This is a genomic window from Saccharopolyspora sp. NPDC050642 (genome assembly GCF_040654735.1).
Classification (GTDB): domain Bacteria; phylum Actinomycetota; class Actinomycetes; order Mycobacteriales; family Pseudonocardiaceae; genus Saccharopolyspora; species Saccharopolyspora elongata.
In genome coordinates this window covers 1-56909 of record NZ_JBFAIN010000005.1, presented here as the reverse complement: position 1 = coordinate 56909, position 56909 = coordinate 1, and the positions used below count along the sequence as shown (strand labels likewise).

At 71.3% G+C, this 56909-nt stretch carries 55 protein-coding genes (1 of these 55 running past the window's edge); 19 read left to right on the top strand and 36 right to left on the bottom strand.

All coding sequences use genetic code 11. The annotated features are described in order from the left end of the window. The 5 genes from gap to uvrC form a co-directional block, all read right to left on the bottom strand. Positions 1 to 410: the 5' portion of a type I glyceraldehyde-3-phosphate dehydrogenase gene (gap, locus tag AB0H93_RS10780; RefSeq protein ID WP_358570714.1), read on the bottom strand. It extends 601 nt beyond the left edge of the window; the window shows 410 of its 1011 coding nt (coding positions 1-410); the start codon lies at positions 408 to 410; its stop codon lies beyond the left edge, outside the window. 357 nt (positions 411 to 767) lie between these two features. Next, the gene (gene whiA, locus AB0H93_RS10775) at positions 768 to 1754 is read right to left on the bottom strand and encodes a DNA-binding protein WhiA (protein ID WP_093260428.1); all 987 of its coding nucleotides are present in this window, start codon (positions 1752 to 1754) and stop codon (positions 768 to 770) included. Beyond that, complete coding sequence (gene yvcK, locus AB0H93_RS10770; protein WP_358570711.1) at positions 1745 to 2713, bottom strand: uridine diphosphate-N-acetylglucosamine-binding protein YvcK; 969 nt, start codon at positions 2711 to 2713, stop codon at positions 1745 to 1747. The genes whiA and yvcK overlap by 10 nt, the downstream gene beginning before the upstream one ends. After that, positions 2710 to 3588 carry an RNase adapter RapZ gene (gene rapZ / locus AB0H93_RS10765; protein ID WP_093260432.1) on the bottom strand — a complete coding sequence of 293 codons (879 nt, stop codon included), beginning with the start codon at positions 3586 to 3588 and terminating at the stop codon, positions 2710 to 2712. The genes yvcK and rapZ overlap by 4 nt, the downstream gene beginning before the upstream one ends. Further along, positions 3581 to 5608: an excinuclease ABC subunit UvrC gene (uvrC, locus tag AB0H93_RS10760; protein ID WP_358570708.1), complete on the bottom strand. Its 2028-nt coding sequence runs from the start codon at positions 5606 to 5608 to the stop codon at positions 3581 to 3583. Before uvrC ends, rapZ begins: the two co-directional genes overlap by 8 nt. 145 nt (positions 5609 to 5753) lie before the next feature. Here uvrC and AB0H93_RS10755 point away from each other — a divergent pair, with 145 nt between their 5' ends. Further along, on the top strand, positions 5754 to 6692 hold the full coding sequence (locus AB0H93_RS10755) for an MBL fold metallo-hydrolase (RefSeq protein ID WP_358570705.1): 939 nt from the start codon (positions 5754 to 5756) through the stop codon (positions 6690 to 6692). Positions 6693 to 6776: 84 nt separating this feature from the next. On the opposite strand, the gene AB0H93_RS10750 is transcribed toward AB0H93_RS10755, so the two are convergent. The 4 genes from AB0H93_RS10750 to AB0H93_RS10735 form a co-directional block, all read right to left on the bottom strand. After that, positions 6777 to 7856 (bottom strand): glycoside hydrolase family 172 protein, encoded by a 1080-nt coding sequence (locus tag AB0H93_RS10750; protein ID WP_358570702.1) that lies wholly within the window; start codon positions 7854 to 7856, stop codon positions 6777 to 6779. Between the two features lie 320 nt (positions 7857 to 8176). Next, positions 8177 to 9643 carry a hypothetical protein gene (locus AB0H93_RS10745; RefSeq protein ID WP_358570699.1) on the bottom strand — a complete coding sequence of 489 codons (1467 nt, stop codon included), beginning with the start codon at positions 9641 to 9643 and terminating at the stop codon, positions 8177 to 8179. Further along, entirely contained in the window at positions 9643 to 10422 is a 780-nt protein-coding gene (locus AB0H93_RS10740; RefSeq protein WP_358570695.1) for a hypothetical protein, read from the bottom strand. Before AB0H93_RS10740 ends, AB0H93_RS10745 begins: the two co-directional genes overlap by 1 nt. A 137-nt stretch (positions 10423 to 10559) precedes the next feature. Continuing rightward, entirely contained in the window at positions 10560 to 11582 is a 1023-nt protein-coding gene (locus AB0H93_RS10735) for a dihydroorotate dehydrogenase (protein WP_358570692.1), read from the bottom strand. 136 nt (positions 11583 to 11718) lie between these two features. Between AB0H93_RS10735 and AB0H93_RS10730 the strand changes: the two genes are divergently transcribed. Both AB0H93_RS10730 and AB0H93_RS10725 read left to right on the top strand, forming a co-directional pair. Continuing rightward, positions 11719 to 12474, top strand: a complete 756-nt coding sequence (locus AB0H93_RS10730; protein ID WP_358570689.1) for a DeoR/GlpR family DNA-binding transcription regulator — start codon at positions 11719 to 11721, stop codon at positions 12472 to 12474. Further along, entirely contained in the window at positions 12467 to 13615 is a 1149-nt protein-coding gene (locus tag AB0H93_RS10725) for an MFS transporter (RefSeq protein ID WP_358570686.1), read from the top strand. The genes AB0H93_RS10730 and AB0H93_RS10725 overlap by 8 nt, the downstream gene beginning before the upstream one ends. A 108-nt stretch (positions 13616 to 13723) precedes the next feature. Here the strand turns inward: AB0H93_RS10725 and AB0H93_RS10720 are convergent, their stop codons facing one another. The 4 genes from AB0H93_RS10720 to AB0H93_RS10705 all read right to left on the bottom strand — a co-directional run bounded on the left by AB0H93_RS10720 (position 13724) and on the right by AB0H93_RS10705 (position 18224). Beyond that, positions 13724 to 14602, bottom strand: a complete 879-nt coding sequence (locus tag AB0H93_RS10720) for a LysR family transcriptional regulator (RefSeq protein WP_358570683.1) — start codon at positions 14600 to 14602, stop codon at positions 13724 to 13726. A gap of 110 nt (positions 14603 to 14712) precedes the next feature. Then, entirely contained in the window at positions 14713 to 16035 is a 1323-nt protein-coding gene (locus AB0H93_RS10715; protein WP_358570680.1) for an alkyl sulfatase dimerization domain-containing protein, read from the bottom strand. 358 nt (positions 16036 to 16393) lie between these two features. Then, the gene (locus tag AB0H93_RS10710) at positions 16394 to 17149 is read right to left on the bottom strand and encodes a nucleotidyltransferase domain-containing protein (RefSeq protein WP_358571437.1); all 756 of its coding nucleotides are present in this window, start codon (positions 17147 to 17149) and stop codon (positions 16394 to 16396) included. Between the two features lie 163 nt (positions 17150 to 17312). Further along, on the bottom strand, positions 17313 to 18224 hold the full coding sequence (locus tag AB0H93_RS10705; protein WP_358570677.1) for a branched-chain amino acid transaminase: 912 nt from the start codon (positions 18222 to 18224) through the stop codon (positions 17313 to 17315). Between the two features lie 127 nt (positions 18225 to 18351). Here AB0H93_RS10705 and AB0H93_RS10700 point away from each other — a divergent pair, with 127 nt between their 5' ends. The 3 genes from AB0H93_RS10700 to AB0H93_RS10690 all read left to right on the top strand — a co-directional run bounded on the left by AB0H93_RS10700 (position 18352) and on the right by AB0H93_RS10690 (position 21253). Then, positions 18352 to 19683, top strand: coding sequence for a PLP-dependent aminotransferase family protein (locus AB0H93_RS10700; protein WP_358570674.1), 1332 nt, complete (start codon positions 18352 to 18354; stop codon positions 19681 to 19683). 196 nt (positions 19684 to 19879) lie between these two features. Continuing rightward, positions 19880 to 20254, top strand: coding sequence for an FKBP-type peptidyl-prolyl cis-trans isomerase (locus tag AB0H93_RS10695; protein ID WP_358570671.1), 375 nt, complete (start codon positions 19880 to 19882; stop codon positions 20252 to 20254). Positions 20255 to 20707: 453 nt separating this feature from the next. Beyond that, the gene (locus tag AB0H93_RS10690; protein WP_358570668.1) at positions 20708 to 21253 is read left to right on the top strand and encodes a hypothetical protein; all 546 of its coding nucleotides are present in this window, start codon (positions 20708 to 20710) and stop codon (positions 21251 to 21253) included. Positions 21254 to 21968: 715 nt separating this feature from the next. Here the strand turns inward: AB0H93_RS10690 and AB0H93_RS10685 are convergent. Next, a complete protein-coding gene (locus tag AB0H93_RS10685; protein ID WP_132484369.1) occupies positions 21969 to 22526 on the bottom strand; it encodes a hypothetical protein in 558 nt (185 codons plus the stop codon). A gap of 437 nt (positions 22527 to 22963) precedes the next feature. Here AB0H93_RS10685 and AB0H93_RS10680 point away from each other — a divergent pair, with 437 nt between their 5' ends. The 5 genes from AB0H93_RS10680 to AB0H93_RS10660 all read left to right on the top strand — a co-directional run bounded on the left by AB0H93_RS10680 (position 22964) and on the right by AB0H93_RS10660 (position 25390). Then, on the top strand, positions 22964 to 23323 hold the full coding sequence (locus AB0H93_RS10680) for a phage terminase small subunit P27 family (RefSeq protein ID WP_358571435.1): 360 nt from the start codon (positions 22964 to 22966) through the stop codon (positions 23321 to 23323). 176 nt (positions 23324 to 23499) lie between these two features. Continuing rightward, positions 23500 to 23814, top strand: a complete 315-nt coding sequence (locus tag AB0H93_RS10675; RefSeq protein ID WP_358571433.1) for a terminase large subunit — start codon at positions 23500 to 23502, stop codon at positions 23812 to 23814. A 54-nt stretch (positions 23815 to 23868) separates the two neighbouring features. Next, positions 23869 to 24591 carry a terminase TerL endonuclease subunit gene (locus AB0H93_RS10670; protein WP_358570665.1) on the top strand — a complete coding sequence of 241 codons (723 nt, stop codon included), beginning with the start codon at positions 23869 to 23871 and terminating at the stop codon, positions 24589 to 24591. After that, entirely contained in the window at positions 24495 to 24899 is a 405-nt protein-coding gene (locus tag AB0H93_RS10665) for a hypothetical protein (RefSeq protein ID WP_358570662.1), read from the top strand. Before AB0H93_RS10670 ends, AB0H93_RS10665 begins: the two co-directional genes overlap by 97 nt. Before the next feature lie 5 nt (positions 24900 to 24904). Then, complete coding sequence (locus tag AB0H93_RS10660) at positions 24905 to 25390, top strand: hypothetical protein (RefSeq protein ID WP_358571431.1); 486 nt, start codon at positions 24905 to 24907, stop codon at positions 25388 to 25390. A gap of 252 nt (positions 25391 to 25642) precedes the next feature. On the opposite strand, the gene AB0H93_RS10655 is transcribed toward AB0H93_RS10660, so the two are convergent. From AB0H93_RS10655 to AB0H93_RS10620, 8 genes are all read right to left on the bottom strand, one after another. Then, positions 25643 to 26086 (bottom strand): PH domain-containing protein, encoded by a 444-nt coding sequence (locus tag AB0H93_RS10655; RefSeq protein ID WP_358570659.1) that lies wholly within the window; start codon positions 26084 to 26086, stop codon positions 25643 to 25645. Further along, positions 26083 to 26580, bottom strand: coding sequence for a 6,7-dimethyl-8-ribityllumazine synthase (gene ribH, locus AB0H93_RS10650; protein ID WP_358570656.1), 498 nt, complete (start codon positions 26578 to 26580; stop codon positions 26083 to 26085). The genes AB0H93_RS10655 and ribH overlap by 4 nt, the downstream gene beginning before the upstream one ends. Next, positions 26577 to 27875: a bifunctional 3,4-dihydroxy-2-butanone-4-phosphate synthase/GTP cyclohydrolase II gene (locus AB0H93_RS10645; RefSeq protein WP_358571429.1), complete on the bottom strand. Its 1299-nt coding sequence runs from the start codon at positions 27873 to 27875 to the stop codon at positions 26577 to 26579. The genes ribH and AB0H93_RS10645 overlap by 4 nt, the downstream gene beginning before the upstream one ends. Continuing rightward, on the bottom strand, positions 27875 to 28522 hold the full coding sequence (locus AB0H93_RS10640) for a riboflavin synthase (protein ID WP_358570653.1): 648 nt from the start codon (positions 28520 to 28522) through the stop codon (positions 27875 to 27877). The genes AB0H93_RS10645 and AB0H93_RS10640 overlap by 1 nt, the downstream gene beginning before the upstream one ends. Before the next feature lie 16 nt (positions 28523 to 28538). Next, positions 28539 to 29582 (bottom strand): bifunctional diaminohydroxyphosphoribosylaminopyrimidine deaminase/5-amino-6-(5-phosphoribosylamino)uracil reductase RibD, encoded by a 1044-nt coding sequence (gene ribD, locus AB0H93_RS10635; RefSeq protein WP_358570650.1) that lies wholly within the window; start codon positions 29580 to 29582, stop codon positions 28539 to 28541. A 75-nt stretch (positions 29583 to 29657) separates the two neighbouring features. Continuing rightward, positions 29658 to 30338: a ribulose-phosphate 3-epimerase gene (gene rpe / locus AB0H93_RS10630; protein ID WP_358571427.1), complete on the bottom strand. Its 681-nt coding sequence runs from the start codon at positions 30336 to 30338 to the stop codon at positions 29658 to 29660. A 136-nt stretch (positions 30339 to 30474) separates the two neighbouring features. After that, entirely contained in the window at positions 30475 to 31869 is a 1395-nt protein-coding gene (locus tag AB0H93_RS10625) for an amino acid permease (protein WP_358570647.1), read from the bottom strand. A gap of 106 nt (positions 31870 to 31975) precedes the next feature. Beyond that, positions 31976 to 32392, bottom strand: coding sequence for an OsmC family protein (locus AB0H93_RS10620; RefSeq protein WP_358570644.1), 417 nt, complete (start codon positions 32390 to 32392; stop codon positions 31976 to 31978). Between the two features lie 210 nt (positions 32393 to 32602). Between AB0H93_RS10620 and AB0H93_RS10615 the strand changes: the two genes are divergently transcribed. Then, positions 32603 to 33940, top strand: coding sequence for an APC family permease (locus tag AB0H93_RS10615; protein WP_358570641.1), 1338 nt, complete (start codon positions 32603 to 32605; stop codon positions 33938 to 33940). A gap of 62 nt (positions 33941 to 34002) precedes the next feature. On the opposite strand, the gene AB0H93_RS10610 is transcribed toward AB0H93_RS10615, so the two are convergent. From AB0H93_RS10610 to def, 4 genes are all read right to left on the bottom strand, one after another. Then, positions 34003 to 34461 carry a nucleoside deaminase gene (locus AB0H93_RS10610; protein WP_093276771.1) on the bottom strand — a complete coding sequence of 153 codons (459 nt, stop codon included), beginning with the start codon at positions 34459 to 34461 and terminating at the stop codon, positions 34003 to 34005. A 120-nt stretch (positions 34462 to 34581) separates the two neighbouring features. Then, positions 34582 to 35994 (bottom strand): transcription antitermination factor NusB, encoded by a 1413-nt coding sequence (locus AB0H93_RS10605; protein ID WP_358570638.1) that lies wholly within the window; start codon positions 35992 to 35994, stop codon positions 34582 to 34584. After that, on the bottom strand, positions 35991 to 36914 hold the full coding sequence (gene fmt / locus AB0H93_RS10600; protein WP_358570635.1) for a methionyl-tRNA formyltransferase: 924 nt from the start codon (positions 36912 to 36914) through the stop codon (positions 35991 to 35993). Before fmt ends, AB0H93_RS10605 begins: the two co-directional genes overlap by 4 nt. A gap of 1 nt (position 36915) precedes the next feature. After that, complete coding sequence (gene def, locus AB0H93_RS10595; protein WP_132494192.1) at positions 36916 to 37461, bottom strand: peptide deformylase; 546 nt, start codon at positions 37459 to 37461, stop codon at positions 36916 to 36918. 151 nt (positions 37462 to 37612) lie between these two features. Here def and AB0H93_RS10590 point away from each other — a divergent pair, with 151 nt between their 5' ends. Then, on the top strand, positions 37613 to 38506 hold the full coding sequence (locus AB0H93_RS10590) for a DUF4231 domain-containing protein (RefSeq protein WP_358570632.1): 894 nt from the start codon (positions 37613 to 37615) through the stop codon (positions 38504 to 38506). Between the two features lie 97 nt (positions 38507 to 38603). Here AB0H93_RS10590 and ggt read toward each other — a convergent pair whose 3' ends face one another. Then, a complete protein-coding gene (gene ggt, locus AB0H93_RS10585; protein WP_358570629.1) occupies positions 38604 to 40397 on the bottom strand; it encodes a gamma-glutamyltransferase in 1794 nt (597 codons plus the stop codon). A gap of 143 nt (positions 40398 to 40540) precedes the next feature. After that, positions 40541 to 42136 (bottom strand): putative glycoside hydrolase, encoded by a 1596-nt coding sequence (locus AB0H93_RS10580; protein WP_358570626.1) that lies wholly within the window; start codon positions 42134 to 42136, stop codon positions 40541 to 40543. Between the two features lie 184 nt (positions 42137 to 42320). Here AB0H93_RS10580 and AB0H93_RS10575 point away from each other — a divergent pair, with 184 nt between their 5' ends. Next, entirely contained in the window at positions 42321 to 43340 is a 1020-nt protein-coding gene (locus tag AB0H93_RS10575; RefSeq protein WP_358570623.1) for a polysaccharide deacetylase family protein, read from the top strand. Between the two features lie 38 nt (positions 43341 to 43378). Here AB0H93_RS10575 and AB0H93_RS10570 read toward each other — a convergent pair whose 3' ends face one another. Further along, positions 43379 to 43744 (bottom strand): DUF1801 domain-containing protein, encoded by a 366-nt coding sequence (locus AB0H93_RS10570; RefSeq protein ID WP_358570620.1) that lies wholly within the window; start codon positions 43742 to 43744, stop codon positions 43379 to 43381. A gap of 64 nt (positions 43745 to 43808) precedes the next feature. Beyond that, entirely contained in the window at positions 43809 to 44399 is a 591-nt protein-coding gene (locus AB0H93_RS10565) for a GNAT family N-acetyltransferase (protein WP_358570617.1), read from the bottom strand. Between the two features lie 102 nt (positions 44400 to 44501). Here AB0H93_RS10565 and AB0H93_RS10560 point away from each other — a divergent pair, with 102 nt between their 5' ends. Further along, positions 44502 to 44957 (top strand): GNAT family N-acetyltransferase, encoded by a 456-nt coding sequence (locus AB0H93_RS10560; RefSeq protein WP_358570614.1) that lies wholly within the window; start codon positions 44502 to 44504, stop codon positions 44955 to 44957. A gap of 163 nt (positions 44958 to 45120) precedes the next feature. Here the strand turns inward: AB0H93_RS10560 and AB0H93_RS10555 are convergent, their stop codons facing one another. Next, positions 45121 to 47148, bottom strand: a complete 2028-nt coding sequence (locus AB0H93_RS10555; protein WP_358570611.1) for a primosomal protein N' — start codon at positions 47146 to 47148, stop codon at positions 45121 to 45123. A gap of 290 nt (positions 47149 to 47438) precedes the next feature. Here AB0H93_RS10555 and lysA point away from each other — a divergent pair, with 290 nt between their 5' ends. Together lysA and AB0H93_RS10545 are read left to right on the top strand one after the other, a co-directional pair. Then, on the top strand, positions 47439 to 48758 hold the full coding sequence (gene lysA / locus AB0H93_RS10550; RefSeq protein ID WP_358570608.1) for a diaminopimelate decarboxylase: 1320 nt from the start codon (positions 47439 to 47441) through the stop codon (positions 48756 to 48758). 132 nt (positions 48759 to 48890) lie between these two features. Continuing rightward, positions 48891 to 49976 (top strand): LacI family DNA-binding transcriptional regulator, encoded by a 1086-nt coding sequence (locus tag AB0H93_RS10545; protein WP_358570605.1) that lies wholly within the window; start codon positions 48891 to 48893, stop codon positions 49974 to 49976. Here the strand turns inward: AB0H93_RS10545 and AB0H93_RS10540 are convergent. The 4 genes from AB0H93_RS10540 to AB0H93_RS10525 all read right to left on the bottom strand — a co-directional run bounded on the left by AB0H93_RS10540 (position 49920) and on the right by AB0H93_RS10525 (position 54724). Then, the gene (locus AB0H93_RS10540; RefSeq protein WP_358570602.1) at positions 49920 to 50630 is read right to left on the bottom strand and encodes a sulfite exporter TauE/SafE family protein; all 711 of its coding nucleotides are present in this window, start codon (positions 50628 to 50630) and stop codon (positions 49920 to 49922) included. The two genes, AB0H93_RS10545 and AB0H93_RS10540, sit on opposite strands and share 57 nt — an antisense overlap. A gap of 136 nt (positions 50631 to 50766) precedes the next feature. Next, positions 50767 to 52128 carry an amidohydrolase family protein gene (locus tag AB0H93_RS10535; protein WP_358570599.1) on the bottom strand — a complete coding sequence of 454 codons (1362 nt, stop codon included), beginning with the start codon at positions 52126 to 52128 and terminating at the stop codon, positions 50767 to 50769. A gap of 4 nt (positions 52129 to 52132) precedes the next feature. After that, complete coding sequence (locus AB0H93_RS10530) at positions 52133 to 53452, bottom strand: solute carrier family 23 protein (RefSeq protein WP_093276806.1); 1320 nt, start codon at positions 53450 to 53452, stop codon at positions 52133 to 52135. A gap of 282 nt (positions 53453 to 53734) precedes the next feature. Continuing rightward, positions 53735 to 54724, bottom strand: a complete 990-nt coding sequence (locus AB0H93_RS10525; RefSeq protein WP_358570595.1) for a transcriptional regulator — start codon at positions 54722 to 54724, stop codon at positions 53735 to 53737. 61 nt (positions 54725 to 54785) lie between these two features. Between AB0H93_RS10525 and AB0H93_RS10520 the strand changes: the two genes are divergently transcribed. Both AB0H93_RS10520 and AB0H93_RS10515 read left to right on the top strand, forming a co-directional pair. Then, positions 54786 to 55496 carry an SDR family oxidoreductase gene (locus AB0H93_RS10520; protein ID WP_358570592.1) on the top strand — a complete coding sequence of 237 codons (711 nt, stop codon included), beginning with the start codon at positions 54786 to 54788 and terminating at the stop codon, positions 55494 to 55496. Between the two features lie 60 nt (positions 55497 to 55556). After that, positions 55557 to 56015: a tRNA (cytidine(34)-2'-O)-methyltransferase gene (locus AB0H93_RS10515; protein WP_358570589.1), complete on the top strand. Its 459-nt coding sequence runs from the start codon at positions 55557 to 55559 to the stop codon at positions 56013 to 56015. A gap of 7 nt (positions 56016 to 56022) precedes the next feature. Here AB0H93_RS10515 and AB0H93_RS10510 read toward each other — a convergent pair whose 3' ends face one another. Beyond that, positions 56023 to 56736 (bottom strand): TIGR02206 family membrane protein, encoded by a 714-nt coding sequence (locus AB0H93_RS10510; protein WP_358570586.1) that lies wholly within the window; start codon positions 56734 to 56736, stop codon positions 56023 to 56025. Between the last annotated feature and the right edge of the window lie 173 nt (positions 56737 to 56909).

Sequence of the window (56909 nt, the reverse complement as noted above, 5' to 3'; positions counted from 1 at the left end):
TTGACGCCCAGCACCACGGTCAGGTCTTCGCCCTTGGCCGGGGCGGAGATGATGACCTTCTTCGCACCGCCCTCGTCGACGTGCTTGCGGGCGTCCGCAGCCTTGGTGAAGAAGCCGGTGGACTCCACGACGACGTCGACGCCCAGGTCGCCCCACGGCAGCTTGCCCGGGTCGCGCTCGGCGAGGATCTTGATGAGCTTGCCGCCCACCTCGATGCCCTCACCGGTGACCTTCACCTCCTGGTCGAGGCGGCCGAGGATGCTGTCGTACTTGAGCAGGTGGGCCATGGTCGCGACATCGCCCAGGTCGTTGGCGGCCACGATCTCGATGTCGTGATCACTGGCGGTCGCGGCCCGCCAGAAGTTCCGCCCGATCCGACCGAAGCCGTTGATACCTACGCGAACGGTCACGCCGATCTCTCCTCGTGACTGACCCGGCCGGCGACGCGGCGGGTGAGGTTGATGGTCTCGGCATCACCCTATCTGCCACCGGGGCCTTCGCACGCGGGCGGGCGAGCGGGCTCACGCTCCGGAAAGGCGATGTCTCCCACCAGCCGCACCCGGCCCGCGGCCAACGGCGACCCCACCCGCATCAGCGCAGGTCAACGCGCCGCGGAGCGAACCGATCGGGGCGGCCGCGACGATCGCGGCCCGTGATCGGCATCTCTGCACCGGTTCGGCGCCGTGCCGGATTTTCACAGTTCGAATTGAAACGGTGATTTACCGGCCGGCGGGACCGCAGTTTCAATTGAAACTGCGGTCGACCGGTCAGGCGTCGGCTTCCAGCATCTCGGCGGTCACCGCGGATTCGGTGTCCGGGACGCCCAGTTCGCGTGCTCGCTTGTCGGCCATCGCCAGCAGGCGGCGGATCCGGCCGGCCACCGCGTCCTTGGTCATCGGCGGGTCCGCCAGCTGGCCGAGCTCCTCCAGCGATGCCTGCCGGTGCGCCAGCCGCAGCCGGCCCGCCACCGTCAGGTGATCCGGGGCCGTCGGGCCCAGCAGCTCCAGCGCCCGCTCCACCCGGGCGGCCGCGGCGACCGCGGCGCGCGCCGAGCGGCGCAGGTTGGCGTCGTCGAAGTTCGCCAGCCGGTTGGCGGTCGCCCGCACCTCGCGGCGCATCCGGCGCTCTTCCCACGCGAGCACGCTGGAGTGCGCGCCGAGCCTGGTCAGCAGCGCGCCGATGGCGTCGCCGTCGCGCACCACCACCCGGTCCGCGCCGCGCACCTCGCGCGACTTCGCCGCCACGCCGATCCGCCGCGCGGCACCGACCAGCGCCAGCGCCGCCTCCGGGCCCGGGCAGGTGACCTCCATCGACGACGACCGGCCCGGCTCGGTCAGCGAGCCGTGCGCCAGGAAGGCGCCGCGCCACGCGGCTTCCGAATCGCAGGCGCCGCCGGAGACGACGTGCGCGGGCAGGCCGCGCACGGGGCGGCCGCGCGGGTCGAGCAGTCCCGTCTGCCGGGCAAGGCCCTCGCCGTCCTTGACCACCCGCACCACGTACCGGGTGCCCTTGCGCAGCCCGCCGGAGGTGATCATGTGCACGTCGGACTGGTGCCCGAACAGTTCGTGGATCTCCTTGCGGAGCCGGCGCGCCGTGGAGCCGCTGTCCAGCTCGGCCTCGATCACCACCCGGCCGGCGACGATGTGCAGCCCGCCGGCGAAGCGCAGCAACGAGGACACCTCAGCCCGTCGGCAGCACGTCTTCGTCACCGACAACCGGCTCAACTCGTCCTTGACCGCCGCGGTCATCGCCACCGGTCCGTCCTCCTCTCCAATGCGGCCCGCAGGCTGGCCGCCAGCGCCTCCGGGTCGTGCCGTCCCGGCACGGCCGGCGCGGCGATCTTGTCCAGCAAAGTCTGCGCACCCAGATCGGCGGCCGCAGCTCGAAGCCGATCAGGGGTAGGCACCGAGTCAGCGTCGGCCAACACGGCGTCGACCCGCAGCCGCGGTGCGTGCTGCGAGAGTACGTCCAGGTGCTGTTCGGGTGAGAAGCCCGCCGTCTCACCCGGCTGCGGGACGAGGTTGAGCACCACCACGCGGCGCGCGGTAGTGCTCACCAATGCCTCGTGCAGCTCCGGGACCAGCAGGTGCGGCAGCACGCTGGTGAACCACGAGCCGGGTCCGAGCAGCACCAGATCGGCGCCCAGCACGGCCTCCACCGCTTGCGGGCAGGCTGCCGGTTCTTCGACACCATTCGCGTGCAAGCGCACTTGTTTCACTCGTCCGGGCGTACTGGCGATGGCCACCTGTCCCCGGATCGTGCGAATCGCGTCGGGATCGGAGTCGAGCCCGACGACGTCGGCGGCCATGTCCAGCGGCACCGTCGACATCGGCAGGACCCGGCCCTGCACGCCGAGCAGCCGGCAGGCGTGGTCGAGGACCTCGACCGGATCGCCCAGCACCTCCAGCAGCCCAGCGAGCAGCAGGTTGCCGACGGCATGGCCGGCGAGGGCCCCACTGCCGCCGAAGCGGTGCTCGAACACCGTCGCCCACAGCTGGCCGTCGGCGTCGGAGTCGGCGAGGGCGGCGAGCGCTTTGCGCAGATCGCCCGGCGGCAGCATGCCCAGCTCGCGGCGCAGCCGCCCGGACGACCCGCCGTCGTCGGCCACCGTCACCACCGCCGTCACGTCGGTGGTGAGCTGGCGCAGCGCGGACAGCGTCGCCTGCAGGCCGTGGCCGCCGCCGAGCGCGACCGCGCGCAGCGGGGCGCTCACTCGCGCCCCAGGTCCCGGTGCACCGTCTTGACCATCATCCCGTCGTCCTCGGCGAGTCGGCGGGCCAGCTCCTCGGCGAGCGCGACGCTGCGGTGCTTGCCGCCGGTGCAGCCCAGCGCCAGCGTCAGATACCGCTTGCCCTCGCGGTGGTAGCCGGCCCCGACCAGCCGCAGCAGCTGCTGGTAGCTCTGCAGGAACTCCTCCGCGCCCTCCTGGCCGAGCACGTAGTTGCGGACCTCCTCGTCGAGGCCGTTGAACTCGCGCAGCTCCGGGATCCAGAACGGGTTCGGCAGGAAGCGGCAGTCCATCACCAGGTCGGCGTCCATCGGCAGGCCGTACTTGTAGCCGAAGGACAGCACGGTCAGCCGGGTGCGGGTGCTCGCCTCGGTGCCGAACGCGTCCTCGATCTTGGACCGCAGCTGGTGCACGGACAGGCTGGTGGTGTCCAGCACCAGGTCGGCCTCGGAGCGCAGCTTCGACAGCAGCGACCGCTCCGCGGCGATCCCGTCGGCCAGCCGCCCCTCCCCCTGCAGCGGGTGGCCGCGCCGCACCTGCTCGAAGCGGCGGATCAGCACCTCGTCGGTGGCCTCCAGGAACAGGACCTTCGGCTTGTAGCCGCGGGCGTCGAGGTCCTTGATGACCGCGCCCAGGTCCTCGGTGAACGCGCGGCTGCGCACGTCCATCACCACCGCGACGCGGGTGACCGCGCCGCTGGAGCGCGCCCCCAGCTCCACCATCGTGGCGATCAGTTCCGGTGGCAGGTTGTCCACCACGAACCAGCCCAGGTCTTCCAGGCACTTGGCCGCGGTGCTGCGCCCCGCCCCGGACAGGCCGCTGACCACGGCGACCTCGATGCCCGACTGCTCGTCAGTCACTGCTCTCCCCTTCAGCGTTGTCGGCGCCGGGCCCCGCCCGGTCGTCCGGCACCGGGCTCGGCCCGGTTCCCCCTTCGGCCGCCAGCGCCGAGTGCACGGTCTCGGCGGTGCGGCGGCCGATCCCGGGCACCGTGGCGATCTCGTCCACCCCGGCCTGGCGCAGTTTGCGCACCGAGCCGAAGTGCTTGAGCAACGCCGAGCGGCGGGTTTCGCCCAGTCCCGGAATCGCGTCCAATGTGGAGCTTGTCATGCGCTTGCCGCGCTTCTTGCGGTGGTAGCCGATGGCGAAGCGGTGCGCCTCGTCGCGGACCCGTTGCAGCAGGTAGAGCGCCTCGCTGGTGCGCGGCAGGATCACCGGGTCCGGGTCGGCGGGCAGCCAGACCTCCTCCAGCCGCTTGGCCAGCCCGATCACCGCGACGTCGGTGATGCCCATTTCGGTCAGCGCGTCCGCGGCCGCGTTGGCCTGCGGCGCGCCGCCGTCGATCACCAGCAGGTTCGGCGGGTAGGCGAACTTGCGCGGGCGGCCGGTGTCGGGGTCGATCGCCGCGCCGACGGGCCCCGAGCCGGTCTGCTCCGGCGGGATGTCGGACTTCGCCGTCTCGCTGAGGTAGCGGTGGAAGCGGCGGCGCACGACCTCGTCGATGGAGCCGACGTCGCCGCCCTCGGCGCCCTCCCGGACCTCGAAGCGGCGGTACTCGGACTTGCGCGGCACGCCGTCCTCGAACACCACCAGCGACGCCACCACGTCTGTGCCCTGCACGTGGCTGACGTCGATGCACTCGATGCGCAGCGGCGCGGTGTCCAGCGCCAGCGCTTCCTGGAGCTCCTGCAACGCCGCCGACCGGGCCGTCAGGTCGCCGGCGCGGCGCAGCTTGTACTGCTGGAACGACTCCTTGGCGTTGCGCTCGACGGTTTCCATCAGCGCCCGCTTGTCGCCGCGCTGCGGCACCCGGAGGCTGACCCGGCTGCCGCGCAGCTCGCCGAGCCAGCCGGCGATCGCCTCCGCGTCGTCGGGCAGCTGCGGCACCAGCACCTCGCGCGGCACCGGGCTGCCGCCCGCGTCGGCCTGGTCGGCCAGCGACGCCTGCTCGCCGTAGAACTGGGTGAGGAACTGCGAGGTGAGAGCCGAGGTGTCCATTTCCTCGACCTTGTCGATGACCCAACCGCGCTGGCCGCGCACCCGACCGCCGCGGATGTGGAAGACCTGCACGGCGGCGGCGAGCTCGTCCTCGGCGAAGGCCACCACGTCGGCGTCGGTGCCGTCGCCGAGCACCACGGCCTGCTTCTCCATCGCCCGCCGCAGGGCCTCCAGGTCGTCGCGCAGCCGGGCGGCGCGCTCGAACTCCAGCTCCGCGGAGGCGGCCTGCATCTCCTTGTCGAGCTTGCGCATCAGCTGGTCGGTGTGCCCGGCCAGGAAGTCGCAGAAGTCCTCGACGATGTCCCGGTGCTCGTCGGCGTCGACCCGGCCCACGCAGGGCGCCGAGCACTTGCCGATGTATCCGAGCAGGCAGGGGCGGCCGATCTGCGAGTGCCGCTTGAACACCCCGCCGGAGCAGGTGCGCGCGGGGAACACCCGCAGCAGCAGGTCGAGGGTCTCGCGGATCGCCCACGCGTGCGCGTACGGGCCGAAGTACCGCACGCCCTTGCGGCGCGGGCCGCGGTAGACGTGCAGGCGCGGGAACTCCTCGTGCAGGGTCACCGCCAGCACCGGGTACGACTTGTCGTCGCGGTAGCGGACGTTGAACTTCGGGTCGTACTCCTTGATCCAGGAGTACTCCAGCTGCAGCGCCTCGACCTCGGTGCCGACGACGGTCCACTGCACGCCGGTGGCCGTGGTAACCATCTGCCGGGTCCGCGGGTGCAGTCCGGCGAGGTCGGCGAAGTACGACGAGAGCCTGCTGCGCAGGCTTTTCGCCTTGCCGACGTAGATCACTCGGCCGCCGGCATCGTGGAACCGGTAGACGCCGGGGGCGTCCGGGATCGTGCCTGGCGCTGGTCGGTAGGTGGACGGGTCGGCCACGCCTCCACCCTACGTGCGGGGACCGACCGACCGGATCTCGGTGCGCCGACCGTTCGGTCTACCACCCGGGGCGGCCCGGCGGGGCACACTGGGGGACGCCCGTGATCGCGCACCTCGGAAGAGCCCGGATCCGCGGAGGTCAGCAGTGAACATCGACAACGCCCATCCCGAACGAGCGACGCTGTCCGAGGTCGGCCCCGGGGTTCACGCGTGGGTCCAACCGGATGGTTCGTGGTGGATCAACAACGCCGGGGCGGTGCTCGGCGACGACGGCGTCGTGCTGATCGACACCTGCGCGACCGCGCAGCGCACCCGCCGGTTCCTGGACGCGGTGCGCGCCGCGAGCGGCGATGCGCCGATCCGGTTCGCGGTGAACACCCACCTGCACGGCGACCACACGCACGGCAACGCGCTGCTGCCCGACTCGACCGTCCTCATCGGACACCCGGCGACCCGGACGGGCATCCTGGCGGAGACGATCCTCGCGGAGCCGCCGCCGGTGTGGGATCCCGTGCCGGACTGGGGCATCACCGAGACCCGCGCGCCGACGGTGCTGCTGCAGGATTCGCTGGTCCTGCAGAGCGGCGACCGGCAGGTCGAACTTCACCACCCCGGGTACACCGCGCACACGCCCGGCGACGTGGTGGCGTGGGTGCCGGACGCCGGGGTGCTGTTCACCGGCGACCTGATCTTCCACGGCGTCACGCCGCTGGTGTTCATGGGTTCGGTGGAGGGCGCGCTGAAGGCGCTGGACTGGCTGGCGGGGTTCGGCGCGGCGAAGGTGGTGCCGGGCCACGGCTCGGTCCTGCCGGGTTCGGCGTTCCCGCGGGTGCTGGAGGACCACGCCCGCTACTACCGGTTCGTGCTGGACACGGCCCGCCAGGCCCGCACCGACGGCCTCTCGCCGCTGGAGGCGGCCCGGCGCTGCGACCTCGGCGAGTTCGCGGGCTGGCCGGACCGCGAGCGGATCGTCCTGAACCTGCACCGCGCCTACGCCGAAGCGGACGAGACCGAGTTCGACCGGGCGGCGGCGTTCGCCGACGCGATCGCCTACAACGGAGGCCCGCTCCGCTGCGCGGTCTGATCCCTTGGTGGGCGGCAGTTTCAATTGAAACTGCCGCCCACCAAGGGAAAGTCACAGTTTCAATTGAAACTGCGGACTTCCGGGTCAGAGGGGGCGTGGGATGCGGTCCGCGACCGGGGCGAGGGTGACCGGGAGCGACGGGAGGGCCTGGTACCAGTACGCCACCGACGAGACGTCGTCGGAGCGCTTGTTGGCGTGCCCGTGCTCGATGGTCACCTTGATGGACTTCTCGAACACCACCGGGTCTTCGACGTGGAAGCGGTAGTAGGACACCTGCCCGCTCCAGTTCGGCCCGCCCGGCATGGTCAGCCCGTGGTACGGCGCCTGGTACGGCTGGTTCGGGCACCACGCGGTGTTGAAGTAGTCCTCGGTTCCGGTGCCGTGCAGCCGCGGCGGCCAGGGTTCGCCGTCGATGAAGAACATGTCGTCGCCCTCGCCGTACCAGTTCCAGTCGCTGGTGTGGCGGAGGTTGTGCACGTTGAGCACCGTGCCGACGTAGTGGCCGCGCCCCTCCGCCTCCAGCAGCACGTAGTTGCCCGCGCCGTCGGTGTTGGTGCCGCCGAAGAGGAACTCCTCGTTGGTCTGATCGCCCTGCTCGATGCCGTCGGTGGGGTTCTGCCGCCGCCACTGGGCGTGGAAGTAGCCCAGTTCCGGGTCGGCTTCGCCGTAGGTCTCGTAGTCGATGTAGTAGTAGAACGTCACCGGCTTGACGCTCATCTCGCTGATCAGCTCGAAGCGGGCGCGCCCGGCGAAGGGCATCGCGAACCAGCAGTTGAAGCCCTTGCCGTCCTGCGGGCTCATCTGCAGCGGCGCGGAGGAGAAGTTGGCGCTGCGGCCGTGCCCCATGCCGAAGAAGTCGCCCAGCGGCACCAGCACCGCGGGGTGCGCCGAGTCGTCCCAGGTGATCTTCAGGACGAGCCGCCGCAGGTAGTCGCCCTCCAGTTCGGCGGGCTTGCCGACGTGGTCGAGGGCGACGGTGCACCAGATGTGGGTGATCACGCCCGGCCCGGCGATGTCGGCCAGTTCCCTGGTCTCACCCGGCCCGATGCGCGTGTTGTCGGTGTTGCCGCCGGTGCGGTCCCAGCTGGACACCCGGCCGCGCCGGGTCTGCCGCAGCCGGGGCAGATCCCGCAGGCTGCTGCCGAAATCCCCGTATCCGGACAAGATTCCTCCCCAGTGGTAGCGACTGTGCTCCTGATCACGTTCTACCACGCGGCACTCGCCGCCAAGCCGTTTTCCCGCCGGGATGCAGGAACCGCGTGCCCAGTTCCCGGTCCCAGCGCTGGAACAGCCGCGGGTAGATCGACGCGGCCAGCTCAGGCGATCCGTCGGCGCCCCGCATCGCGATCAGCCACCGGCCGGAAACGCTGAAGGCGCAGACCGCTTGGTCGCCCTCGTGGTTGCCGCGCGCGTCGGGCTCCGGGTAGTGCGAGCCCGTGCGGTAGACGGCCGCGCTGTCGCCGAACCGCCCGGATCCCGGGTCACTACACGTCCTCGACGTCCCGCCATTCCGGCACGAAATCGCCGTCCTGCCACCGGAATCCGTCCGTCACCAGCAGGTTCGGTTCGCCCTGCGGGTCGCCCGGCGGCCGGCTCCACGACTGGACGGTCAGCTCGTCGCCGGACAGCGTCACGGCCGCCGGGGCGAGCCCGGTGCCCTGCGGTCCCGGGTCGTCGCCCAGCAATGCCTGGATCAGCCGCGGCGAATCCGGTGGCGATCCGCCGTCGTAGACCTGCACTTCGCGGAGGTGGGTGCCGTAGGCCAGGTCGCAGCTCACCGCCAGCACTGCCTCGGGACGGCCGTCGCCGGTCAGGTCCTGGAACCGGCCGTGCACGATCGCCCCGAATTCCTCGTCGCAGCCCCGCTCCGCCAGCACGGCCGTCCAGTCCGCACCGCCGAGCGGGCCGTAGGGATCCGGCTCGCACAGCCGGGCCGCGGCCGGTTCCGCGGTCGAGCAATGGCGCACGTAGGCGTCCCAGCCCAGCGGCGGGTTCAGCGGGTCGTAGAACGTCGAGAACACCAGCGCCGAATCGCCGTGCCGGTAGGTCACCGCGCCGTTGCGGTAAACCCCGCGGGTCTCCAGGATTCGCGCGAACCCGGCGGGATCGTCGACGTCCACCAGCCCGTCGGCGGCGACGCCGTCGTCCACCACCAGCGGCGCCGACATCGCCGCCAGGACCGCGTCCATCCGGTCCTGGCAGGCCATGTCGTGCATGCTCTGCAGCTGCGCGATCGCCTGGCGCCTGAGCGCTTCCGGCGGCAGGTCCGCGATGGCGACGTCCGCGGGCGGGCAGCCGCCGCGGGATTCGCCCGGTCGCAGGAAGTCCGTGCCCGCCTCGCGGTCGAATTCCGCCAGCATCCGCGGGTAGAGCTCGGCGACCGTCCGCAAGGGGGACGTGTACGCGCCGATGGCCACCAGCCACTCGTCCGACATGGTGAACGTCCACACCGGACCGCCGCCGATGTCGGTGACTACCTGGCCCTCCGGATCAACGGTGACGTCGGTGGTGGTGAACAGCGCCGACACGTCGCCGAACCACGGGCTCGCGATCTTCGTCCACGCGATGCCACCGCTGGTGGTCGGACGCTGGCAGTCGCCGGCCGAGCGCAGCGCGTCCCGCACCGGCGCCACGTCGTCCTGCGCCAGCTGCACGATCGCCACCTGCGCGGGGGTTTCCTCGCCGATCGTGTAGCCCTTGAAGACGGCGGAACTCGCGGTGCGGAACTGCTGGACGACCGGCACCGGGGCGCAATCCTCCACCGCCGCGAGGAAGAAGCCCCGGTCGAACGAGTCGTAGTCCTGCGCCCGGAATCCGTCTCCTCCCGCCGGCAGCAGCGCGGCCACTTCCTGCGGCGAACGGACTTCCGGCGGCCGGTTCCACCAGATCCCCAACCCGACCCCGGCCGCCACGACCACGACGAGCGCCAGCACCCGGAGCCAGTACCGCATCAGCAACCACCCGCCCGGTCCGGGAAGCTCCAGGACTGCATGCCCCGGGCCGCGAAAACCGCCCCGTACCGCGGGCTGAAGCCGGTCATCTCGAACTCGCCGGCGTCGGGCTTCGCGGTGTACGTCTGCGGTTTCCCGTCGATGACCAAGTCGACGTCGATCACCCAGCGGTAGTGACCGTCGTCGGCGCGCGATTCGACCTGGAACACCACCGTCTCGCCGTCGGCGAGCTGCTGCGCCTGGCCGGCGAAGTACGGCTCGCCGAGCCGCCTGCCGTCGAGCACCCGCGCCCCCGGGCGGAATTCGTCCAGGTCGAAGCCGACCCGCTTCGCGGGCAGGTCGCCCTGCGGCGTGCTGCAGAGCAGCGTGCCAGCGACGTTCGGCTCCCGGCTCAGGATCCGGGCGCGCATGTTCGTGATCACGACGTCGCGGGAGCGAGCGCCCTCGATGGTCACCGTCGTGCCGTGCACGCCGGCCTTCACGGCGCGGCGCAGCGCCGGCGAATCGGCCAGGAACTCCGCAGGCGTCCCGATTTCCGCGGGTTCGGCCACGTCGGGCAGCGCGTAGCTGCGATCGTCCACCGGGCCGCCGTCCGAGCTCGCCCAGACCAGGACCGGCGGGCGCGACACGTCGCGGGCGGCGTTCCACAGCATCGGCGCGGCGATCCCGGCCAGCGCGCCGACGAGCGCCACGACCACGAACGCCGGGCCGCGCAGCAGGCGTTGCCACCACTTGCGCCGCGGTGTCGCGGCGCCGGATCCATCCGATTCCGTCGCCACCAAGCGTCGCCTCCTCGGCTACGCCCAAGGATCAACATCCCCGAGCGTACCGAGCGCGCGAGCGCCCAGTGGCGGCATTCGCCCGATCACCGCTGCTCGCAAGGCGAAAGTCGCCCGATGCGAGCAACGCCGGCGGATCAGCGCTGCGGCGGCGTGTAGTTCTCGATGCGGCGCACCAGGTTCCGGATCCGGGCCGCGTACAGCGGCGAGAGCGCGTAGCCCGGGTAGCTGGCGAACCAGCTGGCGCTGCCCAGGCTGACCGCGTCGGCGCCCGCCCAGAAGTACTCGCGGCAGTCGTCGAAGCTGCGGATGCCGCCGGTGGCGATGATCGGCAGCGTCACGTCGGCGTCGCGCAGTTCCTTGACCACCCGCAGGCCGATCGGCTTGATCGCGCGGCCGGAGAGCCCGCCGAAGCCGTTCTTCAGCAGCGGCTGCCCGGTGTTCGGGTCCAGCCGCAGGCCCTTGACGGTGTTGATCGCGGTCAGCGCCGCCACCCCGTGCCGGGCCGCCAGCCGGGCGTGACCGAGGTAGTCGTAGTCCGGCGAGAGCTTCAGGATCACCGGGTGATTGCTGCGCGGCACCGCCTCGGCCAGCACCGACTCGATGATCTGGTTGAAGTCGAAGTTGACGTTGTGGCAGGAGACGTTGAACTCGACCGCGGCGATCTCGCCGGCCGGCACCGCGGCGTTGACCTTGTCGACCAGCGTGACGAACTCCTCGGCGGAGAAGCCGCCGACGGAGATGATGGTGTTCTGCTCGCGGGTGCGCGGGTAGTAGTCGCGCAGGTAGGCGTCGATGCCGACGTTGCACCAGCCGAAGGCGTTGAGCCAGCCGCCGTCGACCTGCCGCAGCGCCTGCCCGTAGCGCTTGATCAGCGCGGGCAGCTCGTGCAGCGGCCACACGTCGCGGGTGGTGAAGTGCCCCTCGCGGGGCTCGACGGTGACCGTGCGGGTGGTGACCGCGCCGAACCGGGACAGCGGCACGAACTGCGAGATCGGGCTCATGCCGTAGGGCACCAGCTTGGTGTTGGCCACGCCGTAGCCGAGCAGGCTGGACGAGGTCACCAGGCGGTTGCGCAGTCTGATGTCGCCGAGCCGCACGCCGAGCTCGGACGGGACGTCTCGCACCAACCGAAGGTTGCGCTCCTGGGCCACGCTCACGATCTCCTCCTACCCGACGTCTCCACGCCGTCGACTCCCATTGTCCCTCACCCGGAGCAGTGCACCGCCCCGGGTTCGCACATCGCACCCGCGTGCGGGGTTGCCTTTCGAACATCTTTCTTGTTCGATTGAACTCGTGGAGAGTTCGGAACGAACTTCGGCGATCATCGAGCGGCTGCGACGGGCGGAGCGGGTCACGGTGGCCGAGCTGGCCGAGGCGACCGGTTCGTCGGAGATGACCATCCGCCGCGACCTCGACCAACTCGCCGAGCAGGGCGTCCTGCGGCGGGTGCGCGGCGGCGCGGTGAGCTTCCTGCGCGGCCACTCCGCGCCGTTCCCGCTCCGCGAGCGCGACGAGACCGGGACCAAGAAGCAGCTGGCCGCGGCGGTCGAGGAGCTGATCGCGGACTGCGAGTCCGTGATCATCGACTCCGGCACGACGACGCTGGAGGTGGCCAAGCGGCTCGCGCACCGCCGGATCACGGCGATCCCGCTCGACCTGCACGCGGCGAACGCGCTGAGCGGCGCGCCGCAGGTCGACCTGCTGATGCCGGGCGGGCGGACGAAGCCGGGCGAGCTGTCGTTCATCGGCCACCTCACCGAGATGTCGCTGCGCGCGTTGCGGGTGGACACCACGATCCTCGGCGTGTGCGGGCTTTCCGCGACGCACGGCCTGACGGCGCACGACCTCGAGGAGGTGCCGGTGAAGCAGGCCGCGGTGGCCGCCGCGCAGCGCGTCGTCGCCGTCTGCCACGGCGCCAAGTTCGCCCGGACCGGCCTGGGATTCGTCTGCCCGATCACCGACATCGACGTGATCGTCACCGACCGGGCCGCGCCTGCCGACGCGCGCGCCGAGCTGGCCGCGGCGGGCGTGGAGGTGCGCGTTGTCTGAGACGACCGTCGCCGTCCCGCAGCGGGCCCGGTGGGCCGTGACGGCCTACTTCGTGATCACCGGCGCGGCGCTGGGCACCTGGACCGCGCGGATCCCGGCGATCAAGCAGGACCTCGGCCTAGACGACGCGCAGGTGACGCTGGCGCTGTTCGCGGTCGCGGCCGGCTCGGTGCTGGCCATGCAGATCGTCGGGCACCTCGCCGACCGCCTCGGCAGCGCGCGGGTGCTGGGACCGGCAGGCATCGCGATGTCGGCGAGCCTGCTGCTGCCCGGCATCGCCGGGAACCTCCCCGCGCTGGTGGCCGCGCTGCTGCTGTTCGGCGCCGGGCACGGCACCGTCGACGTGGCCATGAACACCCACGCGATGCAGGTGCAGCGGCGGTACGGGCGCCCGATCGTGAGCACGTTCCACGCGATGTTCAGCGTCGGCGGCCTGCTCGGCGCCGGAGTGGGCGCGCTCGCGGCGCACGCGGCGATCGGCGTCGGCGCGCACTTCGCGCTCGTCGCGGCCGCGCTCGGCGTGGTGTCGGTGATCGCGCGGCGCGCGCTGCTGCCTCCGGAGGCCCCTTCTGCCGGAAAGCCGGTGCGGCAGCGCGGGATCTCGCCGGGCATCTTGTTCCTGGGCGTGCTGGCCTTCTTCTGCTCGCTGGGCGAAGGCTCGATGGCGGACTGGTCGCCGCTGTACCTGCACGACGTCCTGCAGACCAGCCCGGCGGTCGCGGCGATCGGCTACGCGGTGTTCTCCGCGACGATGGCCGTGTTCCGCTTCCTCGGCGACTTCCTGGTCGCCCGGCTCGGGCCGGTCGTCCTGGTGCGGTGCTGCGGCACCGTCGCGGCCGTGGGTCTCGGCGGCGCGCTGCTGCTGCACCACCCGGCGGCGGCGATCATCGGCTTCGCCCTGTTCGGCATCGGGCTGTCGTGCATCATCCCGCAGGTGTTCAACGCGGCGGGCAACCGCGATCCGAGCCGCAGCGGCCGGGATCTCGCGCAGGTCAGCACGCTCGGCTACGGCGGCCTGCTCGCGGGCCCGGTGGTGATCGGCCTGGTCACCAGCTGGACGGACCTGACCACCGGCCTCGCGATCCCGGCGGTGCTGGCCGCATTCGTCGCGCTCTCCGCCGCCGCGGTCCGGCCCCGCTGAGCCGCACCGGTTTCCGCGTTCGGGCGGACGTCCTTTGCTGCGAACGGCTTCCGGCGTGGCGGATCACGTTCCGCGCTGGTGAACGGCGAGCCCGAGCCGATCGCCGGGCTACTCGTCGCGCTCCAGCAGCGCGATCAGGGCCTCGGCCGCCGGGGACAGCGGGCCGGGGCGGTGCACGACGCCGACCCGCATCCGCACATCGGTCCGAAGTGGACGGACCACCGCGCCCTGCTCGCGGGCCTGGTGGACCGTCTGCCCGGCGACGACCGCGACGCCCACCCCGGCGACGACCAGCGGGATGGCCCCGCTGTTGGCGGTGATCTCGACGGCGGCGACCGGGCTGCGGCCGGTCTCCTCCAGCACCTCCTCCAGCAGCGTCCGCCAGACCGTCCGGGGCGGGCTGGTCACGAACCGCTGGTCGACCAGCGCGGCGGGCTCCAGCGGGCCCTCGCCGTCGGCGAGCGGGTGGTTCGCGGGCAGTGCGATGTGCAGCTCGCGGCTGGCCAGCTGCCTGGTGTGCAGGCCCTCGCCGTCGGCGATCGGCAGCGTGCACAGGCCGAGCTCGCAGGTCCCGGTGCGCACGGTGCGGCCGATCCGGTGCCAGTTGGGCGGCTCGATCATCCGCACCGCGACCTGCGGGTACTGGTGGCAGAACGCGGCCACCACCGCCACCCCCCAACCGCTGAGCAGGTGCTGGACGACGAGGTCGAGCCGACCGCCGGAGAGCTCCCGGACCGGCTCCACGGCGGAGGCGACCTCGGCCAGCCCGTGCACCACCCGCCGGGCGGGTTCCAGCGCGGCCTGGCCCGCCGCGGAGAGCACCAGGCCGCGCCCGGTGCGGTGGAACAACTGCGTCCGCAACTCCCGTTCGAGCCCGACGATCGCCTGCGACAGCGACGGCTGGGAGACGTGCATGGCCTCGGCGGCCTTGGTCATGGTGCCGTGCTCGACGACGGCCAGGAAGTACCGGAGTTGACGCGCATCCACGCCCATCACGTTAAGCCGCCGACCACCGGTCCGGCCCCGACCAGCACCCGCCCGCCGAAGGCCCACCCGCCCGCCTCCGGACCCCACCCCCTCCGCGTCCGGTGGGCCCGTCAGATCGCCCAGCGGGTCTTGCCCTTCGACGCCTCCGCCACCTCGTCGAGCACGCCGGTGCCGCTGACCCGGCCCCTCGACTCCGCCGCCGCCCAGGAGAAGACGCCGCGCGACATCGTCGAGAGCTCCTCCTTGGCGCGCTGCGCGTAGATGTCGGCGCGGACCTCGTGCACCGCGGTGTCGTCCGGCTCCGCCTGCACCGCGAACTCGACGAGGTGGCAGGCCAGCCGCAACTCCCCCGCCGCCGCAGCGGCTTTCGCGCGTTCGGTCAGCGCCGCCGCGCCGCCGGCGAGTTCGGCGAGCGCCGTCGCCAGCTGCGCGTCCGGGGCGGGCTTGAGGTGCGCCGGGTTCCCGTCGTACCAACCGCCGTAGAGCCGCCACACGTTGCGCACGACGAACTCCGGCTCGTCGTACACCGGCCGCAGGTACGGCTTGTCCGCGAGGTGCTCCGGCGGGCGCACGGCGTGCACGATCTCGTCGAGCCGGGCTCCGCGGTTCATCAGCTCCAGGGCCTGCTCGACGAGGCTCTCCAGGTATTCAGCGGTGTCCAGCAGCGCAGCGCGCACCCGGTCCGCGCCGACGATGGGAATCCCGTGGCCGGGCAACAACATCTCGGCCCCGAACCCGGCCATGTGCCGCAGCGCCTGCGCCCACTCGCGGGGATAGCGCTGCACCTTCTGCGGGTTCCCGGCGTTCGGCGTGACCCAGATGAACATGTCGCCGGTCATCAGCACCCGCTGGTCCGGCAGGTAGGCGTAGGTCGCGTCGTCGGTCTCGCCCTTGCCGTGGTGCAGCCGGACTTCGCGGCCGCCGACGGTGAGCGTCATGGTGTCCCGGTAGGTGACGTCGGGATACCGGTAGTCGAGCGGCCAGCGGGAGTCGGCGCGCTGGAACTGCCGCTGGTTGATCACCTCGTTGTAGCCGCTGGTGAGCTTGTAGCGGTCGAACCGGGCGACGACCGCCTCGTGACCGACGACGACCGGCCGGGGCCGCCCCAGCTCGTCGGCCTCGGCGTCGAACGGCCCGACGCCGAAGACGTGGTCGATGTGCCCGTGCGAGTAGACCGCGTAGCGCAGCGGCAGGTCGCTCCAGGCGCGCACGGCGGCGTGCAGCCGGGCGCTGAACCGCTCGTGGCTGGTGTCGAACAGCAGCAGCCCGTCCTCGCCCCGGACGGCCACGACGTTGCCGAAGGCCGGGAAGAGGGCCACGCCCTCGGCGAGTTCGATGACGTGCCCGTCCTGCCAGCTGCCCTTCTGGTAGTCGGCCGTCGTCGCCTCGCCGCGCCAGACCTCGTCGCAGTACGCCAGGAAATCCTTCGCCATCACGGCTCCTTTCCGCCGCGGCCATCCTCGGCGGCGGAGCCCCGGCGGGTCCAATACGCGTTTCCGCCCCCGCGGATAAGACCGCCCTATAACGACAGGCCCAGGCCCCCTCGTGAGCGTTGTGGTCTTACCGAAGAGATCGTTCCGATGTAGCGGTGCAGATGCGGCAGGCCGGGAATTTGAAGCGGCGCAGCCGCTTAGCCCACCTACGAAAGTCGCACCGCCGCGGGTTCTCAGGGGTCCTTCTCGCGAGGACAGCCCCGACGTGGTCATTCATGAGTCGGGGATCCCACAGCGAGAAGACCCCTGAGGTTCCGCCACCCGCATCGCAACGCAGGACGAGCCTGGAAACAAGCTCCTACCTGGCCGCGGATACTGCCGCGTCGCACAGGGCGTGGGCTTCGTCCACCGCTTCGACCAGCGTTTGCGCCGTCAGCCCGGCCACCACCCGGTCGACGTCGCGCAGGCCCGCCCTGGTCAGCAGGCGCTTCTCGTTGGTGACCCACTCGCCGCGGGCCGCGAGCACCCCGTGCGCCGCCTGGCAGGCGGCCTGCGCGATCAGGCCCGCCGTTTCCGCGAGCCGGCCGTGCGGCGCGTGGTTCGCCCGCGCGTAGGCCAGGCCCATCGACGCCTGCCCCCACCAGACCGCGGGTGCGGCCTCGCGGAGGGCGTCCGGGTATTCCGGCCGCGGCAGCTCGCCGTGCAGCACCCGGTTGATGGCCATCTCGGCGACCACCAGGTAGCTGGGGATGCCCGCGAGGTGGAACATCAGCGGCTGCCACTGGAATCGGCCGGCCCGGGCCTCGGCGAGCTCGTGCTCCACGACGTCCAGGTCGCGGTAGTGGACGTCCACGTGGCGGCCCTCGATCTGCAGCCACGCGCCGCCGTTGAACACGCCGCCGCCCCACTCGCCCAGCTCGGAGACCTCCCCGGGCCACCCGACGTCGCGCAGGTCCTGCGGATCGAAGCTGCCGCGGTAGTAGATCGCGAAGTCCCAGTCGCTGTCGGCGTGGTGGATCCCCTGGGCTCGCGAGCCGCCGAGGCTCACCGCCCGGACCCCGGGCAAAGCGGCCAGCCGGTCCGCGACGCGGGCTTCGAATTCGGCATCTTCCAGCACTTGATCAGACTCCTTCGGCGATGCGACCAGCATCCGCGCGACGGGCCGTTTCCGCCCGTCGCGCGGCGAATCCCGCGCGGGCGCGGTTCGCCCGGCGGGTCCTTCGTCCACCGTCAGGAGTCCATGCCGCGGAGGCTATCAGCCGCGCGGCGGAAGTCGATCAACCGACGTGGGTCAACCAGTGCCGGTAGCGCTCGTCGGCACCGGTCATCGCCGCCGCGAAGGCGTCGCGGATCTTGCGCGTCACCGGGCCCGGCTCGCCGATCTCGCGGTTGTCGACCGCGCGGACCGGGGTGACCTCCGCCGCGGTGCCGCAGAGGAACATCTCGTCGGCCGAATACAGGTCCGAGCGCAGCAGGTTCTCGCGGCGCACGGTGATGCCCAGGTCGGTGGCCAGCGTCGTGACCGAGTCCTGGGTGATGCCTTCCAGCGCGCCCGCGCTCGACGGCGGCGTGTAGAGCACGTCGCCGCGCCGGACGAAGATGTTCTCGCCGGAGCACTCGCTGACGTAGCCGTCGGTGCTCAGCAGCACCGCTTCGTCGTACCCGGCCTCGCGCGCCTCCAGCTTGGCCAGCGCGGAGTTCAGGTACGGGCCGGTGGCCTTGGCGGCGGTCGGCACCACGGAGGGATCGTTGCGCCGCCAGGAACTCGTCATGAGCCGCACGCCGCTGTCGCCGCCGTCGAGGTAGGCGCCCCACTCCCAGCTGGCGATCGACATCTGCACCGGCGCGCCGGTCGGGTCGACGCCCATCACGCCGTAGCCGAGGTGGGCCAGCTGGCGGACGTAGCAGGAGCGGTGCCCGTTGGCCCGCACCAGCTCCAGCGTCGCCTCGCGCAGCTCTTCCTTGCGGTGCGGCAACGTCATGCGCAGCATCTTGGCGCTGCGGAACAGCCGGTCGAGGTGCTCGTCGAGCCGGAACAGCGCCGGCCCGTCCGCCGTGGCGTAGGCGCGGATGCCTTCGAAAACGCCGGTGCCGTAGTGCAGCCCGTGGCTGAGCACGTGGACCTGGGCCTCGCGCCACGGCACCAGCGCGCCGTCCATCCAGATGTATTCCGCCTCGGTCAGCGCCATCGCCATCCCCTTCACCAAAGTGGCATATCTCGCGATGTGGGACAAGCCACTTCGCGGCCACTTGGCACGCTACCAAGTGGCCAGTTCATCCACTAGTGATTAATCCTCCCTGGTGCAGAATGGCCCCATGCCGAGTGCCGATGTGGACCAATTCGCCGCGCTGATCCGCGACCGGCTCCGCCACGGGAACGGCCCGCTCAGCCGCCGGCTGGCGGCCGCGCTGACCGACCTCGCGCGCACCGGCGCGCTCAGCCCGGGCACCCGCCTGCCGTCCGAGCGCGACCTCGCCCGGGTGCTGGAGTGCAGCCGCGGCGCGGTGGCCGCGGCGTTCAACGCGCTGTTCGAGGAGGGCGTCTGCGAGCGCAGGCACGGCAGCGGCACCTACCTGGCCGCCGCCGGGCGGGAGTCGGCGATGGGCCGGCTGCTGCGCCCCGGCGCGGTGTTCGCCGACCTGTCCACTTCGGTCGTTCCCGATCCGTCGCACCTGCGGGTTCCCAAGCTCGATCCGGCCGCGCTGCTGAGCACGCCGAGCAGGCACGGCTACGACCTGCCGGGCGAGCCGGGCCTGCGGGAGCTCATCGGCGGCGAGCCGCTGATCACCGGCGGCGGGCAGCAGGGCATCGACCTCGCGACCCGCTGCCTGGCCCGCCCCGGCGACGCGGTGCTGGTCGAAGACCCCACCTACACCGGCGCGCTCGCCGCGATCCAGAGCTGCGGGGCGCGGGCCGTCGCCGTGGCCACCGACCGGCGCGGCATGCTGCCCGACGCGTTCCGCGACGCGATCGAGCGGCACCGGCCCGCCTTCGCCTACGCGCAGGCGGTGCACAACCCGGCCGGAACGGTGGCCGACGCCGATCGCGTCGGGGAACTCGCCGGGATCGCGCGCGACGCCGCCCTGCCCGTCGTCGAGGACCGCACGCTCGCCGAGCTGGTGCACGAAGGACCGCGGCCCGGCCGGTTCGCCGACGAGCACCCGCACGGCGCGGTCGAGGTGCACTCGCTGTCGAAGGTGCTGTGGGGCGGCCTGCGGGTCGGCTGGCTCGTCGCGCCGGAACCGCTGCTGGCGCAGCTGACCGAGCTCAAGCAGACCAGCGACCTGGCGACCAGCACGGTCGGGCAGCGGTTCGCGGCGGAACTGCTGCGGCACAACGACTTCGCGACCTGGCGAGCGGAACTGGCGCGCCGCCGCGACCACCTCGCCGGCATCCTGCGCAGCCACCTTCCACAGTGGACGTGGGAACGGCCCGCGGGCGGCCTGTCGCTGTGGGTCCGGCTGCCCGGCACCGACACCGACCGCTTCGCCGAGCTCGCCCGGGACAACGGCGTGGCGGTGGCGCCCGGCTCGCTGTTCGCGGCCGACCGCGGCCACCGCGACCACCTGCGCCTCAGCTTCGCCCTCGGCCCGGAACTGCTCGACCAGGCGGTCGCCGCGCTCGCCCGGACCTGGGAACGGCCGTGAACCAGGCCCGGCAGCCCCTGGGCCGCGCGTGCTTTGTGCCGTCATAGCAGCACAAAACACGCACGGTTACCGGCTCAGCCGTATCCGTCCACCCTGGAACGAAGCCCGGGCGAGTGTGCTCCACATGGGACCGTCCGAGACAATTCACCGGCAGCCGTTGCACGACGCTGCGCACCATCGATCGAGGAGAACGCACGTGAACAAGGAAAAGCCGCAGGTCGCCAAGCCGACCGGCGCGCCGCCGGCGGACCTGGTGATCGAGGACATCGAGGTCGGCGAGGGCCCTGAGGCCAAGGCGGGCGACCAGGTCGCCGTGCACTACGTGGGCGTTTCGCACAGCACCGGCAAGGAGTTCGACGCCAGCTGGAACCGCGGCGCGCCGCTGGAGCTGCGGCTCGGCGCGGGCCAGGTCATCGCGGGCTGGGACAAGGGCCTGCAGGGCATGAAGGTCGGCGGCCGCCGCAAGCTCACCATCCCGCCGCAGCTCGCCTACGGCGACCGCGGCGCGGGCGGCGTGATCGCGCCCGGCGAGACGCTGGTCTTCGTCTGCGACCTGGTCTCGGCCGGCTGACGGCTCGTCGGCCGTGAGTCTTCTGGGCTGCGATAGCGACCCAGAAGACTCACGGCCGACGGCTATCACGGCGCTCGGGAGATCTCCCGATTTTGCCTGGAATCGGAAAGCCCTGGACCCGCCCAGGCGGTCGCGGCGGTCCGCGATGCTCCGATATTGCCTGAAAACGGAACGCCTTAAGCCCACCCCAGGCGGTCGGCGCGGTTCTCGGCGGTCCGATTTCGCTTGAGATCGGGAAACTTCCGCCCCACTGCCCAGGCGTTCGGCCTGCGGAAACGAAAGGGCGCATCTGACCGATAAATCGGACAGCATGTGTCCTCCCAGGTCAGGCCCAGTGAAGTCGATCTTGATACGGCGTCTGCTACTCGTAGCGCTACACAAGATCATCACCGGGCCTGATCCTGGGCTAGGCTCGCCCATGCGCTGTGCTCATGACCGAAAGGGACATGAGCAATGGGCTACGCGCGATCACTCGCCTCGGGCAGCTGGGCTGCCTACTACCGGGAACCACTGGCCGATGCGTCTGGCCGACGGCTGTGCGCTCGGGTGCCGGACTCGCCGGACTACCCGACGAAGGTCATCGCCAAGGCGGCAGGGGACGCGTACGAACTCTATCTGAGGGCGATCTCCGCTGGGCTGGACGCAGAGGTCGCTCCCCGGCGCGGGGTGGTGACGCTGGACGCCTACGCGCCCGGTGCCATCGACCGGACTCCCGATCTCGCCAAGAGCACCCGCACCACCTACGAGGGCGCGGTGCGCAGCGCCGTGCGGGAGCACTTCGGTCCAGGCTTCCCGGTGGACCGGCTGACTGCCGACGCGATCGAGCGCTATTACTCCACCATCGGGCACCTCGCTGCGAAGACGAGGCAGACCCGGATCGTGGCCTTGGGCGTTGTGGCCCGTCGGGCTGTCCGCGACGGCCTGCTGGCCCCCGAGCACCATCCGGCGCATTGGGGCATCACGGTGCGTAGGGACAGCCCACCCGGCGACGCTTGTTGACCGACGCCGAGTTGGACCGGCTCGCCGCCGCGATGCCGTCGCACCTGTGGGCCGCAGTGATCATTGGCCATGACACGGGAAGTCCCGCGAGGACAAGGAGAAGTTCCTTCGCAACGCTGGACTGCTGGCGATCGGCGACAAGTACATGGACGGCTACGCCGTGGCCAGGGTGCACGGCGTGGAGATGGACGACGAGTAAGGGAAGGAGGAGGCCATGCGGTTCCGACTTGGAGGTGGAGCGGTCCGCCGGGTTGCGGGCAGCATGTTCCGCAGCCGCCGGGCGGCGGGCGCTGCGGGCGGACGCAGCTCCGGCACGTAAAAGGTTGGGTGCGCCAGTTGCTGGCGCAGCCAACCTTGGCCCGGACTATTCACACAAGAGTATGCCGCGAATGTAGCCGTCATTCGGATCGCCGCTGGACGGCGCAGCCATCTCAACATCTGCGAACTGATACGGAGCAACGTTGACGCAAGCAGTGTCCGGCGCGTCGGTCGTATCAATCCTCACATACTGAGGAGTCCTACAATCGTTGTGGATGCGCATCGTCCAATAAAGGAAGCCCCCCTCCTGAACTTTCCAGGTGACGCAGGCGGGTGCCGGAGGGGATGCGACTGAGCCGTCCTGGGAAGCCGATGCGGCAGGCGAAAGCGCCAGAGCGAGCGCCAACACCCCGAAAGTTACCCCAGTTACACGCATTCGAAAATTAACTCCTTCTGTTTATGGATTGCTAAGCCTGTTCAACTCTTCTTTGGAACGCGGAATATAGCCATGGCGTCCACCAATGCGTTCGAGAGCTTCAAACTTGGCCGCAGGAAACGAGTGACGCCATTGCGTAATGAAGGCGGACTCGTCCGTATCATTGACTCGAATGCGCTGAAGTTCTCGCGTGAGTCCAACTAGGAAGCCCGAGAAGGGTACGTATGCTTCAAGCAAGCACTTTCCCCTGCGCGGCGTCCACTTCGTCGTCGGCTGAAGCCACGTCCAGTGCTCGGCTTCGTGTACGGCAACGCCCATATTGCCGTAGTGGTCCAACGACATATCCAGAAAGACATTTGCCCCGGGGGCGTTCCCTTCTCCCCCCCACAGGACGCACGCAACATCGGCACCCTCTGCCAAGGCGAGCGTCGCCTCGACAAGATTATTCAGCGCATTCCGCATGAACGTGGCCTTAAATGAATGAGTTTGCTCGTCAGTTTCGACCGAGAGCTCACACCACCCATTCTTGATAGTCAGCGCGACATCGAACTTTTCCGAAATCGTAGAGTCACCTTCCACGGCGGCATTATCTTGGAAAGATCGCGTTCAGGCTAGGCGGCGTCGCAACGTACCCAATCGTTGCTGACAGGACCCCTCGTGTAGAAGGTTACCCCTTCTCCATCGCTGTTTTGGTAGACAAACTCGGCGACGTCGTTGGGGCCAGGGCCAAATCTCCAGGCCCACACAGAGTAGGCCGGATTGCTGCCGGGCCGGTCCCAACGCCCGTGAACCATTGTGTCAAGAAGGCAGTTCTGGAAACGAGGTTGCCGCGATCGCGACGGCGCGGGACGTGAATCGATTCTTTCGCTTGCTCGGTTGGTTTCTTGTGAACACGCTCGTGATCAAATCATCGGTATCGACGCTTTTCAAGCATCGCTTTGGGTGATTACTTTCGTTTACATCCAATGGATGCCAGTAAGTCTACTCATGTACAAATACTTGGGCGCAGTTGTTGACTGGAGGCAGCCATATGGGCGGATCTGTCCGACGACGCCCGCGCCGCATGGGACCGGCTGGCGCCCAGCCTGATCGCGGTCGGCGTGCTCACCCCGTGGGACGTGGACGCCTTCGTGGTGGTGTGCGAGGCACTGGCCCGGTACAAGCAGGCGACCAAGCTGGTCAACGGCTCCGCACTGCTAGTGCAGGGGCCGAACGGCTTCGTGAAGAATCCAGCGCTGACGGTTCAGCGGGAGGCCGAGGCGACGTTCGCGCAGTACGGCGCGAGGTTCGGGCTCACCCCGTCCGACCGCACGCAGCTGAAGGTCGACGTCTCCGGTGCCGCCAAGGGACCAGGTGCCGAACGCCTGCTCTCCTGAGCAGCTGCCCGAGTGCGGGTTCACCCTCGACGGCGACACCTGCCGCGAGCGCGGCGATCATTTCTGCCGTCCGAGGGCTGCGCACGCGGTGGCGTTCTGCGCCGAGCTGTGCGTGCACACGAAGGACAAGTGGGCTCGCCGGCCATTTCGTTCTCGCGCCCTGACAGCGCCGCGACATCATCGAGCCGCTGTTCGGCGAAGTCGCGTGGGATCCGGAGTGGGAGTCCTACGTCCGCCGTTACCAGATCGGCTGGATCGAGCTGGCGCGCAAGAACGGCAAGTCCGAACTGCTGGCCTTCATCGCGCTCTACCTCCTGGTCGGCGACGGCGTGGAAGGCGCAGAGATCTACGGCTGCGCGATGGACCGGGGCCAGGCCGCCAAGGTCTTCGATGTCGCCGCCCGGATGGTCAAGCTCTCCCCGGTGCTCTCGTCCCGCCTGGTGGTCAAGGACCACATCAAGAGAATCCTCGACGAGCGCACCGGCAGCTAATACGAGGTCGTCGCCGCCGACGCGGCCGGGAACCTCGGGCACAACCCGCACGGCGTGGTCTTCGATAGGGCGCTGACACAGCGCGACGCCCGGCTGTGGGACGCGATGCGCACCGGCATGGGCACGCGCATGCAGCCGATGATGATCGCCGCCACGACCGCCGGCGACGACCCCGCAAGCTTCGCCCGATCCGAGCACGACGAGTGTGTGCGGATCATGGACGACCCGGACCGTGCGCGGCACCGGTTCGCCTACGTCCGCAACGTCCCCGAGGACGCTGACCCCTGGGACGAGCGCAACTGGCCGCTGGCCAACCCCGCGCTCGGCGACTTCCTCTCGATCCGGTCCCTGCCCCAGGAGGCCGAAGAGGCGCGCGACCCGTCGAAGGAGAACGCGTTCCGGCAGTACCGGCTCAACCAGTGGGTTCAGCAAAGCCATCGGTGGATGCCGATGCACCTCTACCGCCAGTGCGCGGGCACCGTCGCCCCGGCCCCAGACTGGCTGCGCGCCGAGCTAGCCGGGCGTCGGGCCTACGGCGGGCTCGACCTGGCGGCCAAGCTCGACATGACCGCCTGGGCGCTACTGATCCCCGACGGGCTGGACGGGATGCCCTCGATGCTGTGGCGGTTCTGGCTGCCCGAGTCGGCGGTGCAGTTCCTCGCTCCCGCACCAACGGCCGGGTGTCACAGTGGGCCGACGGCGGCTGGATCACCGTCACGCCGGGCGATGTCATCGACTACGACGTCATCTACGCCGACTGCCGCGACTTCAAGGTGATGGCCGCCGGGTACGACGAATGGAGCGGCGAACCGGTGCGGCAGGAGATCCAGAGGAAGACGCGGCTCGACCTGGCACCGATCCCGCAGACCTACCGCGGCCTCACCTACGGCATGACCGAGCTGATGGCACTCACCAAGTCACGCGGCTCGACCCACCACGCCAACCCCGTCGCCGAGTGGTGTTTCGACGCCGTGGAAGTCCGCCACCCACCCGGCGACGCCGACCAGCTCCGCCCCGACAAGCCCGACCGCGCCGCCGTCGGCAAACGCATCGACGCCGTGCCGACCGCTGCGATGGGTTGGTGAGCTTGATGTGGGCGTGCACGGCGGTGCCGGGGCTCTGCAGGACCGCGAGCCGTGCGGAGACCACAGAGCTGGTGCAGCATGCACTCCGTTCGGAGCTGGCGAAGTACGGCGACTCCCTGATCGGGCTGAGCTGCATCGCGGACGGCGCCGATGCGCTCTTCGCACGTGCTGTTCTCGATCAAGGCGGGTCGTTGATCGTCATCGTTCCGGCAGTCAACTACCGCGAGAAGCTTCCCGAAGAGCACCACGCCGACTACGACGAACTGTTCAGCCGGGCCTCGGAGATCATTCAGCTCGACTTCCCGGATTCGACCTCCGAGTCCCACATGACGGCCAGCGTCAAGGTGATCGAGCTGGCAGATCGCCTCGTCGCAGTGTGGGACGGCAAGCCCGCTCGGGGCTACGGGGGCACGGCTGATGTTGTGGATGCCGCTCGTGAACGTGATCTCCCGGTCACCGTCATCTGGCCGGATGGAGCAGAGCGCGACTAGCCCCGCTGCGCCTTCTCGCGCAGGGAGTTGATCTTGCGCGTAGCAACCATGTAGCTGTACAGACCCGACAGAGCCTTGACCAGGCAATACCAAGGGCACCACAAGGTCATGCAAGTGATATCCTGGAGCAGGCTTAACAGCCGCTTTGACCAGGAACAAGAGCAACAGCACAGCTCATCGGGTTGCAGTTCTGCGTGAAGGGCGCCTCCGCCGGGTTCGTCCGGTCGAAGGCGCCACCACGCCGCTCGGCGCTCAGTTCGCGGCGTCGACCTCGCGGCGGAGTTCGCGGAGCTCCCGCATCGCCTTGATCGCCCGCTCGCCGTCGGACGCCTGGATCGCCATGATCGGCACGTACTCGTCCTCCGGCAGCTCCAGCCGGGCCCACGAGGCGCCGTCCGGGAAGGTGACGGCCTGCACCAGCGGCCACGAGAAGCGCTGCGTGCCGATGATGTTGCGGACCTCCACGCCGTCGGCGTCGGCGCGCAACCGCGGCCGGGTCAGCAGCATCACGCCGCCGCCCAGCAGCAGGCCCAGCGCCACCATCGCCACCTGGTCGGACACCGAGAAGATCACGCCGGTCGGGGTGTTGCGCAGCAGCAGCCCGACCACCGCGAACGCCAGCACCAGCACGACAGCGATCGGGATCGCAATCCGCCGCACCTTCCGCGGCCGGACCTCCACCCGCTCGGCACTCACAAGAAACCCCGTTCCCCGTCCCAGCCGCGCAGCTCCCGCAGCACCAGCGCCGTCTCCAGCGCCGCCGCGGTCGCCTCGAAGCCCTTGTCCTCCACCGAGTCGTCGAACCCGGCCCTGTCTTCCGCCTGCTGCATGGTGTCGCAGGTCAGCACGCCGTTGCCGATGGCCGTGGACTCGTCCAGCGCCACCCGGGTCAGGCCCTGGGTGACCGAGTCGCAGACGTACTCGAAGTGCGGCGTGCCGCCGCGGATCACCACGCCCAGCGCGACCACCGCGTCGTGCTGGTGCGCCAGCTGCTGGCAGACCACCGGCAGCTCGATCGAACCGGGCACCCGCACCACGGTCGGCTCCGCGATGCCCGCTTCCTTCGCCGCCGCCAGCGCGCGGGAGAGCATCTGCTCGACGAGCCGCTCGTGCCAGCGGATCGCGGCGATGCCCAGCCGCAGGTCACCCGCCTTCGGCACGCTGATCCGCGGTCGACCCTCGCCACTCATGCCGTAACTCCAGTCTCGCCGTTGATCGAGGAATCTTCCCCGTCGTCGAGATTGTCCAGCACGTGCCCCATCCGGTCGCGCTTGGTGCGGAGGTAGCGGATGTTCTCCGGGTTCGGGCGGATCGGCAGCGGCACGCGGTCCACGATCCGCAGGCCGTAGCCCTCCAGCCCGACCCGCTTGGCCGGGTTGTTGGTGAGCAGCCGCATCGACTTGATGCCCAGGTCGCACAGGATCTGCGCGCCCTGCCCGTAGTCGCGGCTGTCGACCGGCATGCCCAGCGCGACGTTGGCGTCCACGGTGTCCGCGCCGTCGTCCTGCAGCTGGTACGCCTGCAGCTTGTGGATCAGCCCGATGCCGCGACCCTCGTGCCCGCGCATGTAGAGCACCACGCCGCGACCGGCCTCGGCGACCTTGGCCATCGCCGCGTCCAGCTGCGGGCCGCAGTCGCAGCGCAGCGAGCCCAGCACGTCGCCGGTCAGGCATTCGGAGTGCACCCGGACCAGGATGTCCTCGCCGTCGCCGATCTCGCCGTAGACCATCGCCAGGTGCTCGATGCCGTCGATGGTGCTGTCGTAGCCGAAGGTGCGGAACGTGCCGTGCCCGGTGGGGATGCGGGCCTCGGCGACGCGCACCACCTGCTTCTCGAAGCGGCGCCGGTAGGAGATCAGGTCGGCGATGGTGATCAGCGCCAGGTCGTGCTCCTCGGCGAAGACCTCCAGCTCGTCGCGGCGCGCCATGTCGCCCTCGGACTTCTGGCTGACGATCTCGCACAGCGCGCCGGCCGGCCGCAGCCCGGCGAGGCGGGAGAGGTCCACGGCGGCTTCGGTGTGGCCGGGGCGGCGCAGCACGCCGCCTTCGCGGGCGCGCAGCGGCACCACGTGGCCGGGCCTGGTCAGGTCCTTGGCGGTCGACTCCTCGCCGGCCAGCACGCGCAGCGTCTTGGCGCGGTCGGCGGCGGAGATGCCGGTGCTGACGCCTTCGGCGGCGTCGACCGTGACGGTGTAGGCCGTGCCCTTGCGGTCCTGGTTCCAGTAGTACATCGGGGGCAGGTCGAGGCGATCGCAGTCCTCGCCGGGGAGCCCGACGCAGATGTAGCCGGAGGTGTAGCGGACCATGAACGCCACGAGTTCCGGCGTCGCCTTCTCCGCGGCGAAGATCAGATCGCCTTCGTTCTCGCGGTCCTCGTCGTCCACCACGACGACCGGGCGCCCGGCCGCGATGTCGGCCAGTGCGCGCTCGATGCTGTCGAACCTTTTCGTGCTCACCGTGTTCGCGACCTCGTCCTCGGGGTTCATCACCGCGCCTCCCTGACGCCGCCATTGTCCCCCGAACGGGCCTGCGCACCATGGGCCTGGTGGTCCAGTTGCGCGGCGGCGAGCCGTTCCAGGTGCTTGGCCAGCACATCCACCTCGATGTTCACTTCGTCACCCGGCTCGCGGAAGCCCAGCGTGGTCAGCTCCTTGGTGGTGGGGATCAGCGCGATGCTGAACTCTCCGTCACCGGCGTCGACCACGGTCAGCGACACCCCGTCGACGGTGATGGAGCCCTTCTCGACCAGGTAGTGGGACAGCCGCCGGGGCAGCTCGAAGCGGGTGAGCCCGTCGGCGCCGGTGCCGCACAGCACCGCGGTGCCGTCGACGTGGCCCTGCACGATGTGCCCGCCGAGCCGGTCGCCGAGCGCCATCGCGCGCTCCAGGTTGACCCGGTCGCCGGCCGCGATGCCCTTCAGCGAGGAGCGGCGCAACGTCTCGGCAACGACGTCGGTGGTGAACCGCCCGTCGCCAACCGCCACGACGGTCAGGCACACGCCGTTGACGGCGATCGAATCGCCGTGCTTGGCGTCCCCGGTGACCACCGGCCCCGCGATGGTCAACCGGCTGCCGTCGGCCAACGGCTCGACCGCCTCGATGGTGCCGAGCTCCTCGACGATCCCGGTGAACACCTGCTGCCTCCTCGCACTACCCGCCTTCGGCGCCCGGTCGGCCGTCCAACGGGACCGCGCTGATCCGGACGTCGGGGCCACTCATAGTCGTCTCTTCGACTGTCAACCGCCATGCTTCCGAGATGCTTCCCACTCCCGCTTCCCCGAGCGCGGCCGGGCCGGCGCCCAGCAGCAGCGGCGCGACGTAGGCGAGCACCCGGTCCACGCAGCCAGCGGCGATGAACGCGCCGGCCAGCCGCGGGCCGCCCTCCAGCAGCACGTCGACGACGCCGCGGTCGGCGAGCGCGGCGAGCACCGCGACCGGGTCGCCGCCGGGCAGCTGGATCGTTTCGGCCGCGTCGTCGAAGACCTTGGCGGTGCGCGGGATCTCGCGGTCGCCGACGACGACCCGCAGCGGCTGCCGGGCCAGCAACGCGCCGTCTGGTGTGCGGGCGGTGAGCTGCGGGTCGTCGGCGAGGACCGTGCCGGTGCCTGCGATGATCGCGTCCACCTGCGCGCGGAATCGATGCACCTCGGCGCGGGATTCGGCGGAGCTGATCCACTTGCTGGTGCCGTCGACGGCGGCCGAGCGACCGTCCAATGTGGCCGCGTACTTCCAGGTGACGTGCGGCCGACCGGTCCGCGCGAAGTGCAGCCAGGCCCGCAGCGGACCCCTTGCCGCCTCGTCGACCAGGAATCCACTGTGGACATCAATGCCCGCGGCGCGCAGCACGTCGGCGCCGCCGGCGGCCTGCGGGTTGGGATCGGAGGCCGCGTGCACCACGCGCGCGATCCCGGCGGACCGCAGGGCATCCGTGCAGGGCGGCGTCCGGCCGGTGTGCGAGCACGGTTCCAGCGTCACCACGGCGGTGCCGCCCCTGCCCCGCTCCCCCGCCGCGCGGAGCGCGACCACCTCGGCGTGCGGACCGCCCGGCGGCTGCGTCGCGCCGACGCCGACGACCTCGCCGTCGGCGGCCAGCACCACGCAACCCACCGGCGGGTTGGGGCTGGTCGTGCCGCGCACCTGCTCGCTCGCGGCGATCGCGGTGCGCATCGCCTGCTCCTCGGCGCGACCGACCATCGGTTCCCCTCCCCATCCCGCAATTTCCATTGAAATCGAATCTTCGATTTCAATGGAAATTGCGGAGGAACATCGTCACTGCCGGGCGTGGGCGAAGTTCGGAGCGGCCTTGGCGCGCAGGGCCTCGACCGCCTTCGCCGGGTCGTCGGCGTTGTAGACCGCCGAACCCGCCACGAAGCAGTCGACGCCGGCTTCCGCGGCCTGCTCGATGGTGTCGGCGTTGATGCCGCCGTCGATCTCCACCACCAGGTTCAGGTGTCCCGTGTCGACCAGCTCGCGGGCCTTGCGGGCCTTGTCCAGCACGTCGGCGATGAAGCTCTGGCCGCCGAAGCCCGGCTCCACGGACATCACCAGCAGCGTGTCGTAGTGCTTGAGGACCTCGACGTACGGGTCCAGCGGGGTGTTCGGCTTGATCGACAGGCCCGCCTTCGCGCCGGCGGCGCGCAGGTCCTTGGCGATCGCGATCGGGTCCTTGGCGGCCTCCACGTGCACCGTGACGTTGTAGGCGCCGGCCTCGGCGTAGCCGATGGCCCAGCGGTCCGGGTCCTCGATCATCAGGTGGCAGTCGATCGGGATGTCGGTCGCCTTCAGCAGCGACTCGACCACCGGGAGCCCCAGGGTCAGGTTGGGCACGAAGTGCGCGTCCATCACGTCCACGTGCAGCCAGTCGGCGCGCACGCCGGGCGCGCCGTTCACGGCGGCCATCTCGTCGGCGAGGCGGGCGAAATCGGCGGACAGGATGGAGGGCGCGATCATCGGCTGGTTCGACACATGCGGGAGTGTAAATGCCTGGTGCGGAGGGCGGCGGGGCACCCTTGCGCTCCCGCCCCTCACCCGATCGGCGGAGGCGTGGAGGGCGCCCGTCCCTCGGCCGGACGCCCTCCACCGGTGCTCACTCCGATCGCGCGGCGCTGCGGCGCTGGATGACGTAGTACGCCACGCAGAGGATCAGCACGAACGGGACGCCCGCCTTCCAGGCGGTGTTGAACTGCTCGGTGAACGGCGTGGTCAGCAGCACCGCCGCGACGAACAGCATCGCCAGCACCGTCGTCACCGGGGCGCCCGGCAGCCGCACCGGCGACGGCGGCAGGCCCTCCAGCGCCCGGTGGCGGCGGAACACCAGCTGGCTGGCGAAGATCATCAGCCACACCACCAGCGCGCCGAACAGCGCCAGGCCCAGCAGCATCGGGAACGCGGTGTCCTCGGCGAACACCGACAGCGACGCGGCCAGCGCCAGCCCGGCCGCCGACAGCACCAGGGCGCGCCGCGGCACGCCGTTCTCGCTGACCACGGCGAACCACTTCGGCGCATAGCCGTCCATGGCGAGCGAGTGGGTCATGCGGGCGGTCAGGTACAGGTTCGTGTTCATCGCCGACAGCGCGGCGGTGAGCACCACGAAGTTCATGATCCCGGCCGCGGCGGGGATGCCCACCAGGCTGAACAGCCGCACGAACGGGCTCTCCGTGATGTCGCCCGACGACGACGCCTGGTTCCACGGCAGGATCGAGACGACCACCAGCATGCCGAGCACGTAGAACAGGCCCAGCCGCAGCACCATGCTGCGCGCCGCGCGCGGCACGTCCCGGCCGGGGTTGCGGGACTCGGCCGCGGTCATCGAGACGGCCTCGGTGCCCAGGTAGGAGAACGTGACCACGGTCAGCGCCAGCCACACCGCGCCGATTCCGTTGGGCAGGAACCCGCCGTGCTCGGTCAGCGCGCCGACGCCGGCCGGCTGCTGACCCGGCAGGCCGAAGACGATGTAGACCACGCCGAGCAGCACGAACACCACGATCGTGACGACCTTGATCATGGCGAACCAGTACTCGAACTCGCCGAAGAAGCGCACCGCGGCGACGTTGATCGCCAGCATCAGCACCGAGAAGACCACCACCGGGATCCACAGCGGCAGCTGCGGGTACCAGAACTGCATGTACAGCCCGGCCGCGATGACCTCGCTGCCGATGTTGACCACCTGCGCGGCCCAGTAGATCCAGCGGGACACGAACCCGGCGAGCCCGCCGAGGTACCGCTTGATGACCGCACCGAACCCGCCCGCCTCGGGGTGCACCACGATCATCTCGGCCAGCGCGTAGGCCAGGGCGAGCGCGGCGAACGCGGCGACCGCGTAGGCGATGATCACGGCCGGGCCGGCGATGGAGATCGCCAGGCCGGAGCCGAGGAACAGCCCGGTGCCGATGGCGCCGCCGATGGCGATCATGCCGACTTGGCGCCCGGAGAGATCCCTGCGCAACCCGGACTGCTGTGCCGATGCGGTCTCCTGTGCCACTGTGTTGTGCCTCCCACTCGTCGCGCACCGCCTATGGGTGCGCGACGAGCACCTTACGACGCGACCCCGGTGGCCGGACGCGTCAGTTGCACAGTTGTAGTGCGAGTCAGCGCGGGAGGGTCAGCTCGATCGGGGTGCCCTCCTCGACGGAGCGGCTGACGGTGCAGTACTTCTCGATCGCGCGCTGCACCGCGTCGACGACCTTGCCGCGCTCGTCGTCGTCCTCGATCCCGCTGAGGTCCACGTCGAAGCTGACCTGGACCGAAGCGAACTTGTGCTTGTCCTCCGGGACCTTGGTCCGGTCGGCGTGCACCGTCACCTTCGCGTCCTCCCCGAGCCGCCGGACCAGCAGGTTCTCGCTGGTGACCGCGGAGCAGCCGGCGATGGCCGCGAGCAGCAGCTCGCCGGGGGTGAACGCGTCGGGCGCGTCCTCGCTGCCGATCGTCACCTCGCCGCCGCGCGGGTTGGTCGCGGTGAAGGTGTGCGGACCGGTGCGGGTCACTTCGACCGGAGTGGAAGACATTCGTACCACCTGACGTGAGTTGCGGTTGCCGGTCCAGCCTCGGTGCGGAACCGTGCAAGGTCAACCATCGCGGGCGCCGCGTTGTTCCGGCCGGGCCCGGGGCGTGCTTTGATCGGGCATCCCATCCTCGCAACCCGCAGCGCCGCGGGTTCTCGGGCGTCTCCCGCCCCGGGGAACCCGCACATCGAGTTCGGAGACAGGTGTTCTGCCATGGCCACTACTTCCGCGGAGGGGTTGCAGCGGCGGCTGTCGCTTCGCGACCTGATCGTTTCCGGCCTGCTGTTCATCGGGCCGCTCGCGCCCGTCGGCGTCTTCGGCGTGCTCGACGCGCGCAGCGGCGGCGCGGTGGCGCTGGTCTACGTCGTCGCGACCGTGGCCATGGCGTTCACGGCCTGGTCCTACGCGCGGATGTCGGCGGCGGTGCCGAAGGCCGGTTCGGTGTTCGCCTACGCCTCGGCGGGCCTGGGGCGGGCGCCCGGTTTCGTGGCCGGGTGGATGATCATGCTGGACTACCTGTTCATCCCGAGCGTGGCGTCGCTGTTCGTCGGCATCGCGACGAACTCGCTGGTGCCGCAGATCCCGGTGTGGCTGGCGACCGGGCTTGCGATCGTCGTCGTGACGGCGCTGAACCTGACCGGCGTCAAGGTCGCGGCGATCGTCGGCACGGTGGTGCTGGTGGTGGAGATCGTGCTGCTCGCGGTGTTCGTCGTCGCCGCGCTGGTGGTGCTGGCCACCGAGGGTCCGGCCCGGCCGTGGCTGTCGCCGCTGACCGGGGTGGACGCGTTCGCGCCGCTGGCCGTGCTGGGCGCGGTGTCCGTGGCGGTGCTGTCGTTCCTCGGCTTCGACGCGATCGCGTCGTTCGCCGAGGAGAACACCGGATCGTCCCGCCAGGTCGGCCGGGCGCTGCTGTTCTGCCTGGCGCTCAGCGGCGTGCTGTTCTTCGTGCAGACCTACCTCGCCTCGCTGCTGAACCCGCTGACGCCGCAGGAGCTGGCGCTGGACGCGGACGCGCAGGACTCGGCGTTCTACGACATGCTGCGGGCCTCGCTGGGCGGCTGGCTCGCGGTGGCCGTGACGGCGGTGAAGGCGGTCGCGCCGGCGTTCTCGGCGATGGTGGCGCAGGCGGCGGTGAGCCGGCTGCTGTTCGGCATGGCGCGGGACGGCCAGATGCCCGCGGCGCTCGGCCGGGTGGACCAGCGGGCGCACGTGCCGCGCAACGCGACGCTGCTGGCCGCGGTGGTGACGCTGATCGTGTCGGTGTGGGCGGCGTCGGCCGAGGACGGGCTGGAGGTCCTGTCGTCGATGGTGACGGTCGGGGCGTTGACCGCGTTCGTCCTGCTGCACGCCTCGGTGATCGGCTACTTCGCGGTGTCCGGACGGGAACGCCGGGTGTCCACTGTGGTCGTTCCGGTCGTCGGCGCCCTGATCGCGGCGATCGTGCTGGCCACGGCGAGCCCGCTGGCGCTGACGGTGGGAGCGGTCTGGCTGGTGATCGGCCTGATCACCTACTTCGCCCGCCGCCGGACCGCCGGACAGGCCCCGGAGTAGCCGAGGCCACCCCGTTTCCGCCGGCCAGGCCCCGTGCGGGGCAGTCGCCAGCGGAAACGGAGTCAGTCCGCGTCCTCGCCGATGTCCTCGTACCAGAGGCGTGGGTTGGCCTCGATGAAGTCGGCCATCAGCCGGGTGCACTCCGGGTCGTCGAGGAGCACGATCTCGACGCCGTTCTCGGCGAGCCAGTCGTGGCCGCCGTGGAAGTTCCGGGCCTCGCCGACGACGACGCGGCCGATCCCGAACTGGCGCACCAGTCCGCTGCAGTACCAGCACGGCGACAGCGTGGTCACCATCGTCGTCCCGGCGTAGGAGCGCTGCCGGCCCGCGTTGCGGAAGGCCGCCGTCTCGCCGTGCACCGACGGATCGTCGTCCTGCACCCTGCGGTTGTGCCCGCTGCCCAGCACCTGCCCGTCGGCGCCGATCAGCGCCGCGCCGATGGGGATCCCGCCCTCGGCGAGCCCGGCCTTCGCCTCCGCGACCGCGACGGCCAGCCACCGCCGGTAGTCCTCTTCGGACACAACGCACCCCTTCCGCAATGCATCGCGAGTGGCAATGGTCGCTATTACTACCACGGCCGATCAGGCTCCACTCGTGAGCGGAAGCGGCCGCGACAGCGACCACTTCCGCTCACGACATCGTCACACCCGCAACAGGGCGCAGAACATCGCGTCGGTGCCGTGGCGGTGCGGCCACAGCTGGACGCCCGGCCCATCGCCCAGGTCCGGCACGTCCGGGAAGTACTCGCGCGCGTCCAGCTGCGTGACGCCGGTGCGGCGCACGACGTCGGACACCACGCCCTCGGTCTCCGGCAGGTGCGGCGAGCACACGACGTACGCCACCACGCCGCCCGGGCGGGTCAGCTTGATCGCCGACAGCAGCAGCTCGCGCTGCAGCTTCGTCAGATCGCCGACGTCCGACGGCTGCCGCCGCCACCGCGCCTCCGGGCGGCGCCGCAGCGCGCCCAGCCCGGTGCACGGCGCGTCCACCAGCACGCGGTCGAAGCCCGGCTCCAGGCCCGGGTCGCGGCCGTCGGCGACGTGCACCGACACCGACAGCCCCTCGGTGGCCTTGCGCACCAGGTCCGCGCGGTGCGGCGCCTGCTCGACGGCGTCGAGCGAACCGCCGTCGAGGGTGATCAGCGATCCGAGCAGGTTCGCCTTGCCGCCCGGGCCCGCGCACAGGTCCAGCCAGCGCAGGTCCGGCCCCTCGACCTCCGGCCGGGTCACCGCGAGCGCCACCAGCTGGCTGCCCTCGTCCTGCACGGCCGCGAAGCCTTCCCGCACCGGCTCCAGGTCGCCGGGGTCGCCGGCGCCGGCCTCCAGCCGCACGCCGTAGGGCGAGTACGGCGCCGGGTCGCCGCCGGTGATCGCGGCGAGCTCGTCGGCGCTGATCTCGCCCGGGCGCGCGGTCAGGTGCACCGCGGGCCGGGCGTCGTCGGCGGCCAGCGCCGCCTCCAGCTCGTCGAGGCCGAGTGCGTCGGCGAAGGCCTGCGCGATCCACCTCGGGTGCGCGTAGCGCATCGCGAGGTGGCCGACCGGGTCCTCCCCGCGCGGCGGGGCGACCTTGGCGACCCAGCCCTGCTCGTCGAGTTCGGCAGCGCGGCGCATCACGGCGTTGGCGAAACCGGCCAGCTTGGAACCGCTTTCGAACCGCACGATGTCCACAGTGGATGCGACGGCGGCGTGCGCCGGGATCCGGGTGCGCAGCAGCTGGTAGACGCCGAGGCGCAGCGCGTCGAGCATCTTCGGGTCCAGCTCGGCCAGCGGCCGGTTGCTGCAGTCGTCGATGACAGCGTCCAGCAGGCCCTGCGCGCGGCAGGCGCCGTAGGTCAGCTCGGTGGCCAGCGCGGCGTCCCGGCCGCTGATGCGGCGCTGCTTGAGCAGCGGCGGCAGCGCCAGGTTCGCGTACGCGTCGCGCTCCCGCACCGCGCGGAGCGTCTCCACCGCGGCGAGGCGGGCCGGGTCGACGTCCACCGGCCGGGCCGGACCGGACTTGCGCTGCGGCGGGCGGGCCTTGGCCGGCCTCGACGGCCGGCGGCGGCGATCGTTCACTTGAGCCGTTCTCCTTGCTCGATGCGGGTCCCGCGGGCCCAGTCCGTGGCGGCCATCCGCTTCTTGCCCGCCGCCTGCACCTCGCCCAGCGCGACCGCGGACGTCCCGGTGCCGACCAGCACCCGCCGCCGCTCCACCCGGATCTCCCCGGGCGGCAGCTCGTCCTCGACGACGGACACCGGGCCGAGCTTGAACCGCTCGTCGCGCAGCAGCGCCCAGGCACCCGGGTCCGGGGTGACCGACCGGATCAGCCGGTCCACGGCGGTGGCCGGTGCGGCGAAGTCGACCTTGGCGTCCTCGACGGTCACCTTCGGCGCGTAGCTGATGCCGTCGCCGGGCTGTTCCTCGGCGCGGAGCGTGCCGTCCTCGATGCCGTCCAGGGTGGCCGCCAGCAGCCCGGCGCCGGAGACCGCCAGCCGGTCCAGCAGCTCACCGGCGGTGTCGGTGGCGCGCACCTCCTCGGTGACCACGCCGTAGACCGGGCCGGCGTCCAGCTCGCGCACCAGCCGAAAGGTGCTGGCCCCGGTGATCTCGTCGCCGTGCCGGATGGCCGCCTGCACCGGGGCGGCGCCGCGCCACGCGGGCAGCAGCGAGAAGTGCAGGTTCACCCAGCCGAACTTCGGGATGGCCAGCGCCTTCTCCCGCAGCAGCGCGCCGTAGGCCACCACCGGGCAGCAGTCCGGGGCCAGCTCCGCGAGCCGCTCCAGGAAGTCCGGTTCGGACGCGCGCGCGGGCGTGAGCACCTCGATGCCGTGCTCGTCTGCGAGCGCGCCGACCGGGGAACGCAGCAGCTTTCGACCGCGGCCGGCGGGAGCGTCCGGCCTGGTGATCACCGCGGCGACCTCGTGGCGGCCGGAGTCCAGCAGCGCCTGCAGCGCGGGCACGGCGGGGGCGGGGGTTCCGGCGAAGACCACGCGCATGTCAGCGACCCCCGAACAGCGGGTGCGGGCTTTCCTTGATCACCGGCGCGTTGCCGTCGAACCACTCGGCCTTGCGGATCTCGCGCATCGCGGCCTTGCGGGTCTGCTCGTCGAGCCGGTCGACGAACAGCACGCCGTCCAGGTGATCGGTTTCGTGCTGGATGCACCGGGCGAGCAGGTCGGTGCCCTCGACCTCGACCGGTTCGCCGTGCATGTTCCAGCCGCGGGCCACCACGTTGCGGGCGCGCAGGCAGTCCCAGTACATACCGGGGATGGACAGGCAGCCCTCCTGGCCGAACTGCTCCTCGTCGTCGATCGCGGTCCAGGTGGGGTTGATCAGGTGCCCGGCGAACCCGTCGCAGTGGTAGGTGAAGACCCGCAGGCCGACGCCCAGCTGCGGCGCGGCCAGCCCGGCACCGCCCTGGTCCTCCATGGTGTCCCACAGGTCCTGGACGAGGGTGCGCAGCTCCTTGTCGAAGTCGACCACCTCGTCGGCTTTGGTGCGCAACACGGGGTCGCCGAAGAGTCTGATCGGCTGGACGGTCACATGGGCTCCCTGGCACGTCGACGACTGACGGACCCGACGAGTCTAGTCGTCACCCGGCCCGGACCGGTGGCGCGGGAGTTCCGCTGGAATGGCCGCTTTCGGAGCGGTCCTCCGCCACGATTCACTGGGAGACCCGAGTCACGGAGCGTGCATGTCGAGTACCGAACAGCTTCAAACCCTGACCCCGGACGATTACCCGGGGCTGTTCCAGGCGGCCGACGGCGCCTCGGTGCACCAGCAGCGCACCTTCCTGCGGGCCGTCCGCTCCCGGCTGGTGCTGACCGTTTCGGCCGCGACGTTCGCCGCGTTCGCGCTGCGCATCGGCGACTCCCAGATCGATCTGTTCGCGGTGGGCACCGCGCTGGCGTTCGTCGGCGCGATGGTGATCGAGCTGGCCATCGTGGGCACCCGGCCGGACAAGGTCTGGTACGAGGGTCGCGCGCTCGCGGAGTCCGTCAAGACCCTGACCTGGCGCTACGTCTCGGGCGCCGCGCCGTTCCCGGCGGACTCCGAGCGGCCCGACGACGAGTTCACGGATCGCATCCGCATCCTGCAGCACGACATGCCGAAGGTTCCGCTGCTGCCGAGCACCGCGTCGACGATCACCGCCAAGATGCGGGCGATGCGCGCGACGCCGCTGGCCGAGCGCAAGGAGGCCTACCTGGTCGGCCGGGTGCTCGACCAGCAGGACTGGTACGCGAACAAGGCGCGCTTCCACCAGCGCAGCGCGCGGGTCTTCCGGACCACGATGCTGATCATGGAGGTGGTGGGCGTCGCGGGCGCGCTGGCGAAGGCGTTCGGGGTGGTCGACTTCGACCTGGCGGGCATCGTGGCCGCGACGGTCTCGGCGTTCGCGGCGTGGACGGCCACCCGCCAGCACAGCGCGACGGCCACGGCGTACGTGGTGGCCTCCCACGAGCTGGCGGTGGTCCGCAACCTGCTCGACCGGGACCTGGACGAGCAGCAGTGGTCGGCGGCGGTGGTCGACGCCGAGTCGGTGATCAGCCGCGAGCACACCATGTGGCACGCCAACCGCACCCGCTGACCGCCACCGGAGGAACCGGAGGAACGTTTCCGCGGGTACGGGGCCGTGAGTCCGTTGGGCTGCCAACAGACTCACGGCCCCGTTCCAAGGCCCGGTGTCAGCGGGTCGGGACCACCACCGCTGCCGCGCCGCCGCCGCGGCGTTCGCGTTCCGCCGCCGCGATCCAGCGGCCGTCGGGCAGCCGCTCCACGCCCGTTGCCGAGCCGATCTCGCTCGTCGTCTTGAACTGGTGGCCGATGGCCTTCAGCTTCTCCGCCTCCGGCTGGGCCAGGAAGCCCGGCTCCGCCTCGGTCTGCGCCGAGTTGCGCTGCGACGCCCGGGGCTCCGCGATGGCGTCCACCAGGGACAGGCCGCGGTCCAGGCGGCCGGTGAGCACCTGCAGGACGGTGGTAATGATCGTCGCGCCGCCCGGGCTGCCCGCCGCCAGCAGCGGCTTGCCGTCCTGCAGCACGATCGTCGGGCTCATCGAGCTGCGCGGGCGCTTGCCCGGGCCCGGCAGGTTCGGGTCCGGCTGGCCCGGGGTGACCGGCGTGAAGTTGAAGTCGGTCAGCTCGTTGTTCAGCAGGAAGCCGCGGCCGGGCACCACGATGCCGCTGCCGCCGGTCTGCTCGATGGTCAGCGTGTAGGCCACCACGTTGCCCCAGGCGTCGGCCACGGTCAGGTGCGTGGTGTTCGGGCCCTCGTAGGGCTCGGCGCCTCCGGCGGTGCCCGCCTGGCAGCCCTGCGGGTTGCGCGGGTCACCGGCCGCGACCGGGGTCTGCAGCACGGCGTCGTCGCTGATCAGGCAGGCCCGGGAGGCCGCGAAGTCCGCGCTGAGCAGTTCTTCGGTGGGCACGTCGTTGAACTCCGGGTCGCCCACCCAGCGGTTGCGGTCGGCGAAGCCGATCTTGCTCGCTTCCAGGAACCGGTGCAGGTACGCGGTCTTGTCGCCGTCGGAGAGGTCGGTGCGCTCCAGGATCTTCAGCGCCTCGCCGACGGTCGTGCCGCCAGAGCTGACCGGCGCCATGCCGTAGACGTCGAGGCCGCGGTAGTTCAGGTGGGTCGGCGCCTGCTCGTTCACGCCGTAGTCGCCCAGGTCGTCGGCGGTCATGCCGCCGGGGCGCACCTGGCGGTTCGCGGCCGGGTCGGCCGGCGGGTGGTTCACCGTCTTGACGACGTCGGCGCCGATCTCGCCGTGGTACAGCGCGTCGATGCCCCTGGTGCCCAGGGTGCGGTAGGTGTCGGCGAGGTCGGGGTTGCGCAGCACGCTGCCGACCTCGGGGAGCTTGCCGCCGGGCAGGAACAGGTCGCGAGTCGCCGGGAACGCGCTGAAGCGCTCCTGGTTCTCAGCGGTCTGCTCGCGGAACGTCTCGTCGACGACGAAGCCCTTGCGGGCCAGCTGCTCAGCCGGGCGCAGCACCTCGGAGAGGTCCTTGTTGCCCCAGCGGTCCAGCGCCGCCTGCCAGGTCATCGGGGTGCCCGGCACGCCGACGCCGAGCCCGCTGGTGACCGCCTCGTCGAACGGGATCGGCTTGCCGTTCTCCAGGAACGAGTCCTCGCGGACGCTGGCGGGCGCGGTCTCGCGCCCGTCGATGGTCTCGACCGCGCCGGTCTTCGCGTCGTAGTGCACGAAGAAACCACCGCCGCCGACGCCTGCCGAATACGGCTCGGTGACGCCCAGCGCCGCCGCGACCGCGACCGCCGCGTCGGTGGCCGTGCCGCCACGCCGGAGCACCTCGATCCCGGCCTGCGTCGCGTACGGGTCGACGCTGGACACGGCGCCTCCGTAGCCGACCGCCTCGGCCTGCTTGGGCGGTTCCGGCGGCCCGCCGGGCGCCGCCTGCGCCACCGGCGCGACCAGGGCGCACGACGTGATCGCGGCCAGGGTGAGTCGAACGGGCCTCACGGACATCGCCACCTCCAACATCGACAATGCCGCATACTCTGCCCAGTCTGCGCCCCCGATACAACTGCCCCACGGCAAGCTTCTGCCGTGCTGGCGGGAGATTCCGCGAAAAGTTCGCGAGCCCGGCCGCACACCGGTTCCGGACGTCGCTAGCCGGCAGGGCCCAGGGCCGCGTCGTGGTAGCGGCAGTTGGCGGCCCACAGCAGGAACGAGTTCATGCCGTTCGCCCGCGCCCCGTCGATCTGCGCCGCCACCTCCGCCGGGCCGTAGGAGACGCCGAGGCTGAAGTCCTGCAGCCACGGGATGATCTGCACGTCCGTGCCCTCGACCGCCTTGGCGAACGCCGCCAGCGAGCGCGCCACGATGTCGTAGGGCTGGGAGTTGGGGTTGCCGACGCCGAACTCCCCCGGGCCCCAGTGCGACGGGTAGACCATCGGCGAGATGTAGTCGACGTATCGCGAGATCTGCCTGATGTCCTGGGCGATCTCGGTGGGCCGGTCGACCGAGATGCCGAACACCGACGCGCCCAGCAGCGCGCCCCGCGACCGGACCTCCGGCTGGGTCTGCCGCAGGAAGTCGGCGATCGCGGCCTCCGGCGTGGTGGTCAGGCCGGGGATGCGCATCTGCTCGATGTGCCCGTCGGGCCGCCGCACGTAGTCGTAGAGGACGTCGTCGAAGCCCAGCGCGGCGGCCTCGGCGGCGATGTCGATGTTGTACCGGGTGACCACGGGGTCGGCGAAGTTGGTGAACGCGTAGCTGCCGTAGGCGCCGCTGGTCCAGGGCCGGCCGTCGGCGGTCTGCACCACTCGCTCGGGGTGCCCGCCGTTCCAGGACGCCGCGCCCAGCACGGGATCCTTGAAGGCGACCAGCCTCCCGACCACCCGCACGCCCATGCCGTGCAGCTGGTCCAGCACCTGCCGGGCCGGGTAGTAGCCCTTGACGGCGCCGATCTGGTGCGCCATCGGCACCGCCGAGTCGTAGACGACCTCGCCGCTCTCGTCCTTGAGGTCCAGCTCGATGGTGTCGATCTTGCCCTGCCGGGCCATCGCGAGGATCGGTTCGCGCAGGGAGTCACTGGTCCAGGCCAGTCCGGTGAGGTGCACCGCGCGCATCCCGGGATGTCTGATGTGGACGGTCATCGTCTTCTCCGCGCGGTTGCCCGCCGCGTCGGTCGCGACCACCTGGACCTCGCGGTCGGGCCGGTCGACGACCGCGCTGAACCCGCCCTGCGGATCCGGCGCCACGACCCGCCCGGCCACGGTGACCTGCGTGGCGCCCTGCACCGCGCCGACGACCGTCACCGGCCGGTTCGGCCCGTCCGGCCGCAGCGAGTCCTCGACCTGCAGCACCGGCGGCGAACTGTCCACTGTGAACGCCCGAGTGGTGGCGTCCGAACCGAACCAGGACGGGCTGCGCGGCACCACGACGCGCAGCTCGTGCGGCCCGTCCGGCAGGTCCTCAGCCTGCACCGCGAGTGCGCCCTGGCGGTCCGCCGTGGAGACCTCGCGGCCGTCCAGCAGCACCTGCACGCCATCGGCCGCACCGGAGCGGATCTGGATCGAACCCACCTCGGCGGGCGCGATCGGGCGGTCCGGCAGCCCGGATATCTCGACGTCCTCTGTGGACATCGATCTCACCAGCAGGAATCCCAGGAACAGCAGCGCGATGGCGCCCGCCCCGAACAACGCGAATCTGTCGGCCCGCACCGCCTTGGCGCGGGCCGCACCGGAATCAACATCCGACATCGCTTTCGCCTCCCCGACTTTCAGGCGAACTCGCGCGGCTGCACGAAATTCGTGCGTGATCAAGTTGGACCGGCCGACGACCGGCCGTTCCACCTTCGCAGCCATGGCCCGGGAGATCAATGACCACTTGGAGTATCCCCAGCGGGAAAGCCGGTCTCTACCGTTGGAGGAGATGCGATCAGCAGTGCGGAAAATTCGCGCCGGCGTCGTGGTGACGGCGGCGACCCTGCTCGCGGCCTGCGGCACCGGGCAAGGCGGCGAGATCGTCCAGCCCCAACCCAACGCGGTCGTCCGGCCGCCGGATCCCGTCCCCCGCCCGACGCCGGAATCGGCGCGGGCGAACGAGCTCGGCGACGTCCCGGTGCTCATGTACCACCGGATCACTCCGACGCCACGCAGCGTCTACGACCGCAGCCCGGAGGACTTCCGCGCTGAACTGGAGCGGCTCGCCGCCGAGGACTACGTGCCGGTGACGGCGACCGAGTACGCCACGGGGCGGTTCGACATCCCGGCCGGGAAGCACCCGGTGGTGCTCACCTTCGACGACGGCTCGATCAGTCAGTTCACATTGGACGGTGCGGGGGAACCGGCGGCGGGCACCGGGGTCCGCATCCTGCTGGACGTCGCCGCAGCGCATCCCGGGTTCCGCCCGGTGGCGACCTGCTACGTGAACAACCCGCCGTTCGAGGAGCCCGGCGGCCGGCGCGGCCTCGGCTGGTTGCACGAGCACGGCTTCGAGATCGGCAACCACACGCTCGACCACGAGAACCTGGGCCGGGCTTCGGAAGCCGAGGTGCGGCACCAGATCGCCGGGATGCAGCGGCTCATCGCGGACGCCGTGCCGGGCGCGCAGGTCCGGTCGATCGCGCTGCCGCTGGGCGTGCACCCGGACGACGAGCGCCTCGCGGGCGACGGCTCGGCGGAGGGCGTCGCCTACCACTACGACAGCGTCATGCTGGTCGGCTCGAATCCCGCGCCGTCGCCGTGGTCTGCGGATTTCGACCCGGCCAACGTGCCCCGAATCCGTTCCCAGGGCCCGGCCGGGCAGGACGCGCAGTACGGCTCGGCGGCGTGGCTGGACAAGCTCGCCGCTGACCCGGGCCGCCGCTACACCTCGGACGGCGACCCGGACCGGATCTCCGCCCCGGCGGGCGGGAGCGCCGAGCCATCGGCGGCGGTCGGCGATCGGCTCTACCGGTACTGACCCCGCCGCACGCGGTGTCCGCGCGCCATCCGACCGGTTCAGCAGACCTGGCCCCGGGTGGCCGCCGTCGCGCGCAGCAGCTCGCGGACCAGGTCGAAGTCGATCGCATCAACCTTGCGGAAGCGCAGGCACCCCTTGCCCATGTCGTGCCCGGCGAGCCGCTGCGCGAAGGCGTCCCGGACATCGGTGCGCAAGAGGTAGAAGGAGATGTACTGCTTCTGGCTGGCAAAGGCGATCTCGGCGGTGCCGTCGCGCTGGTATGCGGGCATCCCGTAGGCCATGACCTCGTCGAACCCGGCCAGCTCGGCCCGGCACAGGGCCCGGATCTCGGCCAATGCCTCCCGGCGTTCCACCGGAACCTCGGCCAGGTAGCCGTCCACGTCGGCAGCCGAACTGCGCACCATGCCGCAAAGCCTAACCGCGGAACCACCATCCGCCCGCACGGCGGCTCGTGAGCACTTCGTGTCGCTAAAGCGATCCAAAGTGCTCACGACGGTGCTGGGCCAGCCATTCCTCGCGGGTCGTCGCGTATTCGACGTCGCCGTGCTCGGCGCCCTCGATGAGGCCTTCGGGCCCGTCGTAGGTGAACGTCCGCACGTAGCGCAGGCCGACCTTCTCCATCACCCGCCACGACCCCCGGTTGACGGCCATCGCCTGCGCGAACACCCGCCGCACCCCGAGGTCGGTGAACGCCTTGCGCAGCAACGCGAAAGCGCCCTCGGTCGCATAGCCCCGGCCCCACGCGGACCGGTGGAACCGGTACCCGAGCTCGACGTCGTCGAGCGGCCCGTCGGGATCGGGGTGCAGCATGAGGATGCCCACGAACCGGTCGGTGGCCTTCTCGACTACCGCCCACCGCCCGAGCCCGCCGAACCGCTCGTAGTACCCGAGGTAGGTGGGCAGGACCTCGTCGGCGATCTCGGCCCGGGTGACGGGAGCGCCGCCGTTGACGTACCGCATGACCTCGGCATCGCTGTTGAGGGCGAAAACGTCGTCGACGTCGTCGGGCCCGAGCTCCCGCACCACGAGCCGCTCGGTCTCCAGCAGAACGCGCCCCATCAAGGCTCCTCTCGCCCCCCTGATTCCAGCACGCACCACAAACCCCGGCCACCGAATTTCCGGGGGGTTGCGCGGGGTCGGGGTGGGTGCCGACGATGGGGCGTGATCGCTTTTCGGGAAGCCCGGTTGCCGGACGTCGCCGCGCTTGAGGACCTCGCGCGGCTCGCGTACTCGCTCTACACCGAGCGCATGGACCGGCTTCCGGCGCCGATGGTCGCGGACTACTCCGCCGCGGTTCGCGAGCACCAGGTTTGGGTCGCCGAGGAAGACGATCGGGTCCTGGGGATGCTGGTGCTCGTACCCGAAGGCGACGTGATGCTGCTGGAGAACGTCGCGGTGCATCCCGACGCGCAGGGCCGGGGCCTCGGGCGCGACCTGCTGGCGCTGGCCGACCGGGAGGCGGTGCGGCAGCGGATGACCGAGATCCGCCTGTACACCAACGAAGTCATGACGGAGAACCTCGCCTACTACCCGAGGCACGGCTACGTGGAAACGGGCCGCGCCGAGCAGGACGGCTACCGCCGGGTCTTCTTCCGCAAGGCGGTCGGCCGAGGCTGATCAGCAGTACCTCGCGGCCTCGGCCGTTAGCTCTTCGGCAACGAGTGCTCGTGGGCGATCGGCTTGAAATCCGCGTCCAGGCTGGTGGCTGCCCGTGAGCGTTGTGGGGCGCTATCGCAGCACAAACCACGCGCGGTCCCGTGATCAGCGGAAACGGTGAGCCCTACAGCATTTCCAGCGGGTCCAGGCGGACTTGGAGTTCCGTGGCCTTCCGGGCCGCCCGGACCGCTTGGGCCGCGTGGAGGGAGCCCGCCAGGGCTCGGCCTTCGGCCCGGTCCACCCGGACGATCAGGCGTTCCCGCTCGGAATTGCCGTCCTCGTCGACCTGGCCCAGCGGCACCGGGCCGAGCACTTCCGCCGACGGCGGCAGATCCGCCGAGTCCAGCAGCGCCTCGATCGCCTCCGGCGTGCCGTCCACGGCCGCGACGCGGCGGGCCGGCGGGAAGCCGAGCTCGGCGCGCTCGGCGAGCTCCAGCGAGGCGTACCACGCCGGATCCCAGCGCACCAGCGCCTGCACCGGCTGCAGCGACGAGTCGGCCATGACCACCACTCGCCCACCGTCGCGGGCGGGCCGGACCAGCGCGGCGGCCGCGAACCACAACCGAAGCGCCGTCTCGGCGGAGCGGAGCTCGGGGCGGCCCAGCAGGGTCCGGCCGTCCAGCAGCAGCGCGGCACCGTAGCCGCCTTCGGCGACCGGCTCGGCGCCGGGAGTGCACACGACCAGCGCCGGCTTCGCGGGCACCGCGGCCAGGATCTCGCCGGCTCCGGAGGTCCGCACCGACACGTTGCTGAACGCCCGCCCGAGCTCCTCCGCGGTGCGGCTGGCGCCGACCGCTACGGCGCGCAGCCGCCGCGAGCCGCACGAGCCGCACTTGAACGCCGCTTCCGCGGCTCCGCACCAGCTGCACGCCGCCGGCTTCGGCGCTCCGCCTTCGCTGCCTCCCGGCAGCGCTAGCGGCCCCGCGCACCGGCGGCACCTCGCCCGCTCGCGGCAGTCGCCGCACGCGAGCGCCGGCACGTAGCCGCGCCGCGGCACCTGCACCAGCACCGGCGCTCCCGCGCCGAGCGCGGCTCGCGCCGCTTCGAACGCCACCGAGGGCAGCCGCGCTGCGCGCGCCGCCGGGTCCCGCGCCAGCTGGGTGTCGTCTTCGCCGATCGCGGTCACCCGCGGCGCCGCTGCCCGCACGTCCGTGCGGTGCGCGACGAGTTCGTGCGCCCAGCCCGATTCGGCCAGCAGCGCCGCTTCGGCGGTGCGGGCGAAGGCTCCGACGATCAGCGCCGCTCCCGCCGCGTGCGCGCGCTGGGTCAGCACGTCGCGGGTGTGCGGGTAGGGCACCTGCGGGTAGCTGTGCAGGTCGTCGCCGTCGTCCCACACCGCCGCGAAGCCCAGGTCGTGGACCGGCGCGAACATCGCCGCGCGGGTGCCGATCACGACGCGCGCCGCGCCGCGCAGCACCGCCAGCCAGCGGCTGTAGCGCATCGACGGGGCGAGGTCGGCGGCGAGGGCGACGACGCCGTCCTCGCCGAGCAGCGCGGTGCACGCGTCCTGCAGCCGCTGGAGGTCTCGGTGGTCGGGGACGACGATCAGCGCGCCGCGCCCGGCCGCCGCTGCCGTGGCGGCCGCTTCGGCCAGCCGGGCGGGCCAGTCCTCGCCGGGCAGCGCCTGCCAGACCGCGCGGGCCGACCGCCCCGCGTGCACCGCGTCCAAAAAGGACGGTCCGTGCTGGTAGCGGGCCCACGCCCCGGCCTCGGGCCGCGGCGGTGGCGGGCCGGGTTCGCGAGGCGCCGATTTCTCGGCCCCGGCGTGCCGGGGCGGGATCGCCAGGCGCACCACGTCCGCGAGCATGCCGCCGTAGCGGGTGGCCACCGCGCGGGCCACCTCCAGCAGCTCCGGGGTCAGCACCGGTTCCGGCGACGGGACCCGCTCGACCCAGGACAGGGTGCCCTGGAAGTCGGTGGTCTCGTTGCGTTCCAGCAGGTAGCCGTCGACGAGCTTGCCCCGGAAGCGCACCCGCACCCGGCAGCCCGGGACCGCGTCGGCGTCCAGCCGGTCGGGCACCAGGTAGTCGAACGGCCGGTCCAGGTGCACCGGCAGCGGGACGTCGACGAGCACGCGGGCCACCGGGCGGGTCTCCGCCGCGGTCCGCTCTGCCGTCGCCCCCTTCCGCTTCCGGGGTTGTGCACCTGCCATGCCTCTTCTCTACCAGAGCACCCGGACGCGCCCGTCAACAGCGCGTCAGAACGGGCGAGCCGGGCGTCAGGACCGCGCCCGGAACCACCTCGGCCCCGGCCGACCGGGCGTAGGCATGAGTAGCCCTGTGTCAACCCGAGTCCTCCTCAACCGCACCTCAGGGGAACGTGACGCAAACCAGCCACAAGAAACTGCGAAACGCGGGATTGAGCTGGACGCAACCACAACTGTGAAACGCGGAGAGGCGGAACTGCATGAGCCATCCACCGCCGAGCGCTGAGGAAGTCGCCGTGACTCTCGCCGAACTCCTGCCCACCTTCCGCCACAGCCTGCCCAAGAAGCTGCCCGGTTCGATCTGGCCGGAGGGCGCCGTGGCGCTGCCCTCCGGCGACGTGGCGGTCGGTGGCGTCTCGCTCACCGAGCTCGCCGAACGGTTCGGCACCCCCGGCTACGTGCTGGACGTGCAGGCGGTCCGCGCCCGGTGCCGCGCGTACCGCTCGATGGACGCCGAGATCGCCTTCGCGGGCAAGGCGTTCCTGTGCCGCCGGATGGCCCGGCTGCTCGCCGAGGAAGGCATGTCGCTGGACGTCTGCTCCGCGGGCGAGCTCGCCACCGCGCTCGCCGCGGGCTTCCCGGCGGAGCGGATCTTGTTGCACGGCAACGCGAAGACCGACCGGGAGCTGCGGACCGCGGCGAACGCCGGGGTCGGGCGCGTGGTGGTGGACTCGCTGGCGGAGATCGACCGGATCGTCGGCGCGCAGGACGTCCTGGTCCGGGTCACGCCGGGCATCGACGGGCACACCCACCGCGCGGTCGCCACCGGCGTGGAGGACCAGAAGTTCGGGCTCTCGCTGGCCGGTGGCCAGGCCGCGGCGGCGGTGGCGAAGGTCCTGCAGCGGCCCGAGCTGCGGCTGGTGGGCCTGCACTGCCACCTGGGCTCGCAGATCTCCGAGGTGGCCGGCTACGAGGAGGCGGTGCGGCGGCTGACGGTGTTCCTGGCCGAGATCGCGGTGCGCCACGGGATCACGTTGCCGCAGCTCAACATCGGCGGCGGGCACGCGGTCGCCTACCGGCCCGGCGATGCGGAGTTCGACCTGCCCGGCTTCGCCGCGCGCATCCCGCGGGTGCTGCACTACGAGTGCCGCAAGCACGGTCTCGTCGTGCCGCGGCTGACGCTGGAGCCCGGCCGGGCGATCGTGGCGCGCGCCGGGATCACGCTGTACCGGGTCGTGACGGTGAAGCACGGCAGCAGCCGGACCTTCGTCGCGGTGGACGGCGGGTTCAGCGACAACCCGCGCCCGGAGCTCTACGGCTCGCGCTACGCCGCGCGGCTGATCGGCCGGGTCGGCGAGGCGCGGGAGCGCGCGATGAGCGTCGTCGGCCGCCACTGCGAGGCCGGTGACGTGCTGATCCCGGACGCGGTGCTGCCCGTCGACATCCGCGCCGGCGATCTGCTGGCCGTGCCGTGCACGGGTGCCTACCACCACTCGATGGCTTCGACCTACAACATGGTGGGCCGGCCCCCGGTGGTCGCGGTGGACGACGGCGCGGCCGAGCCGTGGGTCCGCCGCGAGACCGAAGCGGACCTCCTGAGCCGCGACGTGCCCTGACGCCCGGAACTACGGGAGCTCGGGTTTCCCCTGGTCAGGACCCGTGAGTACTTTTGGGTGCGATAGCGACCGACAATACTCACGGGTCCTGACCTGGCCGGACGCAGACCCGGTCGGGCAAGATCCGCCGGGGTGCCCGAGCGTGAGGAGATGGTGATGCCGGGAGCGGCGCGGCCGACGATCGCCGACGTGGCACGGGCGGCCGGGGTGTCCCGGACGACGGTGTCCCACGCGCTCAACGGGATCGGCAAGGTCGATCCGCGGACGCGGGAGCGGGTGGCGAAGGTCGCCGCCGAGCTCGGGTACCACCCGAGCCTGCGCGCGCAGCGGCTGCGCCACGGCCAGTCCCGGACCATCGGCCTGGTGTCGTCGATGCCGGTCGCGGTGGCCGGCGGCCCGTCCCGGCTGGGCTTCTTCATGGAGGTCGCCGCGGCCGCCGCCGAGACCTCGCTGCTGCACGGGTACGCGCTGGTCCTGGTCCCGCCGGTGGAGTCCGGCACGCCGCTGGACTCCCTGGACATCGACGGCGCGATCGTCGTCGAACCCGACGAGGACGACCCGGCGACCAAGCGCCTGCAAGCCCGCGGCGTGCCGATCGTGACGCTGGCCAGGCAGCCGGGCACCGATCTCCCCCACGTCGACCTGCGGGCCCGGCTGGTGGGACGGCTGCTGCTGGACCACCTGCGCGAGCAGGGCGCCCGCCACATCGCCCTGCTCGTCGGCAGCAGCCACCGCAACTCGTACGTGGACGCGATCGACGCCTACCGGGAGTTCGCCGACCGCCACGGGATCGCACCGCTGATCGTCACGGCCGACGAATCCGGCGGCGAGGAGGCCGGGTGCGCTGCCGCCTCGGCGCTCCTGGACGAGCACCCGGAGGTCGACGCGATCTGCGCGACCGTCGACGCTTTCGCCGTGGGCGTGGTGCGGGCTCTGACCGACCGCGGGCTTCGCGTCCCGGCGGACGTCATGGTGGCGACCCGCTACGACGGTCTGCGCGCCCGCACCTGCGCGCCCGCGCTCACCGCCATCGACCTGCACCTCGGGCAGGCCGCAGCCGGCGCCGTCGAACTCCTGCTGGCCAATCTCAAGCAGGAGACCAGTCCGCAGGTGATCACCAACCCGGAGCCCGTCCTGATCGCGCGCCGTTCGACGATGCGCTCACCCGGCGAACAGCAGCACGACGCCGGAGACGATCGCGAACAGCTGCACCAGTAGCCGCATCAGGGGGCCGTCGAGGCGGTGGTGCACGAACCGGCTCAGCACCGCGCCGACCGCCAGCGCCGGCAGCAACAGCACCGCAGGCCACAGCTGTTCGGGCGCGACCTTGCCGGTGGCCAGCAGCACCACCAGCGAAATGACCTCGCCTGCGATGAAGCAGACCGCGACCGTCGAACGCAGCACCGCGGCCGGCCGGTGCTGGTACACGAGCGCCAGCGGCGGTCCGCCCACGCCGGTGGCCGTCTCGGTGATGCCGGTGATCGCCCCGGCGGCGAGGAACGCGCCCCGGCCGGGCGTGAACTTCGGCGCGATCAGGGTCACCACCGCCGCCAGCACGGTCGAGCCGCCGATGAGCAGGTTCAGCTGGCCCACCGGGACCGCCACCAGCACCCACAGCCCGCCGAAGGTCCCGGCGAACCGCCCCGCGGTGATCCACCCGGCGCCGACCTTGTCCAGGCTGCCGCGTTCGCGCCCGGCGATGTAGAGGTTGAGCGGGATCATCAGCACCAGCAGGAAGACCGGCAGCAGCGACGGCTCCACCAGCCCGACCACCGGCGCGACGATGAGCGCGAACCCGACTCCGGTGGCGCCTTGCACGAACGCCGCCACGGCGACGGCGAGCGCCATCAGCGCCAGCACCGCGACGCTCATGGCAGTTCCGCCTCTCCGCGTTTCGCAGTTGTGGTTGCGTCCGGCTCAATCCCACGTTTCGCAGTTTCTTGTGGCCGGTTTGCGTCACGTTCCCCCGAGGTGCGGTTGAGCAGAACCGGGGCTGACACAGGGCTGCTCATGCCCGCCCTCCGATTCCCGTCGACACGCGCGAGCGGTGCTCGACCGACACCGGGTGGATCCGCCGCAACGGCGCCCGCTCCACCACCTCGCGCGCCATCTTCGCAGCCTGCGCAACGAGTTCCGGGCCGTCCCAGTCGATCGGCCAGCCGCGCCACAACCGCAGCCTGCCGCCGACGAACACGGCGGCGATCTGATCGCGGTTGGCCAGCCGGACCAGCTCCCAGCTCAGGTCCCAGGACGGGCACAGCTCCGGGACCTGCAGGTCCACCACGAGGAAGTCCGCGGCCCGGCCGGCGGCGATCTCGCCGGTGAATCCGCCCAGCCCCACCGCGTCGGCACCGAGCGCCGTCGCGTGCTCCAGCCAGGTCCAGCCGCCACCGCACGAGGAATCACCGCTGGCCAGGCCGAATCCCAGCCGCTGCGCCAGCTCGGCGGCGTCCACCAGCCGGAAGGCATCGCCGCGGGTGCCGTCGGTGCCGAGCCCGAAGCGCACCCCGAACACCGACAGCAGCTCGGCGGGCGCGACCGCGTTCCCCTTCCACCCGCTCGCAACCGGGTTGTAGCTGATCGCCGCGCCGGTGTCGGCGAGCAGCCGCACCTCGGTCGGGGTCAGCAGCGTGGCGTGCGCCGCGAGGACCTGCGGCCCCAGCGCCCCGATCTCGTGCAGGTGCTCCAGCGGCCGGTGCCCGTGCGCCTCGAGCGACCGCTCGACGGAAGCCAGGTGCTCGTTGACGTGGATCTGGAACACCGCGCCCGCCTCGGCGCACAGCCGCGACACGTCCCGCAGCACGCCGTCGGGCGCGGCCTCCGGGATCGGGATCGCCAGCGACGGGTGGACCAGCGGCGAATCCGCCCAGCGCGCGAGGTGCTCCTCGTCCGAACCGTCGCACACCCGCCCGAGCACGCAGCGGATCCCGGCGTCCTGGGTCGCCGCGGCGACCACCCCGACGTCGACCGGCGCTCGGGTGCCTGCCTCGGCGATGGTGGTGAACCCGCCGCGAAGTGCTTCCAGCGCGGCGAGTTTCGCCGCGACGTAGGCGTTCTCCTCGGTCAGCGCGCCCTCCAGCGGCACCCAGATCCGGCGGAAGATCTCCGACGGCTCGCCGAAGGCCAGCGACTTGCCGAAGCTCTGCGTCAGGTGGTGGTGGGCGTCGACGAACCCCGGCATCAGCAACCGGCCGTCCAGCCGGACCGGGTCGAGTTCCCGGTGCGCCGCAACGACTTCCGCCGCAGGTCCGACCGCGCGGAACACGCCGTCGGCGACGACCACGGCGTGGTCGCGGACCGGCCCGTCGGGCAGCAGCAGGAATTCCGGCAGCAGCAGGACTTCGGCGGCATCGAGCAGTTCTCGGTTCACGATCTCACTTTTCCGTTGTGGTGGACGTGGTCGAGCGGCGGAGGTAGTGGAACGCGATGTTCAGCCCCACCGCCACGAAGGCCCCGACGGCGACGCCGCTGTCGAGGAAGGTGCTCAGGCTCGACGGCAGCCGGTCGTACACGCCCGGCACGAGGATCGGCAGCAGCCCGAAGGCGAGCGCCACCGCGCAGATCACCGAGTTGGCGTGGTCGGCGAGGTCGACCTGGCGCAGCAGCTGGATCCCGAGCACGGTGATGACCGCGAACACGACGATCGCGGTGCCGCCGACCACGGCGGCCGGAATCCCGTTGATCACCTCGGCGATCGGGGTGACCACGCCGATGACCACCAGCACCACCCCGGCGACCGCCGTCACGTAGCGGCTGCGCACCCCGGTCATCCGGACGATGCCGATGTTCTCGCCGCTGGTCACCATCAGCGAGGTGCCGAAGAAGCCGCCCAGCAGCGAGATCAGCGCGTCGCCGCGGATCGTCCTGGGCACGTCGCGGCGGGGGTCGATCTCCTTGCCGACGATCTCGCCGTTGAGCACGGTCTGACCGGTCGCCTCGGCCATCGACACCAGCGCGAAGACCATCAGCGGCAGGGCGGCGAACAGGCTGAACTCCGGCGCACCGAACGGAAGGGGGTCGGGCAGGTTGAACACGCCGCCCGCGCCCACCTCGCCGAAGCTGGTGGCGCCGAGCAGCACCGCCATGCCGGTACCGGCCACGAGCCCGAGCACGACCGCCAGCTGCCGCAGCATCCCGGTCAGGAAACGCAGGAACAGCACCGTGAACGCCACGGTGGCGAAGCCGAGCAGCAGGTCGCGGGGGTTGCCGAAGTCCGGGCTGCCGGGCTTGCCGGTGACCAGCAGGCCGCCGACCTTCACCAGGTTCACCCCGACGATCACGATCATGGTGCCGATGACGACGGTCGGGAAGAACCGCAGCAGCCTGGTGAACAGCGGCAGCGCGACGAAGTAGAAGACGCCGGTGAGGATCACGGCGCCGGAAGCCGTGGGCAGGCCGTGCTCCTGGGCGATCGCCAGGAAGAGCACGACCGGTGCGCCGCCGGGCAGCATCACGAACGGCAGCCGGACGCCGAAGCGCCACGGGCCGAACGACTGCAGGAGCGTGCCCAGCCCGGCGAGCACGAACGTCGCGGACAGCAGCTTGATCGTCAGCTCGGGCGTCATGCCGAGCGTCTTGCTGACGAGGAAAACGCTGGAGATGGGGGTCGCGGCCATCACGAGCACGTGCTGCAGGCCGAACGGGAGCAGCTTGGCCAGCGGTAGGCGTTGATCGACGGGATGCGGTGTGGACACTGCGGAGCCTCCTCGCGCTGAGTCCGGGCGCTCGCCGACCGCTCCGGCGGTCGGCGCGGGACTGCCCCGGAGGCTTGAGGCGCTGTGAACGCCAGGCCCACCACCAGGGCCAAACCGATTTGGCCAATCGATGCGGGAGAGTATTTGCGACATCCTCCGGCGCTGTCAAGACCACCCGCCGCGACAAGACGTGTTCCTGCTGCTCAAGCCCCGTGAGCATTTCTTGCCGCCATAGAGCCTGTTTCCGAACTTGCTCTGCGTGGCGATGCGGGTGGCGGAACCTCAGGGACCTTCTCGCTGTGGGATCCCCGACTCATGAATGACCACGGCGCGGGCGTAGCGGTCGGCGAGGCGGCTGGTCGCCGCGGCGAGTTCGGGGGCGTCGAGCACGTCGAAGTCGAGATCGAGGGCGCCGAGGTAGACCGCGAGCAGTTGCGGCGTGTCCGCGCCCGCGTCCAGCAGGCAGGTCCGGTCATCGATCGGCGCGACGATCCACGTCGTCGGCGGCACCCGCTGCACGACGACCTCCGCGGGCGCATGCACGCGCACCTGGGCTCGATACGCCCACAACACCGCCGTGACACCGCGCGCGACGTACGCGGCGAAACCGCCCTCCGGCGGCTCGCGCGGCGTGAAGCGGGGACCTGCCGGAATGCGGGGCGACAGGCGATCGACGCGGAAGCTCCGCCAGTCCTCGCGGTCGCGGTCCCAGCCGACCAGGTACCAGCGACGACCGGTGCTGACGAGCCGATGCGGCTCGACGATGCGCAGGCTCGCGACGTCGTCGTGCGCGCGGTAGTCGAACCGCAGCTGCTCGCGGTCCCGGCACGCCCGCGCGATCGCCGTCAGCACGTCGGCGTCGACCACCGGCCCTCCGCCGGGCACCGGCACGGTGTAGGTCTGCAGCGCGTTGACGCGCTGACGCAGCCGCGCCGGCAGCACCTGCTCCAGCTTGGCCAGCGCGCGAACCGACGTCTCGGCCATTCCCGACACCGTGCCGCTCGCAGCCGTGCGCAGCCCGATCGCCACCGCGACGGCTTCGTCGTCGTCCAGCAACAGCGGCGGCAGCGCCGCTCCCGCGCCGAGCCGGTAGCCGCCCGCCACGCCCGGCGTCGAATGCACGGGGTAGCCGAGGCTGCGCAGGCGATCCACGTCCGCGCGGACCGTCCGGGTGGTCACGCCGAGGCGTTCGGCGAGATCTCCGCCCGGCCAGTTGCGCCGCGCCTGCAGCAGCGACAGGAGGCGGAGCAGGCGAGCCGAGGTCTCCAACATTCCTCCAGTGTCGCCGCGATCGCGGAAGGAAGTCTTCCGCGATTGCCGGGATGGTGGGGCCATGAATCTCCGAGGCAAGACGGCAGTCGTCACCGGTGGCTCGCGCGGCATCGGCCGGGCGATCGTTCGGCGGTTGACGGCAGACGGCGCGGAAGTCCTGTTCAGCTACGCGAAGGACGAGGACGCGGCGAAGGCGGTCGCCGCCACAACCGGCGCTCGCGCGGTGCGGGCCGACATGGGTGCGACCGAGGACCTCCGGCGGCTCTTCGACACCGCCGGCGCTCTGGACATCTTGGTCAACAACGCCGGAATCCCTTCCAGCACGCCGCTTCTCGACATGTCCGAGGCCGACTACGACCGCGTCATGGCGGTCAACGCGAAGGGAACCTTCCTGGCGATGCAGCACGCGGCGCGGCGGATGGGTGACGGCGGGCGGATCGTCAGCATCTCGACGATGAGCACGGTGTGGGCCAGCCCCGGCGAATCCGCTTATGCGGCGAGCAAAGCGGCCGTCGAGCAGCTCACCCGGGTCGCGGCGAAGGAACTCGGGCCGCGCGGCATCACCGTCAACGCCGTCTCTCCCGGCCCGACCGACACCGACCTGCTGCGCGGCGCCGTCGGCGGCGACGCCTTGGCCGCCACCGCGCAGATGATCCCGCTGGGCAGGCTGGGACGGCCGGCGGACGTCGCCGACGTCGTGGCTTTCCTGGTCGGCCCGGACGCGCGCTGGATCACCGGGCAGAACCTCCGCGCCACCGGTGGACTGGTGTGATCGCCCGGTCGGGGGCCTCCCCGGGCTGTCGATCCGGAACCCGGTGTGAAACGATTTCGGGTGTTTCACGTGGTCTTCTACCAGCCCGAGATCCCGGGCAACGCCGGCAACGCGATCCGGATGGCGGCCGGTTCCGGCTGCGCACTGCACCTGATCGAGCCCCTCGGCTTCTCCGTGGAGGACGCGAAGCTGCGCCGAGCCGGGCTGGACTACCACGACCGGGCCGCCCTGCACGTCCACCCGGACCTCGAATCGGCCTGGCGGGCGCTGAACCCGCAGCGGGTCATCGCGTTCACCTCGAAGGCCGAGCACTCCTACGAGGCGGTGGCCTACCGGCCGGGCGACGTTCTGCTGTTCGGGCCCGAGTCCACCGGGCTGCCCGAGGACGTGCTCGCCGAGGTGACGCTGCGGGTCCGGATCCCGATGCTGCCCGGCATCCGCTCCATGAACCTGGCCAACTCGGCGGCCGTCGCGGTCTACGAGGCGTGGCGCCAGCAGGGCTTCGCGATGCCCTCGTGAGCCCCGCTCAGGCGAGCACGGCACGGCGCGGCGCGCGGGTCCACGGCCAGGTCAGCAACGCCCAGGCGGCCAGGCCGACGACCAGCTCGACGCCCAGGTACCACGGCCAGCCGCCCATCACGTCGAGCAGGGAGGGGTTGTCCGGCTTCGCGCTGACGAAGCCGTAGTTGGTGCCCGCCCAGGCGTTGAACACCAGCATCGCCGCACCCCAGGAGACGGTCACCGCGGCCGCGAACCAGTAGCCCCGCCAGGTCGGCCGCACCCCGGCGCCCCAGGTCAGGTAGGCGGCCGCCCAGATGACCAGCAGGTGCTGGCCCCAGAACTCGACGAAGTCGATGGACGGGAAGTCCGGCGCGTCCAGCGCGGGAGTGATCATCGCCTGCGGGGTCAGCGTCAGCCCCCAGTAGTAGAGCAGCGCGCAGGCCTGCGGCCGGTGCGTCCACAACGCGAAGACGGCGACTATCCAAGCGAGATCGCAGAGGTGCAGAGGCAGCGATTCGCCGATGTCCCACTGCGCCGGCAACAAGCGATAGGTCAGCGTCGCCGCGCCGAACGCCAGGACCACCAGCGCGAAGCCGCGCGTGAAGACCACGGCGGATCGCGAACCGCGCTGCCGGTGCCCGAAGGCGGCGACCGCCACGGAGCCGACGACGATCAGCGCCATGAGCACCCAGTGCGACGGCCCGTAGGGAACGAAGCGATCAACCGGGAACGGCCCCACTCCCCCAGAGTAGGCACGCTCCTTTTCAAGAGCAGGCACGCAATTTCAATGGAAATCAGAGCTCTGATTTCCATTGAAATTGCGGAAGTTGTCCACAACCGACGGCGTGTCGGGCCCCGACACGCCGTCGGGGGGGGGGGGGGGTTGTTGATATTTTTACACGACGAGACAAA

Coding starts and splice junctions, on each gene's coding strand:
- AB0H93_RS10745 (WP_358570699.1), bottom strand. CDS start 9,643: ATGCGGTACTGGCTCCGGGTGCTGGCGCTCGTCGTGGTCGTGGCGGCC.
- AB0H93_RS10715 (WP_358570680.1), bottom strand. CDS start 16,035: ATGGCGAAGGATTTCCTGGCGTACTGCGACGAGGTCTGGCGCGGCGAG.
- AB0H93_RS10705 (WP_358570677.1), bottom strand. CDS start 18,224: ATGGCGCTGACCGAGGCGGAATACATCTGGATGGACGGCGCGCTGGTG.
- AB0H93_RS10700 (WP_358570674.1), top strand. CDS start 18,352: ATGCCGAGTGCCGATGTGGACCAATTCGCCGCGCTGATCCGCGACCGG.
- AB0H93_RS10690 (WP_358570668.1), top strand. CDS start 20,708: ATGGGCTACGCGCGATCACTCGCCTCGGGCAGCTGGGCTGCCTACTAC.
- AB0H93_RS10660 (WP_358571431.1), top strand. CDS start 24,905: ATGTGGGCGTGCACGGCGGTGCCGGGGCTCTGCAGGACCGCGAGCCGT.
- ribH (WP_358570656.1), bottom strand. CDS start 26,580: ATGAGTGGCGAGGGTCGACCGCGGATCAGCGTGCCGAAGGCGGGTGAC.
- AB0H93_RS10645 (WP_358571429.1), bottom strand. CDS start 27,875: ATGAACCCCGAGGACGAGGTCGCGAACACGGTGAGCACGAAAAGGTTC.
- ribD (WP_358570650.1), bottom strand. CDS start 29,582: ATGGTCGGTCGCGCCGAGGAGCAGGCGATGCGCACCGCGATCGCCGCG.
- rpe (WP_358571427.1), bottom strand. CDS start 30,338: ATGATCGCGCCCTCCATCCTGTCCGCCGATTTCGCCCGCCTCGCCGAC.
- AB0H93_RS10620 (WP_358570644.1), bottom strand. CDS start 32,392: ATGTCTTCCACTCCGGTCGAAGTGACCCGCACCGGTCCGCACACCTTC.
- AB0H93_RS10615 (WP_358570641.1), top strand. CDS start 32,603: ATGGCCACTACTTCCGCGGAGGGGTTGCAGCGGCGGCTGTCGCTTCGC.
- fmt (WP_358570635.1), bottom strand. CDS start 36,914: ATGCGCGTGGTCTTCGCCGGAACCCCCGCCCCCGCCGTGCCCGCGCTG.
- AB0H93_RS10590 (WP_358570632.1), top strand. CDS start 37,613: ATGTCGAGTACCGAACAGCTTCAAACCCTGACCCCGGACGATTACCCG.
- ggt (WP_358570629.1), bottom strand. CDS start 40,397: ATGTCCGTGAGGCCCGTTCGACTCACCCTGGCCGCGATCACGTCGTGC.
- AB0H93_RS10580 (WP_358570626.1), bottom strand. CDS start 42,136: ATGTCGGATGTTGATTCCGGTGCGGCCCGCGCCAAGGCGGTGCGGGCC.
- AB0H93_RS10570 (WP_358570620.1), bottom strand. CDS start 43,744: ATGGTGCGCAGTTCGGCTGCCGACGTGGACGGCTACCTGGCCGAGGTT.
- AB0H93_RS10565 (WP_358570617.1), bottom strand. CDS start 44,399: ATGGGGCGCGTTCTGCTGGAGACCGAGCGGCTCGTGGTGCGGGAGCTC.
- AB0H93_RS10555 (WP_358570611.1), bottom strand. CDS start 47,148: ATGGCAGGTGCACAACCCCGGAAGCGGAAGGGGGCGACGGCAGAGCGG.
- AB0H93_RS10540 (WP_358570602.1), bottom strand. CDS start 50,630: ATGAGCGTCGCGGTGCTGGCGCTGATGGCGCTCGCCGTCGCCGTGGCG.
- AB0H93_RS10525 (WP_358570595.1), bottom strand. CDS start 54,724: ATGTTGGAGACCTCGGCTCGCCTGCTCCGCCTCCTGTCGCTGCTGCAG.
- AB0H93_RS10520 (WP_358570592.1), top strand. CDS start 54,786: ATGAATCTCCGAGGCAAGACGGCAGTCGTCACCGGTGGCTCGCGCGGC.